This window comes from Tahibacter soli (assembly GCF_025717065.2).
Lineage (GTDB): Bacteria > Pseudomonadota > Gammaproteobacteria > Xanthomonadales > Rhodanobacteraceae > Tahibacter > Tahibacter soli.
This window is the reverse complement of the sequence record NZ_JAOVZO020000020.1, coordinates 911,327-964,236: the sequence shown is the minus strand read 5'-3', so window position 1 is coordinate 964,236 and position 52,910 is coordinate 911,327. Positions and strand designations below refer to the sequence as shown.

Sequence of the window (52,910 nt, the reverse complement as noted above, 5' to 3'; positions counted from 1 at the left end):
GAGCGCGGATGATGATCGCGTTGAAGGTGATCACGCACAACGTGATGCATCTGGCGAGGTTGCAGCACCGCGGAATCGTGCCCGTGTGAGGGGCCGCCGCCGCCGCGATGCGGCGAGTGAGCGGCAATGATCTATGTAGCCGCACCCGGTCCAGCCTCATGAATCGTCGCTTCAGCGAGTTTGTGCTGTCGCGAAGGGGTTATTCGAGGTGCCCTTCGGTGGAGTCCGGATGTCGTGCTGCGTCGCTGGTTCGCCGTGTCGCGTCGCAAGGATGATACCGAGGAAACGTTGCGGCAGCGAATCGACGTCTCGGCGGGCAACGAAGCGCTCGTTGCAGAGTATCGACGGCGCCTGGGCAGCGTGAGCTGGTTCATGCGTGCGCTGAACGAGTCGATCGCGCGTGTGGCGAATGCCGAGGACGGCTGCAAAGGACGTTTCTGGGAAGGCCGCTTTCGCTGTCAGGCATTGCTCGATGACGCTGCGGTTTTGAGCGCTATGACCTACGTCGACCTGAATCCCGTCAGGGCGCGAATGGTCGATGTTCCGGAGGCGGCCGAGCAGGTTTCTTTTTCGCGCCGGTTCAGCGCGATGGCACGAGCGGCAGCGCCGGATCATCCGTTGCTGCCCGTCGCCGGCGAGGGAGCGGCGCTTGCCGTCAGCGAAGTGGAATATTTAAAACTGGTAGACGGATTTCTGGGCTGTGGTGACCGGTCGCGTCGCTGAAGGTGTCTCGTCTACTCGGACGAAAAATAAGTGTCGATGAAGAGCGGCACGCCGAAATCGCCGAGCTGTTTCAGCAGTTCGGCCGAAAAGGTCGGGCCGCCGTCGAAGCTGGTCTGAAAATGTCCGCACCACCAGATCACGCTGTAGCGATCGAGGTAGGCCGCCAGTTGGGATCGTATCGGATGCAACTCGCGCATCACGGATAGAAGGCCGTCTTCAAGAGAGTCCCATTCTCCGGGTTCGGCATTGGGGATCGAATTGCCGCAGTAGGACCAGCGCCCGGGTATTTGCCGGCCGTCGTTGCGCGACGTTGGCGCCTGACTTCGAGTGGGATTCAATCCCAGCTCGCGAGTGATCCGGTCCGGATCCAGGTCTTCCGACGCGATTCGCAGTTCGACCGTGTATCGATGATTCGTTCTCGGGTTTGTCATGTCGTTACCGGGAGTGTTTCCTCGTGGTTTGTGACGAGTCGGGCTGCGCATATCATCGCAAGAAGGATCGCTGTGCGGCACGACGATGCAACGCCGAGCACGTTGAAGCCATCACATCGGCGCGAGGCCGCGAGCGGGCGACAGGATGACGTTGCTACGTCCGCGCGCTCGGCGGGGCAAGGGGTTGCGGGGATTTCGAGGGGGCTGGTGAGTGCGGCGTTCAGCCAGCTCTTTTCAGCGGCGCAAATCTCACCATCGAATACATCGCCGCCGCCGTAAACAGCAAGAACGCGACAAAGAGAAAATTTCCCCGGTTCATCGCGTATTCGGCCGCCCAGAAGAAGAGCAGGGCGATCTGAACGAGCGCCACCGCGGAATTCAGCCACGGAGCCACGCGGCATCGGACGCCGCACCAGCCACAGGTCGCGCGCGTGCCCAGCAGCACCGTCGCGAGCTTCGCGCGCGTCGGCAGGAGATGTCCGCACGCCGGGCAGGCCGACGCCGTCATCGGACCCGTTTTTCGGTCGCCAGCGCGAGATACCGCGCATGCAGCGCGCCGACGCGCGCGGTGAGTTCGTCGAGAGAACCCGAGTTTTCGACCACGTCGTCGGCAATCGCGAGCCGCGCCTCGCGCGTCGCCTGCGCGTCGATCATGCGCTGCGCGAGCGCAGCGTCTATCGCATCGCGCCTGACCAGGCGTTCGAACTGCACCGCGGGATCGACGTCGACGATCAGCACGCGGTCGACCCAGTCGTACGCCGGCCACGTTTCGGCGAGCAGCGGAATCGCGAGCAGGCAGTAGGCGCCGGTGTCGGCGGCCACGCGCTCGCGCAGCCACGTGCGCACGCGCGGGTGCACTATCGCTTCGAGCGCTTTGCGTGCCGCGTCGTCGCCGAACACGCGGCGGCGCATCGCGGCGCGGTCGAGCGTGCCGTCGGCGGCGATCACGTGGGGGCCGAACTGTGCGGCGATTTCCGCGAGCGCCGGCGTGCCGGCCGCGACGACCGCGCGGGCGGCGACGTCGGCGTCGTAGCACGCGATGCCCAGCGCGCCGAACGCGTTCGCGACGGCGCTCTTGCCCGACGCGATGCCGCCGCCGAGCGCGACGACGTAGCGCGCGTTTTCAGCCGACCTGGAGGAAGCGTTCATACCACAGCGCGAGCGTCGCGCCCCAGACGAACTGCACCCAGCCGGCGACGGCGATGAACGGTCCGAACGGAATCGGCGTCGAGCGATCCTGCCTGCGCGCGGCGAGCGCGATGCTGCCGACGATCGCGCCGACGAGCGACGAAATCAGGATGATCGGCAGCAGGCTGCGCGGGCCCATCCATGCGCCGAGCGCCGCGAGCAGCTTGAAGTCGCCGTGGCCCATGCCTTCCTTGCCGGTCGCGAGTTTGAACACCCAGTAGACCGACCACAGACTCAGGTATCCGAGCGCGCCGCCCATGATCGCGCCGACGGGATCGACGAAGAGCGGCACGGTCGAGAGGCCGAGGCCGATCCACAACAGCGGCAGCGTGATGTTGTCGGGCAACAGCTGCGTGTGGAAGTCGATGCCGGCGAGAGCTATCAGGCAGAAGCCCAGCACGAGGCCGGCCGCGGCCTGCCAGGTGAAGCCGAACTGCGCGACCACGACGATCGCGGCGAGCGCGGTCAGCGCTTCGACGAGCGGATACTGGATCGAGATCGGCGTCTTGCAGTAGCGACAGCGGCCGCCGAGCGCGAGCCAGCTGACGAGCGGGATGTTGTCGAGCGGCGACAGCGCGTGCTTGCAGTGCGGACAGTGCGAGCCGACGAAGACGATGTCGGGCGGCGGCGCATCGGCGTTCGGTTCGGCCGCGACCTGGGCTTCGTCGACGATCGGCGCGGCCTCGACGAGCGACGCATCGGCCTGCAGCGCGGGCTGCGGCGGCGCATCATCGACGGGCGCGGCGCGAGCGCCGCTCTTGGCTTCGTCCTCGGCCAGCAGTTCGCGGCACTGGCAGCGCCAGTCGTGCATCAGCCGCGCCGGCAGGCGCAGGATCACGACGTTGAGAAAGCTGCCGACGATGAGTCCGAACAGGCCGGCCGCTGCGAGCAGCGGCCAGCCGGATGTGAAAAGTTCCATTCTGGGTTCGACGCGATCAGCCCACGACGGCGGCGAGTTTGAAGATCGGCAGATACATGCCGATGACCATGCCGCCGACGAGCGTGCCGATGATGACCATGATGAACGGTTCCAACAGGCTCGACAGGGCGTCGACCGCGTTGTTGACTTCTTCTTCGTAGAAGTCGGCGATCTTGAACAGCATCTTGTCGAGGGCGCCGGATTCTTCGCCGATCGCGACCATCTGCACGACCATGTTCGGGAACAGGTTCACCTGCCGCATCGCGAGCTGCAGCTGGTGACCGACCGAGACGTCGTCGCGAATGCGCTTGACCGCTTCGTTGTACACCGGACTGCCGGTCGCGCCGGCGACGGAGTCGAGCGCTTCGACCAGCGGTACGCCCGCGCGGAACGTCACGCCGAGCGTGCGCGCGAAACGCGCGATCGCCGACTGGTGCAGGATCTGGCCCACGACCGGCAGTTTCAGCACGGCGCGCGCCATGAACGCGGCGAATTTCGGCGATCGCTTGTAGATGAAGATCAGTGCGAAGACGGCGGCTACGGTGGCGCCGAGCACGATGTACCAGTAGGCCGTCAAAAACCGCGACGCGCTCACGATCATCTGCGTGAACGCCGGCAGCTCGGCGCCGAAGTTCTCGAACACGGCCTCGAACTGCGGCACCACGAAGATCAGGAGGATCGCCGACACGAGCAGGGCGACGGCGAACACCATCGCCGGATAGAACATCGCCTTCTTGATCTTGCCCTTCAGCGATTCGATGTTTTCCTTGTAGGACGCGACCGTGTCGAGCACGGTGTCGAGCACGCCCGCCGATTCGCCGGCCTTGACGAGGTTGCAGTACAGCTGGTCGAACTGCACCGGGAACTTTCCGAGCGCTTCGTACAGCGTCGAGCCGCCTTCGATGTCGGTCTTGACCGACGTCAGCATGTTCTTCATGCGCGGGTTGGTCTGGCCCGAGGCGATGATGTCGAAACCCTGCACGAGCGGCACGCCGGCCGACATCATGACCGAGATCTGGCGGCTGAACACCGCGATCTCGCGCGGCTTGATCGGCTTGCCGGCCGCACCGAACAGCGGCTTCGGCTTCGTCTTGACCGTCGTCGGATTGATGCCCTGCCGGCGCAGCTCGGCTTTCACCATGCTGACGTTCTTGGCCGCGTACTCGCCCTTGATCTTCGATCCGCGCTTGTCCGTGCCGACCCAGATGAAGGTCTGCAGCTGATTGACTTCCGCTCGGGCGCGGCCTCGTTGCGCGGCAGCCTTGCTCGCGGTTGCAGTTGCAGTGGCCATCGTTAGTCCTTGGTGACGCGGTTGATTTCGGCGAGGCTGGTGACGCCCTGTTTGACCTTCCAGAGCGCCGACGCGCGCAGATCGCGGATGCCTGCGGTGCGAGCGGCGTCCGCGATCTGGATGGCGTTGCCGCCGGCAAGAATGATTTTCGCGATCTCTTCGGCCAGGGGCATGACCTGGTAGAGACCGACGCGACCTTTATACCCTTCGTTGCAGGCCGAACAGCCGACTGCATCAAAAATCTGCAAGCCGGCGAGTTCTTCCTGCCTGAAGCCTTCGGCGAGCAGCGCCGCCGCCGGCAGTACCAGCGGCGTCTTGCAGTCGTGCAGGCGTCGCGCGAGGCGCTGCGCGATGACGAGCGTGACCGACGAGGTGATGTTGTACGGCGCGATGCCCATGTTCATCAGGCGCGAGATCGTCTGCGGGGCGTCGTTCGTATGCAGCGTCGAGAGCACCATGTGGCCGGTCTGCGCGGCCTTCACGGCGATTTCGGCGGTTTCGAGGTCGCGGATCTCGCCCACCATGATGACGTCGGGGTCCTGGCGCAGGAACGAGCGCAGCGCCGCGGCGAACGTCATGCCGCGCTTCTGGTTCTGCTGCACCTGGTTGATGCCCGGCACGCGGATTTCCACCGGGTCTTCGACCGTGGAAATGTTGCGTCCTTCGGTATTGAGAATATTGAGCGCCGTATACAGCGAGACCGTCTTGCCCGAGCCGGTGGGGCCGGTCACCAGCACCATGCCGTATGGCTTTTCGATCGCGTCGAGGAACAGCTTGCGCTGGTCGTCCTCGTAGCCGAGCTTTTCGATGCCCAGGCGCGCGGCCGAGCCGTCGAGAATACGCAGGACGACTTTTTCGCCGAACAGCGTGGGGCAGGTGCTGACGCGAAAGTCGATCGACTTGCCCTTGGACAGGTTGAGCTTGATGCGGCCGTCCTGCGGCACGCGGCGCTCGGCGATATCGAGGCCGGACATGACCTTGAGGCGCGAGGAGATGCGCGGGCTGAGCTTGGCCGGCGGCGCGGCCACCTTGCGCAGCATGCCGTCCATGCGCAGTCGCACGCGGTATTCGGATTCGTATGGCTCGAAATGGATGTCGGATGCGCCGCGCTTGATCGCGTCGACGAGCACCTTGTTGACGAAGCGCACGATCGGCGTGTCGTCGCCGCCGGCTTCGACGCCGGCGTTGCCGTCGCCGGCATTGTCGTCGTCGGCGCCCATGTCGAGGTTTTCCAGGCCTTCGCCTTCCTCGATGTCGACGCTGCCGCCGCCCTGGTTGAACGCCTGTTCGATTGCGCGCTGGAGCTGACGCTCGTCGATCAGGATCGGTTCGACGATGTGGTTCGACTGGAACTTGATCTCGTCGAGCGCGCGCAGGTTGGTCGGATCGGCAAGGCCGACGAACAGGCGGTTGCCGCGTTTGAACAGCGGCAGCGCCTTGTGCTTGGTGACGAGTTCTTCGCTGACGAGTTTCATCGGCAGCTGCGCGAAGTCGATGGCGACGGTGTCGTACAGCGGGATGCCGAATTCGGCCGATGTCGCCATCGCGACGACGCGGCTGTCGGCCACGCCGTGGTCGATCAGGTAGGTCGCGACGGGAATTTTCTGTTTCGACGCCGCTTCGGTCGCGCGACGGGCTTCCGCTTCGGGCACGGAACCATCGGCGACCAGGCGCCGCACGATGCCGGTCAAGCCGGACAATGCGGCAGGACTTATCTGCGTTGCCATAGGAATTCCACCTAAACCCCCGAAACTACGGCAGAATGTACTCCAATTTCGGACATGTATGAACACTTGTCCCGAATTTGGTCACGAATCTTTGAACGGCTTGGCAAACCGCCGGCTGTCGCGGCCCGCGAGCCGTCCGGACGGCGCGAAGCTTGCAGTATCATCCCGCGAAACGTCGCGTCGAGGAATTCATGGTCGGTGTCAGCATAGTTCTTCCCGCCAAGAACGAATCGGCGGCGCTGCGCGACCTCCTGCCGCGACTCAAACAGGCCTGGCCCGACGCCGAAATCATCGTCGTCGACGACGGCTCCACCGACGATACCCGCGACGTCTGCGCCGCGAACGGCGTGCGGGCGCTGTCGAGTCCGTATTCGATGGGCAACGGCGCGGCGATCAAGCGCGGCGCGCGCGCGGCGACCGGCGAGGTCATCGTGTTCATGGACGCGGACGGCCAGCACGATCCCACGCCGATCGCGCGGCTCCTCGAACGGCTCGACGCCGGCTACGACATGGCCGTCGGCGCGCGCGACTGGAGCGGTCAGGCCGGCGTGGGCCGCGGCGTGGCCAACGGGTTGTACAACCGCATCGCTAGCTGGATGACCGGTCATGCGATCGCCGACCTGACATCGGGTTTCCGCGCGGTGCGCGCGGCGAAGTTCCGCGAGTTCCTGCATTTGTTGCCGAATGGATTTTCGTATCCGACGACGATCACGATGGCGTTCTTCCGCAGCGCGTATCCGGTCTGCTACGTGCCGATCGCGGTCGCGCGGCGCGTCGGCCGCAGCCACATCCGGCCGCTGCGCGACGGCGTGCGCTTCCTCCTGATCATCTTCAAGATCGCGACGCTGTATTCGCCGATGAAGCTGTTCGTGCCGGCGAGCGTGCTGTTCTTCCTGCTCGGCCTCGGCAACTACGCCTACACGTACCTCAACTTCGGCCGGCTCACGAACATGAGTACGCTCCTGTGGAGCGCCGGCGTCGTCGTTTTCCTGATCGGCCTCGTCTCGGAACAGATCACCTCGCTCACGTATCGCCGAGATGACTGAGGCGGCCGACCGCAAGCCGCTCCTGCTCGTGCTCGCGTCGACTTACCCGCGCTGGAAGGACGACCCCGAACCGGGTTTCGTGCACGAACTGTCGCGGCGGCTGACCGCGACGTTCGACGTCGTCGTGGTCTGCCCGCACGCGCGCGGCGCCAAACGGCGAGAAACGTTCGACGGCGTCGAGGTCGTCCGGTACCGCTACGCGCCGGACGCGCTGGAAACGCTCGTCAACGACGGCGGCGTGGTCACCAATCTGCGCCGCGCGCGCTGGAAGTGGCTGCTCGTGCCGGGCTTCGTCGTCGCGCAGTGGTGGGCCGCGTCGCGCGCGCTGCGGCGGCGCCGGCCGGCGGCGGTGCACGCGCACTGGCTCGTGCCGCAGGGCGCCGTCGCGGCGGCGATCGGCGGCGCGCGCGTGCCGTTCGTGGTGACGTCGCACGGCGCCGACCTGTTCGCGCTGCGCGGCCCTGTGCCGACGGCGATCAAGCGCTGGGTGGTGCGCCGCGCGCGCGCGATGACGGTCGTCAGCGAGGCGATGCTCGGCGAGGCGCGCAGTCTCGGCGCGGCCGACGGCGCGGTGCGCGTGCGGCCGATGAGCGTCGACCTCGACGAGCGGTTCACGCCGGATGCGCGCGTCGAGCGGTCGCCGGACGAAATCCTGTTCGTGGGGCGCCTCGTCGAAAAGAAGGGACTGCGCCATCTGATCGCCGCGATGCCGGCGATCCGCGCGGCGCGGCCCACGGCCTTTCTGACCGTCGCCGGATTCGGCCCCGAAGAAGAGGCCTGCCGGCGTCTCGTCGCGGCGCTCGATCTGGGCGACGCGGTGCGCTTTCTCGGCGCGGTGCGCCAGCCCGATCTGCCGGCGCTGTACCGCCGCGCCGCGCTGCTCGTCGCGCCGTTCGTGCGCGCGGGGTCGGGCGACCAGGAAGGCCTCGGCCTCGTGATGGTCGAGGCGCTCGGCTGCGCGTGCCCGGTGCTGGCCGGCGACGTGCCGGCGGTGCGCGACCTGCCGGTACCGACCGTTGCCGCGGAAGACACGAACGCGCTCGCCGGCAATGTGCTGGCGCTGCTGTCCGCCGACCCCGACGCGCGCGCGCAACGCACGGCCGTGCAGCGCGAACAGGTGCTCGCGCGCTTCGGCTGGAGCGCCGCGACGAGCGACTACGCGGCGATCCTGTCCGCCGCCGCGCGCGGCGAGCCGTGAACGGCGCGGCCGGCGAACGCGAAATCGCCGACGCGGATCGGCTCGCGCGCGATCCGCTCGTCAGCGTCGTCGTGCTGACCTACAACCACGCCGACTATCTGGCCGAGGCGCTGTCGAGCATCGCCGCGCAGCGATGTCCGTTCGCGTTCGAGATCGTCGTCGGCGAAGACTGCTCGACCGATGCGACGCGCGAGATCGCGTTCGACTTCCAGCGGCGCTTTCCGGATCGGATCCGGGTCGTGGTGTCGGACGCGAACGTCGGCACGATCGCCAATCTGCGGCGCGTCGTCGCGCGGCTGCGCGGTCGCTACGTCGCATTCTGCGAGGGCGACGACTATTGGCACGGCGAGGGCCGGCTGGCCGCGCAGGTCGCGCTGCTCGAAGCGCGGCCCGACGCGACGCTCGTGCACACCGACTGGGTGCGCAGCCGCCGCGGCGAGCACGGCTGGCAGGTCGACTGGCGGCGCGGCATGCACTACGGCATGCGGCCGTCGCTGCTCGTCGGTCCCGCGTTCGCGACGTTCTACTCGGGCCGCGCGTTCCGCACGTGCACGATCCTGCATCGCCGCGAAATCGTCGACGACTGCTTCGCCTCGCCGCTGTGCCGCGACACCTACGCGTTCATGGACACGATCCTCGCGGCCTACGCGCTGTCGCGCGGATCCGCGGCGTACTTGCCCGGCATCGGCGCGGTCTATCGCGAAAGCCCGGGATCGATCATGCGTTCCGGACGGCGCGCGCGCCTGCGCTATCTGCGCTCGTGCCTCGCGTTCGACACCGTCGCGCGCGGCTACTTCGCCGAACGCGGCGACTATCCGGACGGCTATCGGTGGGAGCAGGCGTTCGGCCTGCTCGTAAAAGCGCTCGCGATCGCCGATCTGCGCACCGCGGCGTTCGCGTTCGCCGACTTGTGGCGGCACTACGGCATCGCTTCGTTCGTGCGCTGCGGCTGGCGCGCGGTGACGCTGCGCCGGCGCCGCGACGCGTGGGAAGCGCAGCGACTCGCGCTCGGCGACGAGACCGGCGATGTCGCACGCTGACTCGCGCGGATTGCTGCCGATCGGCCGGCTCGGCCGCAACACGATTGCCGGCGCGGCGGGCCTCGTCGCGCGCGCGTGCCTGCAGGCGGCGTACCTGATCGTGCTGACGCGCGCGCTCGGCGCCGACGCGTTCGGCGCGTTCGCCGGCGCCGTCGCGACGGCGACGGTCGTCGCGCCGCTTGCCGGCTGGGGCGCCGCGCAGTTGTTCGTGCAGCACGTGTCGGCCGATCGCGACGCCGCGCCGGCGTGGTGGGCCGGCGCGCTCGCGCAGACGGCGGCGAGCGGCGTCGTCGTCGCGCTGTTCGTCGTCGTCGTGGGCGCGGCGTTCGGCGGTTCGGGCCTCGGCATCGGTGCGCTCGCGATGATCGCCGGCGCCGAACTGGTCGCGCTGCCGTTCGCGTGGGCGACCGCGTCGGCGCTGCTGACGATGGAACGCGCCGGCCTGTCGGCGCTGTCGCTGTCGCTGCTGCCGGCCTGCCGCGTGATCGCCGTGCTCGCGCTGGTGCTGACTGGCGACGCCGACGTCGGCACGGTCGTCGTCGCGCATTGCCTGGCGTCTTTTGCCGGCGCCGTGTGCGTCGTCGCGCTGTCGGCCGCGGCCGGCATCCGGCCGGCGTGGTCGCTGCGGCCGCCGCTCGCCGATTCGCTCGCGCAAGGCACGCCGTACGCGGCTGGTAGTCTCGCGTCGACGAGTTATACCGAAGTGGACAAAGTGATCATGTTGCATCAGCTCGGCGCGCCGGCAGTCGGCCAGTACACGCCGGCGTTCCGCGTGGCGTCGGTCATGGTCCTGCCGATCGCGGCGCTCGCGACCGCGGCGCTGCCGCGCCTGTTCGCGCTGCCCGACGGCGCGGCGCGAACGCGCATCGAGCGCGCGATCGTCGCGGCGGCGTTCGTCTACGGGCTGCTCGCGGCGGCGGCGATGGCCGCTGCCGCGCCGTGGCTGCCGTACGTGTTCGGCGACGGGTTCGCCGGCACGAGCGGTTTTGCCGTGTCGCTCGCCGCGTGGATTCCGCTGGTCGCGCTGCACCAGTCGCACGCGGCGATGCTGACGGCCGCCGGCGCGCAGGCGCGGCGCGCGAGGATCGAAGCGGCCGGCCTCGGCGCGATCGTCGTGCTGAACCTCGCGCTGCTGCCGCGATTCGGCGCGGCCGGCGCGGTCTACGCGCTGCTGCTCGCCGAAGCCGGTCTGGCCGCCGCGTGCGTATTCGCGGCGCGACGGCTCAGGCGAGCTGCCTGAGCACGTCGACGATCGTTGCTATCGTCTGCGGTCCGACCGCGGTGCCGGTCGGGAGCACGATCACGCGCCCGGCGACCGCTTCGGTGTTCGGCAGCAGCAGGCGCGCGTGCGGAAACAGGTCGCGGTACGGCTTCATCGCGTGGCAGCCGGGCCAGAAATAGCGCCGTGCGAGCACGTTCTCGGCGTGCAGCGCCGCGACGATGTCGTCGCGCCGCGTCGCGAACGCATCGCCGACTTCGACGACGACGTACTGGTGGTTCGCGCGTTCGTCCGGGTCGTAGCGCAGCAGCGACAGGCCGTCGATCGACGCGAGCGCGTCGCGATACGCCGCGTAGTTCGCGCGATTGACCGCGAGCACATCGTCGATGCCGGCGAGGTTCGTCAGGCCCATCGCCGCGCAGGCTTCGATCATCTTGCCGTTCGTGCCGGGGTGGATCGCGTTGTCGTAGCCGGCGAAGCCGAAGTTGCGCATCAGGCGCATCTTGTCGGCGAGCGCGTCGTCGTTCGTCGTGACCGCGCCGCCTTCGAACGTGTTGTAGAACTTCGTCGCGTGAAAGCTCAGCACTTCGCACGCGCCGAATCCGCCGATCATCCGGCCGCCGAGCGTGCAGTCGAACGCGTGCGCGGCGTCGTACATCAGCTTGAGGCCGTGTTCGTCCGCGATCGCCTGCAGCGCGTCGTGCGGCGCGCCGCGGCCCCACAGGTGCACGCCGATGATGCCGGTCGTGCGCGGCGTGATCATGCGGCGCACGGCGTCGGGATCGAGGTTGTGCGTGGCAGGGTCGATGTCGGCGAAGACCGGCGTGATTTCCTGCCACTGCAGCGCGTGCGCGGTCGCGATAAACGTATACGAAGGCACGATGACTTCGCCGGCGAGCCCGAGCGCGCGTATCGCGATCTCGAGCGCGACGGTGCCGTTGCACATCGCGACGCAGTGCGCGACGCCGAGCCGCGCGGCGATCGCGGCCTCGAGCTCGCGCACGAGCGGGCCGTCGTTCGTCAGCCAGCGCCGGTCGAACATCGCGTCGATGCGGCGCAGGAAGTCGGCGCGGTCGCCGATGTTCGGCCGGCCGACGTGGATCGGTTCGGGAAACGCCGGCGGCGCTCCGTGGATCGCAAGGTCGGCGGGGCTGGCGATGCGCTTGCTCATGGGGCGGGGCTGTGTCGTCGGTCGAGGGCGGAGATCGTCGCAGCGGCGAGCGCCATCAGCGCGTCGCCGGCGACGGTGGCGATGCGGAATCCTATCGCGATGTCGATCGCCGCGGGTTCGCCGATCGACGGCTTGAGCAGCAGCACGAGCACCGCTTCGCGCACGCCGATGCCGCCCGGCGCGCCGATGACGACATAGCCCGCGATCCACGCCGCGGCGAACGCGGGCAGCAGTTGCGCGTAGCCGAGCGGCGTCTGCGCGGCGACGATCGCGCAGACGGCCGCGCCGCCGGCGAAAAAAGCGACATGTGCACCGAGCGACGCGAGCAGCAGGACGGGCAGCGCGCGGCGTTGCCGCGCCGCGTCGGGCGCGCGGCCGGACCACGCCCAGACTGCCGCGGCGAGCGCCGTCAGCGCGAGCGGCGCGTAGCGCAGATGGTCGAGCCAGGGCAGGCCGCTCGCGGCGAGCGCCTCGCCGAACGCGAGCATCGTCGCCGACGCGGCGACGAGCAGCGACAGCGTCTCGATCACGCTCGCCGCCGCGAGTTGCGCGTGCGTCGCGCCGTAGCGTCGGCCGTGCAGGTGGCGCGACACGAACTGGAACACGCCGCCCGGCAGGTATTTGGCGATCTGCGTCGCGAGATAGCCGACGGCCGCGGCGCGTGCCGGCACGGACCGGTCGCCGGCCAGCCGCAGCGCGGCGATCCACCCGAGCGCGAGCGGCACGCCGCAGAGCGCGTAGAGCGCCGCCGCCGCCGCGATGTTCGCCAGGTCGAACGACGCGCCCAGCGCGCCGCCGTGATCGTGCCAGCGCCATGCGACGAATGCGGCGCACGCGAGCGCGACGAGAAAACCGACGACGCGCGCGGCGCGGATCAGCGCACTTCGCACAGCGCCATCGTCCACGGCAGCGGCGAGCGCCGTTCGACGACGCGGAACCGGCGCTCGAGGAACTTCACGAACGCGCCCCGGCTCCAGTGCTGCAGGTGTCCGGGCGTGTTGCCCAGATCGGACCAGTACTTGCCGCGCGCCATGTTCAGCGCGCGCCAGATCGGTTCGCGCGGCACGCTCGCGATGAGATACGGCCGCGCGAGTCCGGCGAGCACGTCGAGGCCGGCTTCGGGATCGTCGAGATGTTCGAGCACTTCGCAGCACACGATGAGCGGCGCGCCCGGCGCGCCGGCGAGCGCTTCGATCGGCGCGGTCTCGAACGCGATGTCGACGCCGGCGTGTGCGGCGCGCCGGCGCGCTTCGTCGACGATGTCGGCCGAGATGTCGCAGGCGCGCAGCGCGAATCCGCGCCGCGCGAGCCGGATGCTCAATTCGCCTTCGCCGCAGCCGATCTCGAACGCATCGCCCGGCGGCACGCGCGCGACGAGATCGTCGAACGCGCGCAGGAAGTTGCCCATGAGGTAGCGCGCGATCGGATTGCGCGTCTGGTATTTGTCGTAGTAGTTGCCGGCCGGCCGCGCGTCGGTCATGGCGCGGCGTCCTTGCGCTCGCGCGGCGGCGGATTTTCGAGGCGGCGCAGGCGCCAGTCGATCTTTTCCAGCAGGCGGCGGTTGACTGCGATGAGATCGGCGAGGAAGCCGATGATGAACAGCATCAGCGACAGCGTGATGCACGTCGTCGCGAGAATCACCGACTGCACGTGGCCCGCGCCCTGGCCCATCGCCTTGAGAATCAGGTAGCGCACGCCGGCGGTCATGCCGACCGCGCCGAGCACGAAGCTCAGCAGCCAGAAGAACGCGAGCGGCCGGTACGTCGCGAAGATGCGCACGATCGTGCCGAGCGAACGCGTGACGTAGTTGAAGATGCCCTTGACGAGCCGCGACGGACGCATGTCGGGGTTCGTGCGGATCGGCACCGACAGCACGCGGATGTTGCTGCGCCCGGCCTGGATGATCGTCTCGAGCGTATACGTATACGAGTTGAAAACGTTGAGCCGTTGCGCGACGTCGCGCGTGATCGCGCGAAAGCCGCTCGGCGCGTCGGCGACGCGCGTGTTCGACGCCCAGCGCACGGCGGCGCTGCCGAGGTGCTGCAGGCGCTTCTTGACCCACGAGAAATGCTCGGTGTCTTCGATCGGCCGCGCGCCGATCACCATTTCCGCGCGGCCCTCGAGGATCGGCCGCACGAGGTTTTCGATGTCGCGCGCGTCGTACTGGTTGTCGGCGTCGGTGTTGACGATGATGTCGGCGCCGAGCTGCACGCAGGTTTCCAGGCCGGTCATGAACGCGGCGGCGAGGCCGCGATTGACCGCGTGGCGCACGACGTGATGCACGCCGTGCGCGCGCGCGACGTCCGCGGTGCCGTCGCTCGAACCGTCGTCGACGATCATGAACTCGACGGCATCGCAGCCGGCGATCTCGCGCGGCAGGTCGGCGAGCGTGATCGGCAGCGATTCGGCTTCGTTGTAGCAGGGAATCTGGATGATCAGCTTCATCGGCGGCGTCGGACGCAGGTTCGATCGTTGGGGTGAGGCACCGTATCAGTTTTGCGGCTCGGACGACGCGGCATCGGGGCCCAGTTCGATCAGGCGGCCGAGCGGCTCGATCATGTACGCGAGCGATCCGAGCTGGTCGAGCCCGCGCAGTTCTTCGAGCGCCGCTTTCGCCGCGTCGATCTGGTTCGTCGCGACCAGCAGTTCGATCAGGTAGGCGCGGTAGGCCGGCTCCGTCGGCTCTTCGCCGATCGCCTTGCGGATCAGGCGTTCGGCGCCGGCGCCGTCGGCATTCATTTTCCAGATGTAGCCCGCCTGGATCATTTCCAGCCGCGGCTGCCGCGTCGCGATCGCGCGCGCGGCGTCGAACACCTGGTTCAACGTGGGGTCGGCCGCGCACGGGCCGATGGTCTGGCAGTTGGCCAGTTCGGTCAGCGCGCCGATGTCCGATTCGGTCGGCGGCGTGCGCGCGAGCTTGTCGAGCATGCTCTGCCACCACGCCGGATCGATCGGCTGTTGCACGCGCGCGGCGAGTATGACCTGCCCCTGTTCGCACAGGATGCCCGAGCGCGGCAGGCGCGAGCAGGTCGACAGGCCTTCCATCGCGCGACGCACGAACTCCGGGTTCGCGGTCAGCGTCGGCGACGCGATCAGCGTGCGCGCGAATTCGTAGTGCGCGCGCGGGGAGCGCGGATTGTTCGACACCTCGGTCAGCGCAAGCTTCAGCGGATGCGCCCACTCGCGCGCGCGCAGACCGGTCTGCAGCGCGTAGAAGCCGAACAGCGCGACGGCGACGAGCGCCAGCAGGCGCGGCTTGACCGGTGCGACGGGTTCGAGCGCGAGCAGCGACGCGACGGCGAGCAGCAGCCCGCACGACGCGAAATAGTTGCGGTGCTCGAACACGAGCTCGAGCGGGATGATCGTGCCGGTCAGCGTATGCGCGGCGAAGAACCACGCGATGCCGAGCGCGAGCAGCGGACGGCTGCGGCGCAGCCACAGCGCCGCGGCGCCGAGCGCGGCGAGAAACGCAATGGCCGCGAGCGTCGTCGGCGGCGACAACAGGCCCGTCGAAACGGCGATGTCGTCGTGGTACAGCGACGCGACCTTGCCGGTCGGCAGCACGGTCCACTGCATGTAGTCGACGAGCACGCGCGCCTCGGTCATCAGGCGCTGCCAGGTCGTGAACGCGCGCACGTAGGTCGTCGGCGTCGCGATCCACGTCGAGAGCCAGTACAGGCCGCCCAGGAGCGGCACGACGAGGAGCGCGGCGTACAGGCCGACGATCGGCTTGCGCCAGCGGCCCTGCGCGTCGTGCAGCCGCGCGACGAACAGCTCGACGCAGGCGGCGTACAGCGGCAGCAGGATCGCCGATTCCTTCGCGAGCAGACCCAGGCCCGTGCAGACGACGAGCGCCGCCGCCATCGAACCGATGCCGCGATTTTCAACGGCCAGGCGCAGCCGGGCGCGCAGGTACCAGCCGAGGCCGAGCAGCACGAACAACGTCGACAGCGATTCGAGCCGCTGCACGGCGTAGAGCACGCCCGTGAGATTGATCGGCAGCACGAGCCAGCACGCCGTGATCGCGAGCGCGGCCGCGTCCTGCAGGTGCGTGTCGCCGCCGCCGTGCAGCGCGTTGCGCAGCCGCATCAGCGCGCGCAGCGCGAAGTAGAGCAGGGCTCCGTTGACGAGATGGATCGCAAGGTTCGTCAGCTTGAGCCAGAACGGGTCGAGACCGGTCGCCCAGTAGTTGGCGGCGAGCGTGAACATCGTGAGCCAGCGGCCCTGGTGCGCCGCCGGGAACGACGTGATCGCGCGGATCCAGTCGCCGGCGACGAGCGTCTTCACGTGCACGTCGGGGTTGTTCACGAAGAACACGAAGTCGTCGAAGATGTAGGCGCCGTACAGGCCCGGCCAGTAGACCAGCGCGCACAGCGCGAGCACGGCGAGGAGCCGCCAGGGCGATGCCTTGCCGGCAAGCGTCGTCGGTGCGTTCATGGCGTCGATTCCTTGGCGGCGGCGTCGGCGGCGAGGCTCGCGCGCAGCGCGTCGATTTCGCGATCCCAGTATTTGAGTTTCTGCATCAGCCACGCGTGGACTTTCGGCATGTCGGGCCACGGCCGATAGGCGCGCGAGTACAGCTGCCGGAACAGGTCGAGATGCGCGAGCCCGAGCGACGCGAAGCCGGCGTTGCCGAGCATCGCCGCCTGGTTCAGCGCGACTTCGGGACGCGTCAGCAGGCGCAGGTTGCGATCGAACGCGGCCGCCGCCGCCGCGCCGTCGCCGCGCTCGAGCGCGAGGCGGCCTTCGAGGTACGCGATGTCCTGTTTGCGGCCCGCGCTCGCGGTCAGCTTCGCGTTCGACCGCAGCGCCTGGAGCATGCGTTCGACGCCGTCGGCGTCGAGGCCCGGGCAGTTGCCGGTGCGCGGACTGTCGATCGAACTCGACAGCCAGTCGAAACTCAGCCGGTTGCCGTTGCCGGCGGTGGCGAGCGCGGTCTTCACCATGGCCTCGGCCTCGGGACCGTAGCGGTCGGTGTCACAGTACAGGTCGGCCAGCGCGAACGCGACCTGGATCTCGTCGGGCCGCGCGGCCAGCGTGCGCGCGAGGCGGCGCTCGGCGCCGGCGTAGTCGCCGCGTCCCATCTCCAGGCGCGCGGCGAACGTCTGCGCGCGCGGCGAGTCGGGCGCGAGCAGCGCCCAGGTCTGCGCGAGGCGATACGTGTCGCCCCAGGTGCGTGCGCCCAGGTGCGTCGTCACGGCGAGCACGGCGACGATCGCCGCGCCGACGACCGGTTTGATGCGCGCATATGGTTCGCCGCCGGCGAGCCAGCGCGCGAGCGGCCAGAACAGCAGCATCGCCGGCACGTAGTTGCGATGTTCGAAGTACAGCTCGAGCGGAACCACGGTCGATTCGAGCAGGTGACCCGCCATGAAGAACAGCACGGCGACGGACGCGAGCGGCCAGCGGCGGCGCAGGCGCACCGCGGCGACGGCCAGCGCGATCCAGAAGGCGATCGCCGCGAGCGTCGCCAAGTCGAGCGCGCCGCGCACGGCCATGCCGTCCTGGAACAGCCCCGCGGTCAGCGCGCGCGGCAGCGCGAGCAGGCGTACGTAGTCGAGCACGATCAGCGGTTGCGCGAGCACGCGCTCGCCGAGCGTCCACGGCCGGAACTCCGCCGCGGCGCGCATGGCCGACGGAATCAGCCAGACGAGATAGGCCACGAGCAGCGCGGCAGGCAGCATCAGCAGCACGACGCGCGCTCGCGAGAGCGGGCGCGGCGTCGTCACGTCGCCGCGGCGCAGTACGACGGCGTCGACGACGAGAATCAGCAGCGGCAGCAAGGCGCCGTTCGCCTTGCACAGCGTCGCCAGCAGCGTGCAGCCGCCGGCGGCGGCGAGCGCGAAGATCCAGCCGCCGCGCGGATTTCCGGTCTCGAAGCGCGCACGCGCGCCGAGCCACAGGTGCAGGCCCGCGAGCATGAAGGTGCCGGCGAGCATCGTTTCGCGCTGCACGACGTACAGCGTCGTCGACAGCATCAAGGGGTGCACGGCCCAGAGCGCGGCGGCGAAGGCGGCGACCCGGGCGGGATTCGTGTTCGCCGGCGCGATGCGCCGTTCGATGCGCTGCACGAGGCCGAACAGCAGCACGGCGTTGAGCGCATGGATCGCGATGTTCGTGACCTTGAACGAGAACGCGCTCGCCGGCGGCCAGTTGCGCGCATCGATCAGGAAAGTCAGCAGCGCCAGCGGTCGTCCGGTCGGATCGGCCTTGCCGGACGTCAGGTACAAAAGCAGGGTGCGCAGATTGTCGACCGGGCCGTAGGCGCCGAGGTCCGGCAGGTTCGCGAAATCGTCGAAAAGAAAGCCGCCGTGGACGCCGGGCCAGAACGCCGCGCCTGTCAGGCAGACGAGCGCCGCAGCGAGGAGGGATGTGCGCATTGATCCTTCTTCACGAAGCCAAAAAAACAATGGGCCGCATGCGGCCCATTGTCGACTTGCTAGGTAACGCGGTGTATCAGTTTTCGTTCGTGCGGCAGATCAGCGGCAGATGCTTCTGCAGGATCGTGGCGCTCGAGCAGGTCCAGGAGATCGAACCGGCGCTGACGCCCGTCGCCGTCGGCGAGAAGATCAGGCTCTTGGTGTCGATCGCCTTGTTGGCGCGGAACGTGCCGGTGGCGGAGTAGACGGTCGTGATCTTGCCGGTCGCAACGGTCAGGCCGCTGACGAACTTGCCCTTGATGCTCGCCGGGGTGGCAAGGCCAGCCATCGTGTTGTCGGTCGGCCACACGCCCTTGTTCACGTAGTACTCGGCGACCGCGGTCTTCGCGCCGTCGGCCAGCACCGAACCTTCCGAAACTTGCGAACGGATGGTGTAGTCCTGATAAGCCGGGAGAGCGATGGCGGCCAGGATGGCGATGATCGCGACGACGATCATCAGTTCGATCAGCGTAAAGCCCTGCATCTTCTTCATAGTAAGTCCTCGTTCGTTTAGCTAGCTTCGAAGGTTTGCCCCAGAGTTCCCGCCCATCGAGGTGGAGTCTTCATCCTCGACCCTTGGCCTGATCTCGCGGAATCCCGTTGCCGAATTCTGCATGTTGCGTGCCAGACTTGAAAGTGAACCGTACGGCGGCGCGTGCAGAATTTGTCCGTGACCGAGTTCTCCGTATCGCCCTGCCGATGACCGCGATTTGCGAAAAGAACCCGGGGTTTTTCCGGTGCTGGAGCCTTTCTATCCGGCCCCGACGACGTGGAAAGTCAGCATGTGACGTATCGCGTCATGTCGTCACTCGCGGCAGCTGACCGGGACGTAGCGATCCTTGAGCCCCGCGCTGCCGGGCTTGCAGGTCCAGTTGAGGCCACCGTCGAGCTGGGTCGGCGACAGCAACAAAAGATTGTCCGCGATCGCCGCGTTCGCGCGATTGCCGAACGTGACCTGGACCAGTCCGTCGACCACGGTGACGTCCCGGACGAACTTGCCGTTGATGTCCGCGCCCGGGGGAGGCCGGCCGAGACGTTGTCGGTCGGCATGCGACCGCGGGCCGAGACGAAATCCCACACGGCGACGCGCGCGCCCGAGGCGAGCACGATGCCCTCGGACACCTGCGAGCGGATCACGTAGTCCTGATAGGCGGGCATCGCGATCGCGGCGAGGATGGCGATGATGGCAACGACTATCATCAGTTCGATCAGCGTAAAGCCGGCGACGTCGCGGGGGGCGCGCATGGGGAGATCCCGGTTGCGGTGGAAGATGGGCACGCACTCTGCATAGCTCGTGCCATCCTGTATTGTGACGGCCGATCCGGTCCCTGCCTCGCGCTGCCGGATACGATCCCCCTTTAGGCCATGAGCAAGATTCGATGACGATGAAGACCGATTGGATCGGACGCGCGCTGCTGTTCGTTTTCGTGGTTTCCGGCTTCGCCGGCCTGATATACCAATCGATCTGGTCGCATTACCTCGGTCTCGTGCTCGGCCATGCGGCCTATGCGCAGTCGCTGGTGCTGGCGATCTTCATGGGCGGCATGTCGCTCGGCGCCTGGCTCGCCGCGCGCTGGAGCACCGGCTGGCGCGAACTGATCCGTGCGTACGCCGCGATCGAACTCCTGATCGGCCTGATCGGCGTCGCGTTCCACCCGATCTTCGTCGGCTACGTGGACGTCTCGCAGAACACGATCCTGCCGGCGCTCGGCGCGGACTGGGTCGCCCACGCCTATCAATGGTCGACCGCCGCGCTGCTGATCGCGCCGCAGTGCATCCTGCTCGGCATGACGTTCCCGCTGCTGAGCGCGGGCTATCTGCGACTCGCGCCGAACGACGACGGGCGCGTGCTCGGCGGGCTATATTTCAGCAACAGCATCGGCGCGGCCGCCGGCGCGCTCGCGTGCACGTTCGTGCTGCTGCCGCTCGTCGGCATGCCCGGTTCGACGCTGGCCGCGGGCCTCCTCAACATCTTCGTCGCGCTGGTCGCGTGGCCGCTCGGCCGCATGGCCGAATCGGTCGAGCAGCGTCCGGTTGCGACGACGCACGAACGCGTCTCGCCCGGCGTGTCGAGCGGTTCGCCGGCGCTGACGGCACGCTTCGTGTTCGCGGCGGCGGCCATCACCGGCGCGACCTCTTTCATCTACGAGATCGGCTGGGTGCGCCTTTTGAACCAGGCGCTCGGCACCACCGTGCATTCGTTCGAACTGATGCTCGCCGCGTTCATCGCGGGTCTCGCGTTCGGCGGCAACTGGATCCGCCGTCGCGGCGCCGAGATCGCCGATCCGGCGAGCTATGCCGGCGTCGCGCAGATCCTCATGGGCCTCGCGGCGCTGCTGTCGCTGCCGGTGTTCGCGCATTCGTTCGGCATGGTCGAATGGTTGCTTAGCGCGCTCGCCCGCACCGGCGAAGGCTATACGGTGTTCAGCGCCGGCAGCGCCGTCGTCGCGCTGCTCGTCATGTTTCCGGCCGCGTTCTTCGCCGGCATGACGCTGCCGCTGTTCACGATGAGCCTGTTGCGCGCCGGTGCCGGCGAGTCGAGCATCGGCCGGATATATGCGTTCAATACGCTCGGCTCGATCGCCGGCGTGTTCCTGACGGTGCACGTGCTGATTCCGTCGATCGGCGTGAGTCTGAGCGTGGCGCTGTCGGCACTGATCGACATCGCGCTCGGCCTGTTCCTGCTGAGCGGCTCGACGCTCGGCTGGCGCCGCCTCGCGATCATCGGCGTGTGCGGCGTGATCGCCGCGGCGAGCCTCGTCGCGGGCCGCATCGATCCGCGCTCGCAGGTCGCCGGCGTGTTTCGCACCGGCGTCACGCGGCTGCAGTCGGTGACGGGGATTCCGTATCTGCGCGACGGCAAGACGGCGACCGTCTCCGTCAGCACGATGGCGCGCGGCGCAGGCATGATCGCGACGAACGGCAAGCCGGACGCCGCGCTCGCGCTGCGTCTGAAGGACCCGCCCGAGCAGGACGAGGCGACGATGATCATGGCCGGCATCCTGCCGATCTACCTGCGGCCGTCGGCGAAGACGGTCGGCGTGATCGGGTGGGGGTCGGGCCTCACGACGCATACGCTGCTCGGCTTCCCGCAGCTGACGGCCGTCGAGACGGTCGAGATCGAGCGCGCGATGATCGACGGCTCGCGTCATTTCGGCGAACGCGTCGAGCGCGCGTTCAACGATCCGCGTTCGCGTGCGGTCATCGACGACGCGCGCACGTATTTTTCCACGAAGGGAAAAAGTACGACGTCATCGTTTCCGAGCCGTCCAACCCGTGGGTCAGCGGCGTGGCGAGCCTGTTCACGAAGGAGTTCTACGGCTTCCTGCGCGGGCATCTCAACCAGGGCGGCCTGCTCGTGCAGTGGATCCAGACGTACGAGCTCAGCGACGCGCTGCTGGCCACGATGGGCGCCGCGATCGTCGAGCAGTTTCCGCACGTGCAGATCTACATCACGAACACGGCCGACATGCTGTTCGTCGCGTCGCCCGACAAACTCGGCGACGCCGACTGGGGCGTGATGCAGCACGAGCCGCTGCTCAGCGAGATCCGGCGCATCGGTTTTCGCAGCGCCGACGAAATCCGCCTGCGCTACGTCGGCGACGAGCGCCTGCTCAAGAACCTCGCGCGCCTGTACGGCATCGAGGCGCATTCGGACTTCTACCCGACCGTTTCGCTGCGCGCGCCGAAGAGCCGCTTCATCGACGACCGTGCGACGCTGCTGCTGCGCTCGGCGATCAACGGAATGCCGCTGCTTGATTTCCTGATCGGCCGCACGCCGCTGCGCGCCGATGCCGACGTCGAAGTGTCGGCGTTCAGTGTCTTCTCGGTGCGTCATCGCATCGCGAGCGAAGTGGTCGCATCGGCCAGGGCCGGCAGCATCTCGCCGCTCCTGGTCGAGCACTCGCCGGCCGATGCGAAGAGTCTGGAGGCGTTGCTGGAGTTGTCGGCGCAGCCCGGCGACGACGACGCATGGCTGCGAGCCTGGTCGACTGCGGCGTCCGAGGTCGCGTCGGCGACGCTCGGTCTGCTGCCGAGCGAGGATCTGCAGGAGTTGTGGATACAGCCGCGCTGGGCCGGCGCGCTGACCGGTTTCCCGGCGCAGGCCATGCTCGCGTACCAGGCGGCCGCGCGGCGCGACGCGCCCGAGACGCGGCGCAATGCGCTGCTGGCGCTCGATCAGGCCACCGACGCGGTGCTCGGCGTGCAGAAGGAGCAGATGCTCATGCTCGCGATGGCGGCATCGATCGGCGAGGGACGCAAGCACGGCGCGGAAGAGATCGAGCGCCAGTACGGCAAGGCGATCCCGCCCTCGGCGGTCTACGGGCAGCTGCGTTCTTTCCTGCTGGCCTGGGAATAGCGTTCCGCGAGCGCGCCGCCGCACGGCGGCGGCGCGCTCAGTCGACGGATTTGAGTTCGAGCGGCCCGACCGTCTTGCCCGTGTCGAGATCGACCAGCATGACGAGCTCGCCGCGTGCGGTAACCAGCGGCATATAGCCGGTGCGCTCGAGCGCACGCCCGAACTTCTTCAGGCCCGCTTCGACGACCGGCCGGTTGGCTTCCGGGTTCTGGTCGATCAGCCGGGTCAGCGGCTTGGCGCGCCGCTTGAGCTGTTCCTCGATTGCTTCGATCGGCGCGTAGTACTTCGGCAGGCGGTCGATGTCCTTGCCCGCGAGCGTCGCCTGCATGATCTCGTTGCGCGCCTGGGCATCTTCGGGCACCTGCGCCGAAATCAGCTTCGGGCCGAGCCACGGCAGGCGGCGCAGATCCGGCGTCGGGGCCTGCGCGAGATCGTTCTCGTCGAGCGCATTGGCCGGAACGACGATGAAGCGACGGATCGTCGCGACGACGAACGCCGGGCGCGACGCCGTGATGATCGACAGGCCGTAGACGAGCGCCGCGACCTGCACGAGCCCGATGCAGGCAAGGTCGAAGCGCAGTCCGCGCTTGCCGGATCGGAAGATGATCAGCGTCAGGAGCGGGCCGACGACGAGATCGACGCCGATCAGGATCAGCACGAGGCGATCGCCGCCCGCGGCGTGGAAATACGGCGGCGGAAACCACAGTCCGAAAACGAGCGCGCCGGCCAGAACGGCCAGCGCGACGCTGCACAGCAGGTGGATCGACGCGGCTTTCCACCGCGACATCGGAGAGCGGGTCGTCGTCATGTGACACGTGTCCGTGAGTGTTGTCGTTATTCGATGCCGAGCCGCTCGAGGCGATAGCGCAGCTGGCGCAGCGTGAGACCCAGCTGCTTGGCCGCGGCGGTGCGGTTCCAGCGTGTCGCTTCGAGCGCTTTCATGATCGCGGCGCGTTCGGTTTCGGCGACCGCGGCGGCAAGGTCGCTGCGCGGTTCGTCGCGTTCCTCGACGGGCACCGGCGCGGGCGGCGGCGCGACGACGCGCGCGATTTCCGGCGGCGGCACCGCGGCTGCGGCCTGGCGTCCGGCGGAAAGGTCGAGGCGCAGGTCGTCGATGTCGATCGAGTTGTCCTCGCACAGTGCGACCGAGCGTTCGAGGATGTTTTCGAGCTCGCGCACGTTGCCGGGGAAGTCGTACGCGAGCAGCGCCTGCAGCGCTTCGGGGCGCAGCTTCGCCGGTACGCCGCCGCCGTCGCGAGCGAGGCGTTCGAGCACGCGGCCGATCAGCTTGGGCAGGTCTTCCTTGCGCTCGCGCAGCGGCGGCACGCGCAGTTCGATCACGTTGATGCGGTAGTAGAGATCCTGTCGGAACTGGCCGGCGTCAACGAGCTTGGCGAGGTTCTTGTGCGTCGCCGACAGGATGCGTACGTCGACCGCGAGCTCGCCGCGACCGCCGATCGCGCGTACGGATTTCTCCTGGATCACGCGCAGGAGCTTCACCTGCATGTGCAGCGGCAGTTCGGCCACCTCGTCGAGAAACAGCGTGCCGCCCTGCGCGGCCTGGAACAGGCCGTCCTTGTCCGCGTGCGCACCGGTGAAGCTGCCCTTCTTGTGGCCGAAGAACTCGCTTTCCATCAGTTCGGACGGAATCGCGCCGCAGTTGACCGGCACGAACGCGCCGGACGCGCGCGGACCCTGTTCGTGGATCTGGCGCGCGACGAGTTCCTTGCCGACGCCCGATTCGCCGCTGATGTACACCGGCGCCTGGCTGCGCGCGAGCTTGGCGATCGTCGCGCGCACCTGCTGCATCGCCAGCGAATCGCCGACGAGCTTGCTTTCGTTCGCGGTGGATTCGGCCCGGCGCTCCTCGCCGAGCCGCAGCGCCGTCTGCACGAGCCGCCGCAGCATCGCCAGATCGACCGGCTTGGACACGAAATCGAACGCGCCCGCCTTGAGCGCGGTGACGGCGGCGTCGACGTTGCCGTAGGCCGTGATCATCGCGACCGGCGTATCCGGATACTGGCGCGCGATCAGTTCGATGATCTCCTGGCCCGAACCGTCGGGCAGGCGCATGTCGGTGAAGCACAGGTCGAACTTGCGCTGGGCGAGCCTTTCGCGGGCGTCGGTCACGCTGCCGACCGTTTCGACGTCGAGATTCATGCGCCCGAGCGTGATCGTCAGAAGTTCGCGAATGTCGCGCTCGTCGTCGATCACCAGGGCGGTCTGCTTGCTCATCGTTCCTGCTTTCCGCTTGCGGCTGCGGTGCGCAGGTTAATGCGCCACCGTGTGGCGGTAAAGCTCGCGGTCAGCCGCGCGCCGCGTGCGGCGTGATTTGCGTCACGAGCGTGATGCGAAAACAGCTGCCGCCGCCGGCGACCGGCACGTATTCGAGCGCGGCCTGGTTCGCTTCGCACAACTGGCGGGCGAGATAAAGGCCGAGCCCGGTGCCGTATTCGTGCGTCGTGAAGAACGGTTCGAAGATCTGCGCCGCCACCTTCGGCGGGATGCCCGGGCCGCGATCGACGACTTCGACGACCGGCGGACCCTTTTCGCCGAGCAGCCGCGCGATCACCGCGACGCGCGCGGGTTCGGCCGGCAGGCGTCCGTAGCGCAGGGCGTTCTGCACGAGATTCCACACCACCTGCTGCAGCTGCTGCGGATCGACCAGCCCGTCGACGAGCCGCGGCTGCGTCACCGGGCGCAGGTGATCCTGGCCCAGATCGTTGCTGGCCTTGTATTCGTCGACGAAGTTGACCACCCACGCGTTGATGTCGACGAGTTCCGGCCGCGAGCGCTCGCGCCGCGACAGCTGCAGGATGTTTTCGACCACGTCGTTGGCGCGGCCGCAGTGGTTGTTGATGATCTCGACCATGCGCTGGTCGGCCTGCGACAGCTCCTCCGATTCGGCCAGGAGCTGCGCCGAATAGCTGATCGCCGCGAGCGGATTGCGGATTTCGTGCGCGATCGACGCCGACAGGCGGCCGAGCGAGCTCAGCGTCAGCTCCTCGGCGCGGCGCGAAACGAGCGAGGTGTCGTCGAGGAAGATCAGGACGTTCGTCGCCTCGTTCGGCGACAGGCGGGTGAAGCGCGGCAGCACCTCGGGCACGTCCTCGGCGAGCGCGACGGCTTTCGTGTCGGTGCGGCCGGTCGTGCGCCAGTGGTACAGGCGGCGCGACAGTTCGGGCGCGACGGTGCCGAGATCGCGCAGGTCCGGCTTCGGGCTGCCGATCAGCATCCACGCCGACTCGTTCATCTGGTGGATGCGGTTGGCGTCGTCGACCACGAGCACGCCGGTCTTCATGCGCCGGATGATCATCTCGTTGACCTGCGACAGGTTCGCAAGGTCGGTGCCGCGCTGTTCGGCCAGCGCCTCGGTCGCGCGCATCTGCTTGCGCAGCACGCTGAACAACCCGTACGACGCGACGTAGGCCATCGCGAACAGCACGGGCTCGAGCAGCGAGCCGTCGTAGCGCTCGTCGTACAGGCGCAGCACCAGCACCTGCACCGTCAGCGCGATGCCGCCGAACACCGCGAGCGCGCCGGCCAGGCGCGGCGGCAGGAGCAGCGCGGCCGCGCCGATGTTGAACATCAGGAGGATGGCGATGCCGCCGCTGGCCTCCTGCATGCTGGCGATCGCGAACACCGCCGCGAGCACGTCGAACACGAGCGCGATCGCGACGTTCGGCGTCAGGCGGCGCAGCCACAGGTCGGTCTGCACGAACGCGATCAGCGCGAACAGCAGGTAGACGATGCTCGACACCCGCGCAAACAGCGGATAGCGCAGATCGACCCACGCGACCGCGAGCGGGCTGTAGGCGAGGCCGGTGTAGATGCACGCCTGCAGCACGCGAAACAAATTGAAAAAATACAATTCGCGGCGGGTCGTTTCGCCGCCGACCGCCGAGCCGACGGAGAACAGGCTGCGCGGACGCGCGACGTTGCTCATGCGGCGTGGGGCCGGCCTGCGGCCGGTGCGGTTCGTGGGAGCGGCGTGACGGGCGATTTCATGGCCGCGAGCCTCGCGAGTTTGCGCGCGCTTGGCAAGCCCGCGACCGACCTTGGTCGCTCCGGACTTTCCTTTGCGCCGCCCTTTCCCCCAAAATACGCGCCGTTTCCGCCCGGGGCGCCGTTCGCGCGCCCCGACCGCGCTCCCGAAAGTTTTTCTCTCTCAAGGTGTTCGCATGAACTTCCACGAGTACCAGGCCAAAGAACTGTTCGCCGAATACGGCATCGCCGTGCCGGCCGGACGCATCGCCGCAACGCCGGAAGCCGCCGTGGAAGCGGCCAAGGCGCTCGGCGGCGAGCAATGGATGGTCAAGGCGCAGATCCACGCCGGCGGCCGCGGCAAGGCCGGCGGCGTCAAATTCTGCAAGTCGCTCGACGACGTGAAGGCCGCCGCGGCCGGCATGCTCGGCAAGAACATGACCACGTACCAGTCGGCCGGCCGCGCGCTGCCGGTCAACGTGGTGCTCGTTTCCGAAGCGAACGACATCGTCAAGGAACTGTACCTGTCGGTGCTCGTCGACCGCTCCACCAAGAGCGTGACGTTCATCGCGTCGGCCGAAGGCGGCGTGGAAATCGAGAAGGTCGCCGAGGAAAACCCCGAAGCGATCCAGACGCTCGACGTGAACTACGTGCAGGGCCTGCAGCCGTACCAGTGCCGCAAGCTCGGCTTCGCGCTGGGCCTGTCGGCCAAGCACGTCAACCAGCTCACCAAGATGATGCTGGGCCTGTACAAGCTGTTCAACGAGCAGGACCTGGCCCTCGTCGAGCTCAACCCGCTCGCGATCGTCGGTTCCGGCGATCTCATGGCTCTCGACGGCAAGGTCAACTCCGACGACAACGCCGAATTCCGCCACCCGCGCCTCGCGCAGATGCGCGACGAATCGCAGGAAGACCCGGCCGAGGCGATCGCGGTCAAGCACAACCTCAACTACGTGACCATGGACGGCGACATCGGCTGCATGGTCAACGGCGCAGGCCTCGCGATGGCCACGATGGACGTGATCAAGCTCGCCGGCAGCGAACCGGCGAACTTCCTCGACGTCGGCGGCGGCGCGACGAAGGAGCGCGTGTCCGAGGCGTTCAAGCTGATCCTGTCGTCGGACAAGGTCAAGGCGATCCTGGTCAACATCTTCGGCGGCATCGTCCGCTGCGACATGATCGCCGAAGGCATCATCGCGGCGGTCAAGGAAGTCGGCGTGAAGATTCCGGTCATCGTGCGACTGGAAGGCACCAATGTGGAGAAAGGCCGCGAGCTGCTCGCGTCGAGCGGCTTGAAGATCACCCCGGCGATCGACCTCAACGACGCGGCCCAGAAGGCCGTCGCCGCCGTCGCCTGATCCTCCAAACCCGCATTCGACACCGCGGGCCCAGGTCCGCGCTACGCAAAGGTTCTCCACATGAGCGTCTTGGTTAACAAGAATACAAAGGTAATCTGTCAGGGCTTCACCGGCCAGCAGGGCACCTTCCACTCGGAACAGGCCATCGACTACGGCACCAAGCTGGTCGGCGGCGTCACGCCGGGCAAGGGCGGCACGCAGCACGTCGGCCTGCCGGTGTTCAACACCGTGCAGGACGCGGTCGACGAGACCGGCGCCGACGCGTCGATGATCTTCGTGCCGCCGCCGTTCGCGGCCGACGCGATCCTCGAAGCGGCCGACGCCGGCATCCGCGTGATCGTCGCGATCACCGAAGGCATTCCGGTGCTCGACATGCTGCGCGTCAAGAACGCGCTCAAGAGCTATCCCGAAGCCGTGCTGGTCGGTCCGAACTGCCCGGGCGTCATCACGCCGGGCGAGTGCAAGATCGGCATCATGCCGGGCCACATCCACAAGCCGGGCAAGGTCGGCATCGTCTCGCGCTCGGGCACGCTGACGTACGAAGCGGTGTTCCAGACGACCAACGAAGGCCTCGGCCAGTCGACCTGCATCGGCATCGGCGGCGATCCGATCCAGGGCATGAACTTCATCGACTCGCTGCGCCTGTTCCAGGACGATCCGCAGACGGAAGGCATCATCATGGTCGGCGAAATCGGCGGCAGCGCCGAGGAAGAAGCGGCCGAGTTCATCGCCGAATACGTGACCAAGCCGGTCGTCGCGTTCATCGCGGGCGCCTCGGCGCCGGCCGGCAAGCGCATGGGCCACGCCGGCGCGATCATCTCCGGCGGCAAGGGCACCGCCGCGGCGAAGTTCGCGGCGCTGGAAAAGGCCGGCGTGACGACGGTGAAGTCGCCGGCCGATCTCGGCAAGGCGATCGCGGCGCGTCTGCGCGGCTGATCGCGACCGTTCGCAGTGTCGCCACGAAGGCCGCGGAGCGATCCGCGGCCTTCGCGTTTTCGGACGCTGAGCTATGATTGCGCCTCTGCGCATTCGCCGGTAAGTCATGGCCGCACTCCGTATCGCTCTCGCCCAGTTCGATTTCCCGGTCGGCGCCGTGCTGCGCAACGAGCGGCGCATCGTCGAGATGATCGTCGAGGCGCGCGATGTGCATCGCGCCGACGTCGTTCTGTTTCCCGAGCTGGCGCTGAGCGGTTATCCGCCGGAAGACCTGCTCTATCGCCCCGGCTTCCTCGCCGAATGCAACGCCGCGATCGCGCGCATCGCCGCGACGGTGAGCGGCATCGTCGCCGTCGTGGGCTGGCCGGAAACCGCGGGCTCGGTGGTCTACAACGCGGCCAGCGTGCTGCGCGACGGCGTCGTCGAGCGCACCTACCGCAAGCGCGAACTGCCGAACTACGCGGTGTTCGACGAGCGCCGCTATTTCGAGGTCGACCCGGACGGCGAGCCTTGCGTGGTCGACGTCGCCGGCGTGCGGGTCGGCCTCGTCATCTGCGAAGACCTGTGGTTCGCCGAGCCACTGGCGGCAACCGTCGCCGCCGGCGCGCAAGTCGTGCTGGTGCCGAACGCCTCGCCGTTCGAGCGCGACAAGCACGCGCAGCGCGACGCGCTGCTGGCGACGCGCGTCGCCGAGGCGAAGGTCGCGCTCGCGTATCTCAACGTCGTTGGCGGGCAGGACGCGCTGGTTTTCGACGGCGCCTCGGTGCTGGCAGACGCCGACGGCCGCATCCATCCGGCGGCCCGCGCGTTCGAAGATCACTGGCTGCTGACCGAGTTCGACGCGGCGACCGGCCGTTTCCGGCCGCAGGCGTGGGAGAAGGACGACGACGACGGCCGCGATGCACTGGCCTGGCGCGCGATCGTGCGCGGCACGCGCGACTACTGCGGCAAGAACGGTTTCGACAAGGTCTGGCTGGGCCTGTCCGGCGGCATCGACTCGGCGCTGGTGCTGAGCGTCGCGGTGGATGCGCTCGGGGCGGAAAACGTCACCGGCGTGCGCATGCCGTCGCGCTATACGTCGGGCCTGAGCAACGATCTCGCCGACGAACAGGCGCGGGCCTTGGGCGTGAAGGTGATCGAAGTGCCGATCGAGGCGCCGTTCCGCGGCTTCCTCGACGCGCTGGCGCCGATCTTCGCCGGGGCCGCGGTCGATACGACCGAGGAAAACCTGCAGTCGCGCAGCCGCGGCGCGATCCTCATGGCGCTCGCCAACAAGTTCGGCGGCCTCGTGCTGACCACCGGCAACAAGAGCGAATACGCGGTCGGTTACGCCACGATCTACGGCGACATGTGCGGCGGCTACGCGCCGATCAAGGATTTGTACAAGACGGAAGTTTTTGCGCTCGCGCGCTGGCGCAACGCCGTCGCCGGCAAGGTGGTGATTCCGCCGGCCGTGATCGAGCGGCCGCCGTCGGCCGAGCTGCGCGACAACCAGACCGACCAGGATTCGCTGCCGCCGTACGAGGTGCTCGATGCGATCCTGCTGCGCCATGTCGATCAGGAGCAGTCGCGCGACGAAATCGTCGCGGCCGGCTTCGATGCGGCGACGGTCGATCGCGTGCTGCGCCTCGTGCGCATCAGCGAGTGGAAGCGGCATCAGGCGGCGCCGGGGCCGAAGGTGTCGCGGCGCGCGTTCGGGCGCGAGAGGCGGTATCCCATTACCTCGGGCTGGCGCTGACTTATTGTGCACTCGTCATTCCAGCGACCGCCGGGGTCCGGCTTTTTCTTTGTCGCTTTGTAGCTAACGTTCGGCTTTGAACAAAGCGTTCCGCTCGCTGCCGCGAGCGGGCAGGGAGAGATTGCTTGCCCAATCCCTCCCTGCACCCTCCAAGGGCACCCCGACGGCCGCGGTCTCCGGGCATCCTGCCCTCCGACTCCGCGAGATCGCTCCGGGGTTCGTTGAAGGGCCATCCATGGCCCTGCAACGAACTCGCACGCATCCTGCGCGCGACCCTTCGGGCTCTCCTCCGCAATCTCGCCGCGACCGACGGGGCCCCGGGTAAAACGGGCGGCTTCCTGCCGCCAGAAGCAACGGCAACGACCAAAAAGCGCGGCGCTCCACACGCTCGTCATTCCAGCGAAAGCTGGAATCCAGCTCTTAGCCGTCAAGAGCAAGAGCAACGGCTGGATTCCAGCTTTCGCTGGAATGACGATCAAAAGAGAGGAGCAAAAGCTCGCAGTTTTGCGCGCAATACACATTGCTCGCTGCGGTCGTCTCAGCCTAGCACCGTGCTCAGGCCGTCAAGGACTGCGCAAGTTCGATGAAACCGAATCCTTGACGGCCTTCCGCGCGGTGCTCTCTGAAAGTCGCCCGCAGCGACCAATCGCTTGAAGGGCGAAAGCGCGAACGGCGCGGTTGGCTCCACGCCGTTCGCTAACCACAAACCACCTCTGGAGTGGATCATGGCTAAGCGAAATGATACGTCACGCGAATCTTCCACAAAGCGCATCCGCGTCGGTACGGCTTACTACCCGGCCGTAGATCAGGCGCATCTCCCACGGGAGATCCCCCAGATACGCCTCTGCGGCATCTGGCTCATCAACGCCGGCTTCCTCCCCGGCGACGCCGTCACCATCCGCGTCACCTCCGGCCGTCTCGTGATCACCCGCGCCTGACGCCGTCACCGCGGAAGCCTCGCCCGTCGAGGCTTCCGCCTTTGGTCTCGCCGCACCCCATGGCGGGATTCCTCGCCCAACCGTGTTCCTGACTACGGACGCCGCCACCGACGGGGAGGGGCGCGTCCTGCGACCGTCATTCGACCCATCATCGTAGGGAGCGGACATGATCATCCACTGTTGTACATCGCTACTTTTGCTGCTCGCAGGCGGCGCGGCCTTTGCCGCGCCGCCTCAGGCCGCCGAGGCCGATTTCGCGCAGGCTTCGGCACGCGTCGATACGCCCGCCCGCGCCGGTGCCGATCGCGCGCTGCGCGACTTCGCGGCGCAGTGGCAGGCCGAGGCCGGTACCTTGCCGCAGGGCTTTCCGTTCGACGTCGCCGACGTCGCCGATCTCGCCGGCGCCAAGGTCGGCTACGGTTTTCGCGTGTACGAGGCCGATCCGGCGACGCTGCTCGCCGGATCGAGTCTCGACGCGAGCCTGCGCGCCACCGGTACGTGGCGCTTCAACGTGACGCTCGACGGCCGCCCGATCGGCCTCATGACACTGGTCGAAGACGCAGGCGGCTGGCAGGCCGTGTCGTTCGGCGGCGCGGGGCTCGCCAAGGAGATCGACGCGGTGGTCGACGCCCGCGCGGGCCAGGCGCTGCGCTACGTGCGCGTCAATGCCGCAACCTCCGACTTCATCGCGGTCGGCGACGGCGGCAAGGCGCGCTATGCGCCGCTCAGGGCCGCGCGCGAATCGCTGCGGCTCGCGGCCGTCGGCAAGCACGGGGGCGACGGTCTGTACGCAGACGCCGAACTCGCCGCGCAGCTGCGCGATGGCGTCGGTCGCGGTCTCGCCGGTCAACAAGGGGAATAATCATGAAATCGCTTTTGCGCTTTGTGATCTTCGGTCTGCTCGCCGCGCAGGCGACCGGCGCGGTCGCCGCGAGCGGCTATCGCTATCTCAACGTGCCCGAGGTGATCCAGGAGCACAGCAACTGGTGCTGGGCCGCGGTGTCGGTCGACGTGCTGCGCTGGTACAACGCCAATCCGAGCCAGTGCGCGGTCGCCAACTGGGCGCTCGGCCGCCGCGACGCGTGCGGCAGCACGGTGTTCAACTGGAACTCGTACGCGAACGTCACCAACGGCATCTACGGCGGCGGCGGCACGATCCAGGGCATCCTGTCGAACTGGGGCGTGCCGAGCAGCGGTTCGGCTTACGCGCTGAGCTGGAACGCGGTGGTCGGCGACGTCAACAACAACCGCCCGTTCGTCATGCGCTTCGGTTGGTACTCGGGCGGCGGGCATTTCCTCGTCGGCTACGGCTACGACGACCGCAGCGGCACGCAGCGCGTCGGCTACATGAATCCGTGGCCCGGCGAAGGCTACACGTGGTCGAACTACAACTGGACCGTGTCGGCCGCGTACGACCACAGCTGGACGCATACGCTGCGCATGAATCGCTAGCGTACCGCCGCAACCTGCCGCGCCTGGGCGATGCGCCCGGCGCGGCAATCGGGCTTGTCGCCCAGCCGCGCGAGCGCGTCGACGACGAGCACGCGGCCCGCGTCGGGATCGGTGCCGCGCGAGAGCGCCAGGCCGCGTCCGAGTTCGAGCATCGTCAGGCGCTGATGGCCGGGCGGATAGATCGCCGCCGCGTCGGCGAGTGCCCGCGCGAACAGGCGCGCGGCATCGTCGTTGCGGCCGGCGGCGAGCGCGAGGTCGGCGCGGTTGTGCAGCGTCGCCAGGCGCGCGAGCGCATTGCCGCCCGGGTGCGCGGCGAGCGCTGTGTCGGCCGCGTCGAGCGCGCCGGCCGCGGCGTCGAGATCGCCGCTGCCGATCAGCGCCATCGCGAGCACGGCCTGGCTCATCGCGAACCACGGATGGTCGCGGCCCATTACGCGGCCGCGATCGTCGGCCGCGCGCCGCAGCCACTGCGCGCCTTCGACGGGATTGCCGGCGCACGTCAGCGTGAAGCCGAGGTCGTGCACGGCGGTCAGCGTCGTCGGATGTTCCTCGCCGTAGCGCCGGCCCAGGCGCGCGACGATGTCGCGCAGCTCGGCCACGGCTTCGTCGTAGCGGCCGAGCGCGGTCAGCGCGGTTTCGATCGCGATGCCGGTTTCGAGCGTGAGCGGGTGGTCGGCGCCGCTTTCGAGCGCCGACAGCGCGTGCGCCTGGCGCGCGTGCGCGAGCGCGGGCACGGCGTCGCCGAGGCGCGCCTCGCATACCGACAGCCCGAGGTAGATATCGGCCAGCACCGCGCGCGGTATCGATTCGTGGCGTGTGAGCAACGCATCGAAACGCGTGCGGCACAGCGTGAAGTCGTCGCGCAGGAACGCGGCGCGCGCGAGCTGGCTGTCGATCTCGGCGACGAGCGGGGCGTCCGCGCCTATCGCGGCGACGGCGTCGTGCCGCAGCGCGAGCGTATCGGCCTCCATCGCTTTCATCTGCCGGTCGCCGATGCGGATCTGGATGCGCGCGAGCCGCGCGCGCAGCACGCTGTCGTGTCCGGCGCCGCGCGTCGCGGCCAGCTGCGCCGCGGCGCGGCCGAGCGCGAGGTCGGCCGCGTCGTAGCGGCCGAGGCCAGCGAGCGAACGGCCGAGGCCGAGGTTGATCTCGCCGGCGACCTCGGGCATGTCGGCGAGCCGGCGCTCGACCTTGTCGAGCGCGCCGGCCAAGAGTTCCACGACGCGGATGTCGCCCGACCCGGGCCGCACCGGATCGGTGCCGGGCAGGAGGTCGTCGTTGATGAAACGGTTGACCGCGACCGCGACGTTGCGCGCGCGTTCCGCCGCGTCGCGCTGCCGTGCGAGGTTGAGCATGAAACCGGCGACGACGGCGACGAACGCGACGAGCGTCAGCGCGCCGCCGAGCGCGACGAGCGGATGCGCGCGCACGCGCAGTTCGACCCGGTGAGCGAGGCTCGCCGGCCACGCCGCGACCGGCCGGTACGCGAGCACGCGGGCGAGATCGGCACGCAGCGCCGACGCGCTCGGATAGCGCTCGGCCGGCGTCGGCGCACGCGCCTTGGCGACCACCGCGGCGAGATCGGCCGGCACGCGCGCATCGCCCAGAACGACTTCGAACAGCCGCCCGAGCTGCCAGATGTCGCCGGCGACGTCGGGCGGTGCGCCGGCGCGCTGTTCCGGGCTGGCGTAGCCCGGCGTGAAGGCCGCGCGCGCCGCGTCGTCGGCCGTGCACGCGGCGATGCCGAAGTCGAGCAGCTTGGCGCGTCCTTCGGCGTCGACGAGCACGTTCGACGGCTTGATGTCGCGATGCACGACGAGCCGTCCGTGCGCGAACTGCACCGCTTCGACGATCGGCAGCAGCAGGTTCACGCGTTCGCGCCACGACAGCGCGCAGACGTCGGCGTGGCGATCGACGGCAAGGCCGTCGACGTGCTCCATCGCGAACCACAGATGACCGTCGTCGCTGCGACCGCCGTCGACGAGCCGGGCGATGTGCGGATGCGACAGGCCCGCGAGAATCTGGCGCTCGCGCCGGAACTGCGCGAGGCGTTCGTCGCCCTGCGCGCCGCACGGCAGCCATTTGACCGCGACGGTCTGCTCGTACTCGCCGTCGGCGCGCCGCGCGAGGTAGACGATGCCCATGCCGCCGCGCGCGAGTTCGCGCACGACGCGAAACGGGCCGACCGCCTGGCCCGGATGCAGCTCGCGCGTCGGCCAGCGCTCGCGCAGCAGGCTCTGCACCAGCGCGCCCTGGAACAGGCGGCCGGGTTCGAGCAGCCGGTCGAGCGGGCTCACTACGCTTCGACGAGCGCGGTGAGGCGTGCGCGCGCCTGCGCCCACAGGCGTTGCACGGTGCGCAGCGACAGGCCGAGCGCGTCGGCGGTCTCCGCTTCGCTCAGGCCTCCGAAGACGCGGCAGTCGACCACGCGCACGAGCCGTTCGTCGTCGCGCGCGAGCTGCGTCAGCAGCGCGTCGAGCCGGACGAGTTCGTCGGCTTCGCGATCGGCCGCGATGTCGACGTCGTCGAGCGTCGTGCGGCGCGCGCCGCCGCCGCGCTTGAGCGCGAGACGGTCGCGGGCGTGGTTGGCGAGTATCTGGCGCATCGCGCGCGAGGCGACGGCGAAGAAGTGCGCCCGGTCGGCGATGCCGCGCGCGCCGCCGTCTGCGAAGCGCAGCCAGCATTCATGCACGAGGGCGGTGGCGTCGAGGGAGTGGGCGCCGGCCTTCACGCGTTGCGCGAGGCGGCGCAGATCGTCGTAGAGCAGCGCGACGACGCGGTTCCACGCGTCGCCGTCGCCGGCGCGAACCTCGCCCAACAGCTGCGTGATCTCGCTCATGCTCGTCCCCGGATCGGGTAGAGCCCTGACTATAGCGGCGGCGCCGGCGGCGGGCGACGCTGCCGGCGGTTATAAGCGGCGGGTTACTTGTCGCGGTTGGTGAACGGGATCATGCGCTTCCAGCTCTTGCGCTTGGGCGGGAAGTGGCCCTTGAAGTACGGGTGATCCGGGTCGTTCGCTTCGAGCACGCGGCGCGCGTCGGCGCTGAGTTTTTCCTGGCCGAGCTTGCCGTAGCTTTCGACCATCACCGCGAGCGCGTCGACGGCCTGCGGCGTGCGCTGGTAGTTTTCGACGATCTTCTCGGCGCGGTTCGCCGCGGCGACGTAGGCCTTGATGCGCAGGTAGTACAGCGCGACATTCAGTTCCGCGCGGGCCATGTTGTTGCGCAGGTAGATCATGCGCTGGCGCGCGTCCGGCACGTATTTGCTTTCCGGGTAGCGCTTGAGCAGCTCGCCGAAGTCTTCGAACGCCTGCGAGGAGAAGCCCTGGTCGCGCTTGGCCTGGTCGCGGCCGATGTAGCGCTCAAGGAGGCCGTTGGTGCGGTCGAAATTGATCAGGCCGCGCAGGTAGTAGGCGTAATCGATGTGCTTGTGCGTCGGATACGTCTTGATGAAGCGGTTGACCGACGAGTAGGCCTCTTCTTCCTTGTGGTCCTTGTACTGCGCGTAGCCCAGTTCGAGCTGGGCCTGCTCGGTGTACGGGCCGAACGGGAAGCGGGCGATCAGGCGCTCGTACGACTTGGCGGCGCGGTCGTAGTTGCTGTTTTCCATCGACTGCTTGGCGAGGGCGTAGACCTGGTCCACCGGCAGCGTTTCGATCGGGTCGCCTTTTTTGTTGCCACGCGAACAGCCGGCGACGGCAATGACGAGGACGATCAGGACAAGGCGGATCAGCGAAGAAACTCGCATGGGGAGGCCACGCTCTGCGAAAATGCGGGCCGCGATCATAGCCGAAAAGTATTGTGCCCCGCCCCGGCGAGGCCGAATCCCCGATGAATGAACGAATTGCGTTGACCCAAGAAATCCCCGTGGCCCTGGCCGGACGCCGGTTCGACCAGGTGCTGGCCGAGCTGTTTCCCGATTATTCGCGCTCGCGCCTCACCGCGTGGATCAAATCCGGCGACGCCCAGCTCAACGGGGAAACCGTGCCCCCGCGCCAGCTCGTCAAGGGCGGCGAGCGCGTGAGCCTCGCCGCCGTGGCCTCGCAGGAGGTGCCGCTCGCGCCCGAAGACATCGCGCTCGACATCCGCTACGAAGACGCCGACGTGCTGGTGATCAACAAGCCGGTCGGCCTCGTCGTGCATCCGGGCGCCGGCAACCCGGCCGGCACGTTGCAGAACGCACTGCTGCACTTCGATCCGTCGCTGGTCGAGATTCCGCGGGCCGGCATCGTGCACCGGCTCGACAAGGACACCTCCGGCCTCATGGTGGTCGCGCGCACGCTGCGCGCACACACGAGCCTCGTCGAGCAGCTTTCGGAGCGCGCGATGCACCGGCAGTACGAGGCGCTGGTGATCGGGCCGATGATTTCCGGCGGCACGGTCGACGCGCCGATCGGCCGGCATCCGCGCGACCGCGTCAAGCAGGCGATCGTCGACGAACCGGCCGGCCGGCCGGCGGTCACGCACTATCGCGTGCGCGAGCGCTTCCGCGCACACACGCTGCTGCAGTGCAATCTCGAAACGGGCCGCACGCACCAGATTCGCGTGCACATGTCGCATATCCGCCATCCGCTGGTCGGCGACACGCTGTACGGCGGCGGCATGAAGCTGCCGAAGGCCGCGACGGCCGACCTCGGCGAGGCGCTGCGCGCCTTCAAGCGCCAGGCGCTGCACGCCGAGCGCCTGGAATTTTCGCATCCGGCCGGCGGCAAGACCGTCGCGGTCGAAGCCGAGCGGCCGGACGATCTCGCGACGCTGGTCAAGGCGCTGCGCGCCGACACGAAAGAACACCTCGACGCCGAGAACGGCCGCCGCCGATGAGCGACGCGCGCGCGCTGACGCCGGACTGGGACGCGCCGCGCGGCGTCCGTGCCGCGGTGACGACGCGCGATCTGCCGGGGCATTCGCCGCCGCCGCACGAATCGTTCAATCTCGGCTCGCGCTGCGGCGACCGGCCCGAATTCGTGCTCGCGAACCGCGCGGCGCTGGTGGAACTGCTGCGACTGCCCGGCGAACCGGTCTGGCTGCGTCAGGTGCACGGCATCGACGTGCACGCGCCGCACGAAGCGCCGCCGGCGGGTCTTGCGCATACCGACGAGCCGGTGGCCGACGCGGTCTATACGCGCGAACCCGGCGTCGTCTGCGCGGTGCTGACGGCCGATTGCCTGCCGCTGCTCGTCGCGAGCGACGACGGCCGCGAAGTCGCCGCGATCCACGCCGGCTGGCGCGGCCTGGCCGCCGGCGTCATCGAGGCGGCGCTGCGAAGGTTCGAAGCGCCGCCGTCGCGGTTGCGCGTGTGGCTCGGCCCCGCGATCGGCGCGGCGAGCTACGAGGTCGGCGACGAGGTGCGAGACGCGTTCGTCGCGCACGATCCCGACGCGGCGCGGGCGTTCGCGCCGACGCGGCCGGGGCACTGGCTGTGCGACCTGTATGCGCTCGCGCGCCAGCGGCTCGCGGCCGCGGGCGTGGCGTCGGTTGCCGGCGGCGGTTTCGATACGCTGGTCGACGAGCGTTTCTATTCGCACCGGCGCGGCCGGCCGACGGGCCGGTTCGCGAGCCTGGTCTGGATCGAGCCCCCGCCGACGGATTCGACATCGCCGCTCGTGTTTCCGCGCCTGCTCGGCGCCGCGTTCGCGCAGCTGCCGCCGCGCGTGCGTTCGCTGCATCTGGCCGAAGGCAAGCGGCGCTATCGGGGCGCGGCGACGATCACGCGCGGCAAGGGCCTGCTCTCGCGCCTGTGCGGCTGGGCAACCGGCCTGCCGCCGGCGCTGACCGACGCGCCGCTGACCGTCGATATCGACGCGCAGCCGGCCGGCGAAACGTGGACGCGGCAGTTCGGCCGCTATCCGATGACGTCGCGGCTGTGGGAGCAGGCGGGTCTGCTCAACGAGCGGCTCGGCCTCGTCACGTTCGGCTTCGCGGTCGCGGTCGAAGACGGTGCGCTGACGTGGCGCGTTCGCCGCGTGCGCGCGCTCGGGCTGCCGCTGCCGGCGGCGTGGTTTTCGGGCGTCTGGGCGCGCGAATCCGAGTCCGGCGGGCGCTACCGATTCGAAGTGGCCGCCGCGCTGCCGCTCGCGGGCGAACTCGTGCACTACGCCGGCTGGCTCGATGTCGACTGAGCCGCCTGTGATCGTGTTCGACGGCGTGTGTCTGTTGTGCAGCCGCTGGGTCGGTTTCGTGCTGCGGCACGACCGCACGGCGCGCATCCGCTTCGCGGCGATGCAGTCGGCGAGCGGTCGCGCGCTGCTCGCGCGGCACGGGCTCGACGCCGACGATCCGCTGTCGTTCCTGTACGTCGCCGACGGCCGCAGCTGGCAGGACAGCGACGCGATACTGCGCGTGCTGACGGGTTTCGGCGGCGCGTGGCGGCTGGCCGGCGCCGCGCGCGTGATTCCGCGCGCGCTGCGCGACGCCGGCTATCGGCTGATCGCGCGCAATCGCTATCGATGGTTCGGCCGGCGCGACGTGTGTCTCGTGCCGGATGCGGCGGTCGCGGCGCGGTTTCTGGATTAGCTTCACTCCCTCTCCTCCGAGCTTGCTCGGGGAGAGGGCCTTGCACCATCTTCGTATCGATCGCGAACTCCGTCAGCGAGGCGAGGCATTCTTCCAACGTGAACAAATCTACGCACGGCCGCGCGCCGCAGGCCGCGATTTCTCCGCGCGCGAGTTTCAGGGCGATCACGACCGCGGCCGTCGCCGGAATCTCCGGTCCGTCGCCGCCGCGCGCGACGATTTCCCAGGTCAGCCGCTTCGCCGCGCCGTGCGCGTCGTCGCCGGTCAGCGTCACGTGCATCGCGCCGGCGTCGCTGCCGGCGGCGAGAAACCATTCGCTCGCGCGCTTGAGCGCCGGCGCGTACCGCGCAAGATCGCGCACGAAACCTGTGCGCACGAGCCACGACAGCAGCCACACGCCGAAGTGGAGGCGCTTCAGTTCGAGCCCGGCGCGAAACCGTAGCGTATCGAGCGGCGCGTAGCGGTCGGGGAACAGCGCGAGATCCGGCACGTCGCATGCGGCGTGCCAGCGTGCCCCGACCGGCGGCGCATAGACGTGCCGTTCGAGCCGCTGCCAGCCGCGCACGGCGACGCGCCGGCCTCGTTCGCGCCAGGGCAGCGCGCGGCCGACGGTCGAAAGGATCGCCGCGACCGTCGCCAGGCCGCGCTCGGTGCGGTTGCCGGGGCTGATGCCGATATCGATGCCGCGCAGTCGCGCGAATTCGCCGCGATACCGGTCGACGACGGCGGCGGAAACGCCCGGCACCGTGCTCGCGCCGGCGACGGCGAGCAGCCCGCGTTCGCGCGCATCGGCGTCGAGCGCGTCGAAGCCGGCGACGTACTCGCGCGCGTCGGCGAGGTCGACGTAGTGCGCGCCGGCGGCGAGCACCCTGCGCGCGACGGCGTAGTCGCTGCCCTGGAACGGTCCGGCCGTGTTGACGACGAGCTGCGGCCGTTCGCGTGCGAGCGCGTCCGCGAACGCGGGCGAGGCCGCATCGCAGGCGAGCGCGTCGGCGCCGACATCGGCCGCGAGCGCGCGCGCCGCCGCGCCGTCGCGGCCGGCGACGACGACGCGCAACGCCGGCTCGCGCGCGAGCCGGCGGACGATGCGGCGGCCGAACAGACCGTAGCCGCCGAGGACGATCGTGCGGAATTCCATCGCCGGCAGTGTGCCGGCGACTGGGGCGACGACGCTACTGCGTGCCGGCGCCGGTTTCCGCGTATGCGCGGCTCGCCGAGCGATACGCGACGAAACGGATGGGTTGCTTCGCCGCGACGCAGGTGTCGGCGTTCGTGTACTCGCGCGCGCAGTCGTACGCGTCGCCATCGAACGAGCGCGTCAGCGCGCCGCTGGCGACGGCGCGGCGAAAGTCGTAGACGCGCGCGATCTTGCCGTCGGGGGCTTTCACCGCGATGCGAAAGTGCTGCTGGCCCGATTCGACGACCGAACTGCCGTCGACGGCGAGCGTCGAGCAGTCGCGCCGGCCTTCGGCGAACGTCACGCAGCCCGAATACGTGTGTACCTCGCCGCGGCCGGAAATCGTGAAGCGGTCGAACGCACGGATCTGCAGCTTCTCGCCGAGAAAGTACACGCCCTGCGCCGGCGCCTGATCGACGAGCGCGTCCCACTCGCCGAGCAGCGATTCGCCGATCGTGCCGGTGCTCTGGCGCACGAGATCGAACGCGATCACGCCGTCGGCCTGCGTCTGCGCGAGGACGCGCACGACGTTCGGCGCGGTGAAGTCGAGCGAGATCTGGCCGACGATCGCCGCCGTCGGCGCGCGGTACGGACAGTTCGTCGTGTTGCCGAGGCACTGGCCGTTCTCGGTGCGCACGAGATCGCCGGTCACGCGCCAGCCGCCGGGTATCGCCTGCAGCGGTCCGCCGAACGTGACGAACACCGGCTGGCCCGCGCGCGTATACAAGTAACCCGCGCCGAAGACGCGTTCGATGCCGAGCACGTCGAGCGCGAAGCCGGTGCCGGATTTGTCAGGTTGCCAGTAGAACCCGTCTTCGGGCGTGTTCGGGCGCCCGTCGTCGTAGGCGACGGCGCAGATCGACCACAGCAGCGACACGAGCATCGGCGTCCAGCGTTTCATTACGATCTCCTGTGCGGGGAATCCGCCATCAGGGGTACGCAAAAACGCGGCGAAATATGAAGCGCGGCTTGAAACGAGGGGGCCGGGCCGCATCTGCCAGTCATCGCCGCTTCCGGCAACTCTTTCATTTTTGGGGTATTTCGATGCGCATGGACAAACTGACCTCGCGTTTCTCGCAGGCGCTGGCCGACGCTCAGAGCCTTGCGGTAGGGCGCGACAACAACATGCTCGAACCGCTGCACCTGATGGCCGCGCTGCTCGACCAGCAGGGCGGTTCGACCGTGCCGCTCCTGTCGCAGGCGCAGGTCAACGTCGCGGCGCTGCGCGCGCGCGTCGCCGAGGCGCTCGACCGCCTGCCGTCCGTACGCGGACAGGAAGGCAACATCAACATCTCAAGCGATCTCAATCGCCTGTTGAACCTCACCGACAAGCTCGCGCAGCAGCGCGGCGACGCGTTCGTCGCGAGCGAGCTGTTCGTACTCGCCGCGCTCGACGACAAGGGCGAACTCGGCCAGGCGCTCAAGGCCGCCGGCGCGAACAAGGCCGCGCTCGAGGCGGCGATCGAGAAAATGCGCGGCGGCGACAAGGTGCAGTCGGAAAACGCCGAGGACCAGCGCCAGGCGCTGGAGAAATACTGCATCGACCTCACCGCGCGCGCCGAGGCGGGCAAGCTCGATCCGGTGGTGGGCCGCGACGAGGAAATCCGCCGCACGATCCAGGTGCTGCAGCGGCGCACGAAGAACAATCCCGTGCTGATCGGCGAGCCCGGCGTCGGCAAGACCGCGATCGTCGAAGGCCTCGCGCAGCGCATCATCAACAACGAGGTGCCCGAAGGCCTGCGCGACCGTCGCGTGCTGTCGCTCGACATGGGCGCGCTGATCGCCGGCGCGAAGTTCCGCGGCGAATTCGAAGAGCGCCTGAAGGCCGTGCTCAAGGATCTGGGCAAGGAAGAGGGCCGCGTGATCCTCTTCATCGACGAGCTGCACACGATGGTCGGCGCGGGCAAGGCCGAAGGCTCGATGGACGCCGGCAACATGCTGAAGCCGGCGCTCGCGCGCGGCGAACTGCACTGCATCGGCGCGACGACGCTCGACGAATACCGCAAGTACGTCGAGAAGGATGCCGCGCTCGAGCGGCGCTTCCAGAAGGTGTTCGTCGGCGAGCCGTCGGTCGAGGACACGATCGCGATCCTGCGCGGCCTCAAGGAGCGCTACGCCGTGCACCACGGCGTCGAGATCACCGACCCCGCGATCGTCGCCGCCGCGACGCTGTCGCATCGCTACATCGCCGACCGGCAGCTGCCGGACAAGGCGATCGACCTCATGGACGAGGCCGCGTCGCGCATCCGCATGGAAATCGACTCCAAGCCCGAGGAGATGGATCGCAAGGAGCGCCGTCTGATTCAGCTGAAGATCCAGCGCGAAGCGTTGAAAAAGGAGAAGGATTCCGAGTCGCGCCAGCGTCTGGCCGACCTCGAAAAGGACATCGCCGTGCTCGAGCGCGAGTTCTCCGATCTCGAGGAGGTGTGGAAGTCCGAGAAGGCGATACTGCAGGGCGCGACGAAGATCAAGGAGCAGATCGAAGCGACCCGTCTGGAACTCGAAGCGGCGCAGCGCCGGCAGGATTTCGCGAAGATGAGCGAAATCCAGTACGGCCGTCTGCCGGAACTCGAAAAGCAGCTCAAGGCCGCGCAAGAGGTCGAATCGAAGGGCTTCACGCTGCTGCAGGACAAGGTCACGGCCGAGGAGATCGCCGAGGTCGTCGCGCGCTGGACCGGCATTCCGGTGTCGAAGATGCTCGAAGGCGAGCGCGACAAGCTCCTGCGCATGGAAGATGCGCTGCACCACCGCGTCGTCGGCCAGGACGAAGCGGTGCGCGCCGTCTCCGACGCGATTCGCCGCGCGCGCGCGGGCCTGTCCGATCCGAACCGGCCGAGCGGCTCGTTCCTGTTCCTGGGGCCTACGGGCGTCGGCAAGACCGAGCTGTGCAAGGCGCTCGCCGAATTCCTGTTCGACTCGACCGACGCGATGGTGCGCATCGACATGTCCGAGTTCATGGAAAAGCACGCGGTGTCGCGGCTGATCGGCGCGCCGCCCGGCTACGTCGGCTACGAGGAAGGCGGCTATCTGACCGAGGCGGTTCGGCGCCGGCCGTACAGCGTGATCCTGCTCGACGAGGTCGAGAAGGCGCACCACGACGTCTTCAACATCCTGCTGCAGGTGCTCGACGACGGGCGTCTGACCGACGGCCAGGGCCGCACGGTCGACTTCCGCAACACGGTGATCGTGATGACGTCGAACCTCGGCTCGCAGCTGATCCAGGAGGCGGCGGGCGAGGGCGGCGAGGAAGGCTATACGCAGATCAAGGCGGCGGTGCTCGGCGTCGTGCAGGCGCATTTCCGGCCGGAGTTCATCAACCGGCTCGACGAGCTCGTCGTGTTCCGTCCGCTCGAGCGCGCGCAGATCCGGCGCATCGCGGCGATCCAGACGGAATATCTGGCCAAGCGTCTGGCCGAGCGCCAGCTGAAGCTGTCGCTGAGCGAGGCGGCGCTCGACCTCCTCGGCAGCGTGGGCTTCGATCCGGTCTACGGCGCGCGGCCGCTCAAGCGCGCGATCCAGCAGCAGCTGGAAAACCCGCTCGCGCGGCAGATCCTCGAAGGCCGGTTCGTGGCCGGCGATACGGTGTCGGTCGACGCCGACGGCGCGCGGCTGGTGTTCTCGGGCGCTTCGGGCTGACCGCGTTTCGACGCCGCGGCACAAAAAAACGGCCCCTTTCGGGGCCGTTTTTTTTGAAGCCACACCGATACCGGTGCTTCTTAGAACGTCTGCTGGTAGCGGACGTAGTAGAAGCGGCCGATGTCGTAGCCGGAGTAGTACGCGAACTGGCTGTTCGGCGTGCGGTACATGACCGGACCGAGGTGGTCGAACACGTTGTTCGCGCCGAGCGTTACGCGGCCCTTCCACGGCGTGTTCCAACGCACCGCGAGGTCGTGGAACGTGTTGGCGCCGAAGCGGTTGACCGGGTAGAAGCCGCCGTTCGGCGTATCCGCCGGCGAGCCGTAGTTCGGATCGTTACATTCCGGACCGCCCGACAGGTTGTACGTGCAGCGTTCACGCAGACCGGAGAAGTAGCGCGTACCCCAGTTCACGCCGAAGTCGCCGAACGTCCAGTCGACGTTGAGGTTCGACTTGATACGGAACACGGCGCCCGTGGTCGCGGCTTCGCCGATCGACGGGTTGACCGGGGAATCCGGATCGCGCGGGTCGGCGTTCGACTCGTACTTGGTCAGGTAGGTGGTGTCCCAACGCACGACAATGTCGCCGAACGAGAACTCCGGCAGACGGTAGTTCAGGCCGATGTCGAAGCCCTGCGTCTTGAGCCAGCCGAGGTTCTGGCCGCCGTACTGCAGCTGGTTGACCATGCCGGTCGCGGCGTCACGACGGAAGAGCGAGCAACGCGCCGCGATACCGCGGACGTAGCAGTCTTCCATGATGCCGTCGACGCTGTCGGCGGTGATCAGGTTGTCGATCTTGAAGTCGAACCAGTCGAGGTTGATGTCCAGGCCGTCGATGAAGCGCGGGCTGTACACGATGCCGACCGTCTTGGACTTCGAGGTTTCCGGCGTCAGGTTCGGGTTGGAACCCGAGACGAACGGAACCGGCGACTGGCCGTCCGGACCGGTACACGGGGCACCGCCCTGGCACGGCTGCTGGAAGTTGACCGGCACGCCCGGCTGACCGCCGAAGCCGTTCAAGCAGGCCGACGAACCGCGCGCGCCGCCGTAGCGGCTGTCGCACGGGTCGGTGAAGTATTCGAACGACTGCGACGTGCCGCCGTACAGGTCGGCGATGGTCGGCGCGCGGAAGCCTTCGGCCCACGTACCGCGGACCAGGACGTCTTCCAGCGGCTTCCAGCGGAAACCGTACTTGTTGTTGGTCGTGTCGCCGAAGGTCGACGTGTCGGTGTAGCGGCTCGCGACGTTGAACGACAGTTCGCGGGCGAACGGCAGTTCCTTGAACACCGGGATGTCAAGTTCGACGTAGTATTCGTCGAGCGAGTAGCCGCCCTTCGTCGGGCCGTTGGCCAGGTCGGTCGACGCGCCGGTCTGCGCGAACGCGTCCGGCGAGAAGAAGCCGCTTTCCTGACGGTGTTCCCAGCCGCCCGCGATCGCGAGGTCGCCGGCGGGCAGTTCGAACAGCGTACCGGTCAGGTTGGCCGCGTAGTCGATCATGCGGCTCTGGTACATCGCCTGGCCGACCGTGTAGACGCTGTTGCGGACGTCCGGATTCGCGGCGCTGCCCGGCACGTTGCTGCCGAACGGCGAGAACGGGTTGAACGGCGTGCACAGGCCCGGACCGGCGCCCAGCGGGATCGGGTTGTCCGGCGTGCCGCACTGCACGACGCCCTGCGAGTTCAGGAACGACGGACCGATCGCCTGCGAGAGGTTGATCAGGTTGAAGTTGCCGGTCTGGCGCTGCGTACCGTCGTTGCGGTTGTACGTGTAGCCGACGTCCCAGTTCCACTCGCGGCCGAACACTTCGAAGTGACCGTCGAAGCCGGCGGTGAAGCGGTAGGTCTGCAGCGAGTTCGTCGACACGCGCGGCACTTCCCAGCCGCGGCGTTCGAAGCGGACTTCCTGCGGGTTGGTCGGGTTGTGCCAGCGGCCGAACGGGTTGTAGTAGCTGTCGACCGACATCGCGCCGAGTTCGCCGGTCGGGCTGAAGCCGTAGCTCGCGCCCGAGGACAGCGGATAGCCGGCGACCTGCACTTCCGACTCACGCTTGTTGTACAGCGCGTCGGCGCGGAACGTGATGGAGTCGGTCAGGTTGTAGCTGCCGTTCACGAACAGCGAGGTACGCTCCATGCCCGACAGCAGCATCATCTGCTCGTTCGAGTTGGCGCGGTCGGCAACCGACGTCGTCTGGGGGCGGTACGAGGCGATGTCGTACGGATCGGCACCCGGGATCAGCGTCAGGCGGCGGCCGTCGCGCGGATCGATCAGCACGCCGTGCTGGCTCGTCGGGCTCATGCCGTCGCTGCCGTGGCCCGGACGCGGAACGGCCGAGAACGGACGATCCTTCGCGAAGACCGGATCTTCCTTCACGTACTGCGCCGTCATCGACAGCGTGCTGCGGTCGCTGACCGAGCCCAGCGTGAAGTCGTACGACTCCTGCTGGCCGTCGTCTTCGTCGTACTGACCGAGGTAGACGTTGGCTTCGGCGCCGTCGAAGCGCGTGCGCGTGATGATGTTGACCACGCCCGCGATCGCGTCCGAACCGTAGATCGACGAGGCGCCGTCCTTGAGCACTTCAATGCGCTCGACCGCACCGGTCGGGATCGACGCGACGTCCTGCAGACCGTCGTTGCCCGAACCCAGACGCTTGCCGTTGAGCAGGATCAGGGTGCGGTTGACGCCGAGGTTGCGCAGGTCGAGGTAGGAACCGCCGGCGCCTTCGCCGCTGGACAGCGGACGCGAACGGCTGAACGCCGGGTCACCCGAAGAGGTGATCTTGTTCAGGATATCGGCGACGGAGTTGAAGCCCTGCTTCTGGATCTGTTCGCGATCGATCGCGAGCACCGGCTGGGCGGTTTCCCAGTCGACGTGGCGGATGCGCGAGCCGGTAACGACGATGCTTTCCAGCTTGGTTTCTTCACCAGCCGGGGCGGCATCCTGCGCGAAGGCCTGCTGCGCGAGCACGAGACTGATCGCCGTCGCCAGCAGCTGCCGGCGGCGTCGAGCGGAGGTAAACGCTGTATTCATACGTGATCCTCTTCGGGATGAATCCGATCGCCCGCCGTGAGGCAGGCGTCGGAGCTTCGGTAATGCGGGGAAAACGTGACGCGCCGTGACGACTCCGTGACAGTCGCCCGGCGCCGGCCAAACTAGCCAATTCACCCCGGATCGCTGCAGCGAACGATGGGTATTGGTGTCGCGGATCTAGCGGTCTTTGTTCAGGCGGCGTTGGCCAAAAGGTTCTGGCGATACAGCTGGGCACTGGTGCCGTAGTGCTCGCGGAACAGCCGCGCGAACGTGCAGCGATGCTCGAAACCGGCCGCCAGCGCGACTTCCCGAATCGCGAGCGAGCTCGTATGCAGCAGCCGGCGCGCGTGGTTGAGCCGGTGGCGCACGAGGAAGTCGTGCGGCGTTTCGCCGAAGACGTCGCAAAAAATGCGAATGAAATGCCATGGCGAATAGTTCGCCATCGCAGCGAGGTCGCTCGTGCGCAGTTCTTCGGTGCTGTTGGCGAGCACGTGGTTGCGCACGCGCTGCAGCCGGAAATACACATTGCGGCGCTGTTGCAATGTGCGTCCCGGGCAGGCCTGCACCTGGCGGTGCCACGGCGCCTGTAGTTCGTGCACGCCGACGAGGAACGTCAGCTCGGCCGAGTTGACGGCCGTCATCGGCCGGCGGTGCAGGCGTGCACGCTGCGCGGCGATCAGGCCGTGGCGCAGTTCCGGCGGGCACACCGCGACGCCGGGCAAGAGGAATGCGGCGGTCGGATCGGAGCTGCCGTGGCGCAGCGCCTGGCTCCAGCTGCGATCGGCACCGTTGACGACCGACCAGTTGCCGCAGCCGGCCATGGCCGGATAGACCTCGACCGGGCCGTGAAATACGCCAACGTCGCCGCCGAACAGCGAAATGCGGCCTTCGACGGTGTTGACGAGCAATTCGCCGCGGCTGACCGAAACCAGGCTCTGGCCGGTACCCACGAACGAGCGGCGCGCGCCGAGGCTGGTCACGAATTCCAGTTCGTGCCGCGGGCCGGGCGCGCGAAGGTGCGCTGTGAGATCAGCCTGCATAGAGGCGGTGTTGTCAGTTGCGTTCATGACGTCTCCCTGAGCGACTCAATGGCGCCGGACTGCGTGGAACAGGCATCGCGCGTGCGCGAAGCCCCGGGAAACGGCGCCGTTTTCCCGTCGATGCATGGGGCGAATCGATTGCGGCGATGCCGAACGCGAGGCGCACGGCACCGTGCCGCGGTCCTGCGGCATCCGGCTGGCTGGCTGTTGGAGACGTTGCGTACGCCCGGACAGGGGCGGGCGTTGGTGAGGCGGAGGTACTTGCATTCGACCGCCGCGGCCCCATCAAGGGCGCGAATCGGTCGACAAGACACACGCCGCTACTCTGGCGTCCCAAACTACGGGCTTGCATGGAAAACACCGTCAGCCGCTACAATCGACGATTTCAACGGCTTCCGACGGTGCCTTCACCGACGCGCCGATCGCCATCTAGACTATCTTTCGTACGAAAGATACCGTAAATCGCAACGGCCGCCTACCCAACTTTAGTCATGCGAACTTTCGCGGCGTATGGATCGAACGGCATGGTCGTTCGGATGCACGGAAGGATCGCAAGGTTGCGTTAATGTGGTGCTCAGTTTTCCGTTCAGTTTGCTTGCTCAGAGTCCCGTCATGCCGATTTACGAATTTGAATGCGCCGATTGCGGCAATCGTTTCGACCGCTTGCAGAAGCTGTCCGACGCCGATCCGACGGATTGTCCGAGCTGCGGCAAGCCGTCGGTGCGCCGTCGCGTGACCGCGCCGTCGTTCCGCCTTGCCGGCGGCGGCTGGTATGAAACCGACTTCAAGAAGGACGGCGACAAGAAGCGCAATCTCGCCGGCGGCGACCAGGCGCCCGGTGCTGCCGCCAAGAGCGAGAGCGCGCCGGCATCCGCGGCCGAGGCCAAGCCGGCGAGCACGCCGAACGCAACCTGAGCATAAAAGTTCCCGATCTCTCTCCATTCAGGTTCGCCCGACGTAAACTACGTCCGCGTATTGCCAAAGGAGAGGTGCAATGATTGCGCGAGTGCTTGCGGTAACCGTGGTCGTATTGGGTTCTTTCTTCGCCGCACCGAACGCCGACGCCCAGCGCGGTCGCGATTCGGTCGAATGCAGCAGCAATGACTATCGCTATGCGCGCTGCGACGTGCCGTGGCGCGACGCGCGCCTGGCCCGCCAGATTTCCGGCAGCCAGTGCGTGCGCGGCCAGACCTGGGGCATCGATCGCCGCGGCATCTGGGTCGACCGCGGCTGCGCCGGCGTCTTCGTCGAAGCCGGTCGCGGCGACGGCGGCTGGGGCGGCGGCGGTGGCGGGCATGGCGGTGGCGGTGGCGGCTGGCGTCCCGGCAACGACTGGGATCAGGACATCCGTTTCCGCTGCGACAGCGACGATTTCCGCTATCGCCTGTGTCAGGTCGACGTCGGTCGCGGCGGTCGCGTCTACGTCGAGCGCCAGATTTCCGGTACGCGCTGCCAGGAAGGCCGCAACTGGGGCTGGAACCGCGCGGGCGTCTGGGTCGACCAGGGCTGCGCGGCGGTGTTCGTGGTCGAGCGCCGCTGGCGCGACTGATCACCCGCGCGACGCGCTCGCAATCGTTCGGAAAGGCCCGCCGCAAGGCGGGCTTTTTCGTTTCCGGTGCACGCGCGGCATATCGTTGCAGCGCAGCAACTTACTCCGTACGATTCGTCGCTTCATGCCGGCCCGACGCGGCCCGCCGACCCGGCGGCGCGCGGCCTCGGCCTCACGCCTTTGTCGGAGTTGCCACCACATGCGCAGTCACTACTGCGGTCTCGTCGACGAGACCCTGATCGGTCAGACCGTCACTCTTTGCGGATGGGCGGACACCCGCCGAGACCACGGTGGTGTGATCTTCATCGACCTGCGCGATCACGAAGGCATCGTCCAGACCGTCGTCGAGCCCGACAACGCCGCCGCGTTCAAGGTGGCCGAAAGCGTACGTTACGAGTTCTGCCTGCGCATCATCGGCAAGGTGCGTGCGCGCCCGGACAAGCAAGTGAATGACCGCGTGCGCACCGGCAAGATCGAAGTGCTGGTCGACACCATCGAAGTGCTCAACGCCGCCGCGCCGCTGCCGTTCATGCTCGACGACAACGTCGGCGAAGACGCGCGCCTGCGCTACCGCTATCTCGACATCCGCCGGCCGGACATGCAGCGCAAGATGCGCATGCGCACGCGCCTCGTCTCGACGCTGCGCCGCTATCTCGACACGCGCGGCTTCCAGGACATCGAAACGCCGATCCTGACCAAGGCGACGCCCGAAGGCGCGCGCGACTATCTCGTGCCGAGCCGCGTGCATCCCGGCGAGTTCTACGCGCTGCCGCAGTCGCCGCAGCTGTTCAAGCAGATCCTGATGATGGCGGGCATGGACCGCTACTACCAGATCGCGCGCTGCTTCCGCGACGAAGACCTGCGCGCCGACCGCCAGCCCGAGTTCACGCAGCTCGACATGGAGTTCGCGTTCGTCGGCGAGCGCGACGTGCAGGACTTCGTCGAAGCGATGATCCGCGAGGTGTTCAAGGACGTCGTCGGCGTGTCGCTCGACGAGACGTTCCCGCGCCTGACCTACGCCGAAGCGATGCGCCGCTACGGTTCGGACAAGCCCGACCTGCGCATCGATCTCGAACTCGTCGACGTCGCCGACGCCGTAAAAACCTGCGACTTCAAGGTGTTCACCGGTCCCGCGAACGATCCGGGCGGTCGCGTCGCGGCGCTGCGCGTGCCGGGCGGCGCCGAACTCACGCGCAAGCAGCTCGACGACTACGGCCTGTACGTGCAGAAGTACGGCGCGAAGGGCCTGGCGTGGATCCGCATCGACGATCTCGACAAGGGCCGCGAAGGGCTCACGTCGCCGATCGTGAAATTCCTCGGCGAAGACGCCGTCAAGGGCATCTTCGACCTCGTCGGCGCGCAGACCGGCGACGTGATCTTCTTCGGCGCGGGTCCCTACAAGACCGTCAGCGACTTCCTCGGCGCGCTGCGCCTGAAGGTCGCGCGCGACCTCGGCCGCGTGGCCGAAGGCTGGAAGCCGCTATGGGTCGTCGACTTCCCGATGTTCGAGTACGACTTCGACGCCAAGCGCTACGTCGCGCTGCATCACCCGTTCACGGCGCCGAAGGTCGACGACGTGTCCGATCTCGTCGCGAACGCGGCGATCAGCGTGTCGCGCGGCTACGACATGGTGCTCAACGGCAACGAGATCGGCGGCGGTTCGATCCGCATCCACCGTCCGGAAATGCAGAGCACCGTGTTCGATCTGCTCGGCATCGGCAAGGAAGAAGCCGAGGCGAAATTCGGCTTCCTGCTCGACGCGCTCAAGTACGGCGCGCCGCCGCACGGCGGCATCGCGTTCGGCATCGACCGCATCGCCGCGCTGATGGCCGGCACCGAATCGATCCGCGACGTGATCGCGTTCCCGAAGACCGCGAGCGCGCAGGACCTCATGACCGCGGCACCGTCGCAGGTGCCCGAACCGCAACTGCAGGAACTGCACGTGCGCGTCGTCAAGCCGAAGGCCGATTGAGCGTCGCCGCGGTGACCGCCGAGCGCGTGATCCTGCTGCACGGCGTGTGGATGCGCGGCTTCTCGCTGCTGGCGCTGCGCCGGCGGCTCGAAGCCGCGGGCTACGCGACGGACCTGTTCGAGTACGCCAGCGTCGTCGGCGGGCCGGAACCCGGCATCGAGCGGCTGCTCAAGCGCATGCGCGCGGCGCAGGCGCCGCAGGTGCATCTCGTCGGGCACAGTCTCGGCGGCCTCGTCGCGCTGCAGGCGATACGGCAGGGCGGCGGCGACCTGCCGCCGGGCAAGATCGTGTGCCTCGGCTCTCCGCTCAAAGGCAGCGGCGCGGCGCGGGGCGTCGCGAAGCTGCCGGGCGGCTCGTATCTGCTCGGACGCAGCCTCGACATCCTGCGCAACGGCCTCGAGCGCTGGGACGGCGCGCGACCGGTCGGCGTCGTCGCCGGCAGCCTGCCGATCGGACTCGGCCGCGTCATCGGCGGCCTGACGCCGCCGCACGACGGCACCGTCAGCGTCGACGAGACGCGGCTCGACGGCATCGCCGATCACTGCGAAGTGCCGGTGACGCATACGGGCCTGCTGTTTTCGGCCGCGGTCGCGCAGCAGGCCGCCGCATTTCTGCGTGACGGCCGTTTCGCCGCACAAATCTAGAAAAGCACTTGTCGCTAAATGGTTGCGGCGCGTTCGAGCGCCGCGCGCAGCGGCGCGAACAGTTCGCCGTAGCGCGCGCCGCGTGCCGTGTCGCGCTGCAGCGGCGCGCGCGCCTGCGCCGCGCTCGCGGTGCGCGTGACGCGCCGCGCACGGCCGGTTTCCAGGCACGCCGGATCGAACGGCAGATCGAGAAAATCGAGCAGCGCGGCGATTTCG

Annotated in this window: 44 protein-coding genes and 2 pseudogenes (1 of these 46 cut by a window edge); 21 read left to right on the top strand and 25 right to left on the bottom strand. The window is 68.3% G+C overall.

What is annotated here, in order from left to right:
• Positions 1-234 precede the first annotated feature (234 nt).
• Positions 235-723, top strand: a complete 489-nt coding sequence (locus OD750_RS25225; RefSeq protein ID WP_263541385.1) for a hypothetical protein — start codon at positions 235-237, stop codon at positions 721-723.
• Positions 724-734: 11 nt separating this feature from the next.
• Here OD750_RS25225 and OD750_RS25220 read toward each other — a convergent pair whose 3' ends face one another.
• The 6 genes from OD750_RS25220 to pilB all read right to left on the bottom strand — a co-directional run bounded on the left by OD750_RS25220 (position 735) and on the right by pilB (position 6,279).
• Entirely contained in the window at positions 735-1,154 is a 420-nt protein-coding gene (locus tag OD750_RS25220) for a DUF4279 domain-containing protein (RefSeq protein WP_263541384.1), read from the bottom strand.
• Positions 1,155-1,374: 220 nt separating this feature from the next.
• Positions 1,375-1,662 (bottom strand): hypothetical protein, encoded by a 288-nt coding sequence (locus OD750_RS25215; protein ID WP_263541383.1) that lies wholly within the window; start codon positions 1,660-1,662, stop codon positions 1,375-1,377.
• Positions 1,659-2,303, bottom strand: coding sequence for a dephospho-CoA kinase (coaE, locus tag OD750_RS25210; RefSeq protein WP_263541382.1), 645 nt, complete (start codon positions 2,301-2,303; stop codon positions 1,659-1,661). The genes OD750_RS25215 and coaE overlap by 4 nt, the downstream gene beginning before the upstream one ends.
• Positions 2,278-3,261: a prepilin peptidase gene (locus OD750_RS25205; protein ID WP_263541381.1), complete on the bottom strand. Its 984-nt coding sequence runs from the start codon at positions 3,259-3,261 to the stop codon at positions 2,278-2,280. Before OD750_RS25205 ends, coaE begins: the two co-directional genes overlap by 26 nt.
• A 16-nt stretch (positions 3,262-3,277) precedes the next feature.
• Entirely contained in the window at positions 3,278-4,552 is a 1,275-nt protein-coding gene (locus OD750_RS25200; RefSeq protein ID WP_263541380.1) for a type II secretion system F family protein, read from the bottom strand.
• A 2-nt stretch (positions 4,553-4,554) separates the two neighbouring features.
• Complete coding sequence (gene pilB / locus OD750_RS25195; RefSeq protein WP_263541379.1) at positions 4,555-6,279, bottom strand: type IV-A pilus assembly ATPase PilB; 1,725 nt, start codon at positions 6,277-6,279, stop codon at positions 4,555-4,557.
• Positions 6,280-6,470: 191 nt separating this feature from the next.
• Here pilB and OD750_RS25190 point away from each other — a divergent pair, with 191 nt between their 5' ends.
• Genes OD750_RS25190 through OD750_RS25175 form a run of 4 tightly spaced genes read left to right on the top strand, consistent with a single transcriptional unit; the run spans position 6,471 to position 10,803 of the window.
• Complete coding sequence (locus OD750_RS25190) at positions 6,471-7,325, top strand: glycosyltransferase family 2 protein (protein ID WP_263541396.1); 855 nt, start codon at positions 6,471-6,473, stop codon at positions 7,323-7,325.
• Positions 7,318-8,523: a glycosyltransferase gene (locus OD750_RS25185; protein ID WP_263541378.1), complete on the top strand. Its 1,206-nt coding sequence runs from the start codon at positions 7,318-7,320 to the stop codon at positions 8,521-8,523. The genes OD750_RS25190 and OD750_RS25185 overlap by 8 nt, the downstream gene beginning before the upstream one ends.
• Positions 8,520-9,563 (top strand): glycosyltransferase, encoded by a 1,044-nt coding sequence (locus OD750_RS25180; RefSeq protein ID WP_263541377.1) that lies wholly within the window; start codon positions 8,520-8,522, stop codon positions 9,561-9,563. The genes OD750_RS25185 and OD750_RS25180 overlap by 4 nt, the downstream gene beginning before the upstream one ends.
• Complete coding sequence (locus OD750_RS25175) at positions 9,550-10,803, top strand: lipopolysaccharide biosynthesis protein (RefSeq protein ID WP_263541376.1); 1,254 nt, start codon at positions 9,550-9,552, stop codon at positions 10,801-10,803. The genes OD750_RS25180 and OD750_RS25175 overlap by 14 nt, the downstream gene beginning before the upstream one ends.
• On the opposite strand, the gene OD750_RS25170 is transcribed toward OD750_RS25175, so the two are convergent.
• The 8 genes and pseudogenes from OD750_RS25170 to OD750_RS25135 all read right to left on the bottom strand — a co-directional run bounded on the left by OD750_RS25170 (position 10,787) and on the right by OD750_RS25135 (position 19,617).
• A complete protein-coding gene (locus OD750_RS25170) occupies positions 10,787-11,953 on the bottom strand; it encodes a DegT/DnrJ/EryC1/StrS family aminotransferase (protein ID WP_263541375.1) in 1,167 nt (388 codons plus the stop codon). The two genes, OD750_RS25175 and OD750_RS25170, sit on opposite strands and share 17 nt — an antisense overlap.
• Positions 11,950-12,843 carry a hypothetical protein gene (locus tag OD750_RS25165; RefSeq protein ID WP_263541374.1) on the bottom strand — a complete coding sequence of 298 codons (894 nt, stop codon included), beginning with the start codon at positions 12,841-12,843 and terminating at the stop codon, positions 11,950-11,952. The genes OD750_RS25170 and OD750_RS25165 overlap by 4 nt, the downstream gene beginning before the upstream one ends.
• The gene (locus OD750_RS25160; protein ID WP_263541373.1) at positions 12,828-13,433 is read right to left on the bottom strand and encodes a class I SAM-dependent methyltransferase; all 606 of its coding nucleotides are present in this window, start codon (positions 13,431-13,433) and stop codon (positions 12,828-12,830) included. The genes OD750_RS25165 and OD750_RS25160 overlap by 16 nt, the downstream gene beginning before the upstream one ends.
• On the bottom strand, positions 13,430-14,398 hold the full coding sequence (locus tag OD750_RS25155; protein ID WP_263541372.1) for a glycosyltransferase family 2 protein: 969 nt from the start codon (positions 14,396-14,398) through the stop codon (positions 13,430-13,432). Before OD750_RS25155 ends, OD750_RS25160 begins: the two co-directional genes overlap by 4 nt.
• Before the next feature lie 45 nt (positions 14,399-14,443).
• A complete protein-coding gene (locus OD750_RS25150) occupies positions 14,444-16,390 on the bottom strand; it encodes a tetratricopeptide repeat protein (RefSeq protein WP_263541371.1) in 1,947 nt (648 codons plus the stop codon).
• Positions 16,387-18,333, bottom strand: coding sequence for a tetratricopeptide repeat protein (locus OD750_RS25145; RefSeq protein ID WP_263541370.1), 1,947 nt, complete (start codon positions 18,331-18,333; stop codon positions 16,387-16,389). The genes OD750_RS25150 and OD750_RS25145 overlap by 4 nt, the downstream gene beginning before the upstream one ends.
• 76 nt (positions 18,334-18,409) lie before the next feature.
• Entirely contained in the window at positions 18,410-18,865 is a 456-nt protein-coding gene (locus OD750_RS25140; RefSeq protein WP_263541369.1) for a pilin, read from the bottom strand.
• A gap of 312 nt (positions 18,866-19,177) precedes the next feature.
• A pseudogene (locus tag OD750_RS25135) lies at positions 19,178-19,617 on the bottom strand (pilin).
• A gap of 140 nt (positions 19,618-19,757) precedes the next feature.
• Here OD750_RS25135 and OD750_RS25130 point away from each other — a divergent pair.
• On the top strand, positions 19,758-21,893 hold the full coding sequence (locus OD750_RS25130) for a fused MFS/spermidine synthase (RefSeq protein ID WP_263541368.1): 2,136 nt from the start codon (positions 19,758-19,760) through the stop codon (positions 21,891-21,893).
• A gap of 876 nt (positions 21,894-22,769) precedes the next feature.
• Here OD750_RS25130 and tfpZ read toward each other — a convergent pair.
• The 3 genes from tfpZ to OD750_RS25115 form a co-directional block, all read right to left on the bottom strand.
• On the bottom strand, positions 22,770-23,540 hold the full coding sequence (gene tfpZ / locus OD750_RS25125; protein WP_263541367.1) for a TfpX/TfpZ family type IV pilin accessory protein: 771 nt from the start codon (positions 23,538-23,540) through the stop codon (positions 22,770-22,772).
• A gap of 26 nt (positions 23,541-23,566) precedes the next feature.
• Positions 23,567-24,967, bottom strand: coding sequence for a sigma-54-dependent transcriptional regulator (locus tag OD750_RS25120; protein ID WP_263541366.1), 1,401 nt, complete (start codon positions 24,965-24,967; stop codon positions 23,567-23,569).
• A gap of 70 nt (positions 24,968-25,037) precedes the next feature.
• Positions 25,038-26,678, bottom strand: a complete 1,641-nt coding sequence (locus tag OD750_RS25115) for a sensor histidine kinase (RefSeq protein ID WP_263541365.1) — start codon at positions 26,676-26,678, stop codon at positions 25,038-25,040.
• A 235-nt stretch (positions 26,679-26,913) separates the two neighbouring features.
• Here OD750_RS25115 and sucC point away from each other — a divergent pair, with 235 nt between their 5' ends.
• From sucC to OD750_RS25085, 6 genes are all read left to right on the top strand, one after another.
• On the top strand, positions 26,914-28,074 hold the full coding sequence (gene sucC / locus OD750_RS25110) for an ADP-forming succinate--CoA ligase subunit beta (protein ID WP_263541364.1): 1,161 nt from the start codon (positions 26,914-26,916) through the stop codon (positions 28,072-28,074).
• Between the two features lie 60 nt (positions 28,075-28,134).
• Positions 28,135-29,010, top strand: coding sequence for a succinate--CoA ligase subunit alpha (gene sucD, locus OD750_RS25105; RefSeq protein ID WP_263541363.1), 876 nt, complete (start codon positions 28,135-28,137; stop codon positions 29,008-29,010).
• Positions 29,011-29,116: 106 nt separating this feature from the next.
• On the top strand, positions 29,117-30,748 hold the full coding sequence (locus OD750_RS25100; RefSeq protein WP_263541362.1) for an NAD+ synthase: 1,632 nt from the start codon (positions 29,117-29,119) through the stop codon (positions 30,746-30,748).
• A gap of 725 nt (positions 30,749-31,473) precedes the next feature.
• Positions 31,474-31,686, top strand: coding sequence for a SymE family type I addiction module toxin (locus OD750_RS25095; protein ID WP_263541361.1), 213 nt, complete (start codon positions 31,474-31,476; stop codon positions 31,684-31,686).
• A 166-nt stretch (positions 31,687-31,852) separates the two neighbouring features.
• Complete coding sequence (locus OD750_RS25090) at positions 31,853-32,548, top strand: hypothetical protein (RefSeq protein ID WP_263541360.1); 696 nt, start codon at positions 31,853-31,855, stop codon at positions 32,546-32,548.
• A 2-nt stretch (positions 32,549-32,550) separates the two neighbouring features.
• Positions 32,551-33,138, top strand: a complete 588-nt coding sequence (locus OD750_RS25085) for a C39 family peptidase (RefSeq protein ID WP_263541359.1) — start codon at positions 32,551-32,553, stop codon at positions 33,136-33,138.
• On the opposite strand, the gene OD750_RS25080 is transcribed toward OD750_RS25085, so the two are convergent.
• The 3 genes from OD750_RS25080 to OD750_RS25070 all read right to left on the bottom strand — a co-directional run bounded on the left by OD750_RS25080 (position 33,135) and on the right by OD750_RS25070 (position 36,885).
• On the bottom strand, positions 33,135-35,435 hold the full coding sequence (locus OD750_RS25080) for a serine/threonine-protein kinase (protein ID WP_263541358.1): 2,301 nt from the start codon (positions 35,433-35,435) through the stop codon (positions 33,135-33,137). The two genes, OD750_RS25085 and OD750_RS25080, sit on opposite strands and share 4 nt — an antisense overlap.
• Positions 35,435-35,977 (bottom strand): ECF-type sigma factor, encoded by a 543-nt coding sequence (locus OD750_RS25075; RefSeq protein WP_263541357.1) that lies wholly within the window; start codon positions 35,975-35,977, stop codon positions 35,435-35,437. The genes OD750_RS25080 and OD750_RS25075 overlap by 1 nt, the downstream gene beginning before the upstream one ends.
• Before the next feature lie 83 nt (positions 35,978-36,060).
• The gene (locus OD750_RS25070) at positions 36,061-36,885 is read right to left on the bottom strand and encodes an outer membrane protein assembly factor BamD (RefSeq protein WP_263541356.1); all 825 of its coding nucleotides are present in this window, start codon (positions 36,883-36,885) and stop codon (positions 36,061-36,063) included.
• An 83-nt stretch (positions 36,886-36,968) separates the two neighbouring features.
• Here OD750_RS25070 and rluD point away from each other — a divergent pair, with 83 nt between their 5' ends.
• From rluD to OD750_RS25045, 4 genes are read left to right on the top strand one after another with little or no spacing between them, the layout of a single operon-like run.
• Complete coding sequence (gene rluD, locus OD750_RS25065; protein WP_263541355.1) at positions 36,969-37,958, top strand: 23S rRNA pseudouridine(1911/1915/1917) synthase RluD; 990 nt, start codon at positions 36,969-36,971, stop codon at positions 37,956-37,958.
• Positions 37,955-39,256, top strand: a complete 1,302-nt coding sequence (pgeF, locus tag OD750_RS27460; protein WP_336407582.1) for a peptidoglycan editing factor PgeF — start codon at positions 37,955-37,957, stop codon at positions 39,254-39,256. The genes rluD and pgeF overlap by 4 nt, the downstream gene beginning before the upstream one ends.
• The gene (locus OD750_RS25050) at positions 39,246-39,650 is read left to right on the top strand and encodes a thiol-disulfide oxidoreductase DCC family protein (protein WP_263541354.1); all 405 of its coding nucleotides are present in this window, start codon (positions 39,246-39,248) and stop codon (positions 39,648-39,650) included. Before pgeF ends, OD750_RS25050 begins: the two co-directional genes overlap by 11 nt.
• Before the next feature lie 40 nt (positions 39,651-39,690).
• On the top strand, positions 39,691-40,092 hold the full coding sequence (locus OD750_RS25045) for a hypothetical protein (RefSeq protein WP_272842146.1): 402 nt from the start codon (positions 39,691-39,693) through the stop codon (positions 40,090-40,092).
• A gap of 354 nt (positions 40,093-40,446) precedes the next feature.
• Here the strand turns inward: OD750_RS25045 and OD750_RS25040 are convergent.
• A pseudogene (locus OD750_RS25040) lies at positions 40,447-40,788 on the bottom strand (saccharopine dehydrogenase NADP-binding domain-containing protein); the annotation flags it as partial.
• A gap of 34 nt (positions 40,789-40,822) precedes the next feature.
• Positions 40,823-41,728: a hypothetical protein gene (locus OD750_RS25035; protein ID WP_263541352.1), complete on the bottom strand. Its 906-nt coding sequence runs from the start codon at positions 41,726-41,728 to the stop codon at positions 40,823-40,825.
• A 143-nt stretch (positions 41,729-41,871) separates the two neighbouring features.
• On the opposite strand from OD750_RS25035, the gene clpB reads away from it, so the two are divergent.
• On the top strand, positions 41,872-44,463 hold the full coding sequence (gene clpB / locus OD750_RS25030) for an ATP-dependent chaperone ClpB (protein ID WP_263541351.1): 2,592 nt from the start codon (positions 41,872-41,874) through the stop codon (positions 44,461-44,463).
• An 80-nt stretch (positions 44,464-44,543) separates the two neighbouring features.
• On the opposite strand, the gene OD750_RS25025 is transcribed toward clpB, so the two are convergent.
• Positions 44,544-47,489, bottom strand: coding sequence for a TonB-dependent receptor plug domain-containing protein (locus OD750_RS25025; protein ID WP_263541350.1), 2,946 nt, complete (start codon positions 47,487-47,489; stop codon positions 44,544-44,546).
• Between the two features lie 191 nt (positions 47,490-47,680).
• Complete coding sequence (locus OD750_RS25020) at positions 47,681-48,556, bottom strand: helix-turn-helix domain-containing protein (RefSeq protein ID WP_263541349.1); 876 nt, start codon at positions 48,554-48,556, stop codon at positions 47,681-47,683.
• A gap of 585 nt (positions 48,557-49,141) precedes the next feature.
• On the opposite strand from OD750_RS25020, the gene OD750_RS25015 reads away from it, so the two are divergent.
• From OD750_RS25015 to OD750_RS25000, 4 genes are all read left to right on the top strand, one after another.
• Positions 49,142-49,444, top strand: a complete 303-nt coding sequence (locus OD750_RS25015) for an FmdB family zinc ribbon protein (RefSeq protein WP_263541393.1) — start codon at positions 49,142-49,144, stop codon at positions 49,442-49,444.
• A gap of 79 nt (positions 49,445-49,523) precedes the next feature.
• A complete protein-coding gene (locus OD750_RS25010) occupies positions 49,524-50,078 on the top strand; it encodes a DUF3011 domain-containing protein (RefSeq protein WP_263541348.1) in 555 nt (184 codons plus the stop codon).
• Between the two features lie 199 nt (positions 50,079-50,277).
• Positions 50,278-52,050, top strand: a complete 1,773-nt coding sequence (aspS, locus tag OD750_RS25005; protein ID WP_263541347.1) for an aspartate--tRNA ligase — start codon at positions 50,278-50,280, stop codon at positions 52,048-52,050.
• Positions 52,047-52,694, top strand: a complete 648-nt coding sequence (locus tag OD750_RS25000; RefSeq protein WP_263541346.1) for an esterase/lipase family protein — start codon at positions 52,047-52,049, stop codon at positions 52,692-52,694. The genes aspS and OD750_RS25000 overlap by 4 nt, the downstream gene beginning before the upstream one ends.
• A gap of 14 nt (positions 52,695-52,708) precedes the next feature.
• Here OD750_RS25000 and OD750_RS24995 read toward each other — a convergent pair whose 3' ends face one another.
• Positions 52,709-52,910 carry the end of a tetratricopeptide repeat-containing sulfotransferase family protein gene (locus OD750_RS24995; RefSeq protein ID WP_263541345.1) on the bottom strand. The gene runs 1,376 nt beyond the window's last position, so only the last 202 of its 1,578 coding nucleotides appear in the window; the start codon falls outside the window, past its right edge; it ends in the stop codon at positions 52,709-52,711.

Excerpts from the sequence above, each read along its gene's own strand:
- OD750_RS25160 (WP_263541373.1), bottom strand. The coding sequence starts at position 13,433 with ATGACCGACGCGCGGCCGGCCGGCAACTACTACGACAAATACCAGACG.
- OD750_RS25050 (WP_263541354.1), top strand. The coding sequence starts at position 39,246 with ATGTCGACTGAGCCGCCTGTGATCGTGTTCGACGGCGTGTGTCTGTTG.
- OD750_RS25130 (WP_263541368.1), top strand. The coding sequence starts at position 19,758 with ATGAAGACCGATTGGATCGGACGCGCGCTGCTGTTCGTTTTCGTGGTT.
- sucD (WP_263541363.1), top strand. The coding sequence starts at position 28,135 with ATGAGCGTCTTGGTTAACAAGAATACAAAGGTAATCTGTCAGGGCTTC.
- OD750_RS25170 (WP_263541375.1), bottom strand. The coding sequence starts at position 11,953 with ATGAGCAAGCGCATCGCCAGCCCCGCCGACCTTGCGATCCACGGAGCG.
- OD750_RS25220 (WP_263541384.1), bottom strand. The coding sequence starts at position 1,154 with ATGACAAACCCGAGAACGAATCATCGATACACGGTCGAACTGCGAATC.
- OD750_RS25200 (WP_263541380.1), bottom strand. The coding sequence starts at position 4,552 with ATGGCCACTGCAACTGCAACCGCGAGCAAGGCTGCCGCGCAACGAGGC.
- OD750_RS25205 (WP_263541381.1), bottom strand. The coding sequence starts at position 3,261 with ATGGAACTTTTCACATCCGGCTGGCCGCTGCTCGCAGCGGCCGGCCTG.
- OD750_RS25150 (WP_263541371.1), bottom strand. The coding sequence starts at position 16,390 with ATGAACGCACCGACGACGCTTGCCGGCAAGGCATCGCCCTGGCGGCTC.
- clpB (WP_263541351.1), top strand. The coding sequence starts at position 41,872 with ATGCGCATGGACAAACTGACCTCGCGTTTCTCGCAGGCGCTGGCCGAC.
- pilB (WP_263541379.1), bottom strand. The coding sequence starts at position 6,279 with ATGGCAACGCAGATAAGTCCTGCCGCATTGTCCGGCTTGACCGGCATC.
- tfpZ (WP_263541367.1), bottom strand. The coding sequence starts at position 23,540 with ATGACGACGACCCGCTCTCCGATGTCGCGGTGGAAAGCCGCGTCGATC.
- OD750_RS25145 (WP_263541370.1), bottom strand. The coding sequence starts at position 18,333 with ATGCGCACATCCCTCCTCGCTGCGGCGCTCGTCTGCCTGACAGGCGCG.
- OD750_RS25100 (WP_263541362.1), top strand. The coding sequence starts at position 29,117 with ATGGCCGCACTCCGTATCGCTCTCGCCCAGTTCGATTTCCCGGTCGGC.
- OD750_RS25015 (WP_263541393.1), top strand. The coding sequence starts at position 49,142 with ATGCCGATTTACGAATTTGAATGCGCCGATTGCGGCAATCGTTTCGAC.
- OD750_RS25120 (WP_263541366.1), bottom strand. The coding sequence starts at position 24,967 with ATGAGCAAGCAGACCGCCCTGGTGATCGACGACGAGCGCGACATTCGC.
- OD750_RS25070 (WP_263541356.1), bottom strand. The coding sequence starts at position 36,885 with ATGCGAGTTTCTTCGCTGATCCGCCTTGTCCTGATCGTCCTCGTCATT.
- OD750_RS25090 (WP_263541360.1), top strand. The coding sequence starts at position 31,853 with ATGATCATCCACTGTTGTACATCGCTACTTTTGCTGCTCGCAGGCGGC.
- OD750_RS25075 (WP_263541357.1), bottom strand. The coding sequence starts at position 35,977 with ATGAGCGAGATCACGCAGCTGTTGGGCGAGGTTCGCGCCGGCGACGGC.
- pgeF (WP_336407582.1), top strand. The coding sequence starts at position 37,955 with ATGAGCGACGCGCGCGCGCTGACGCCGGACTGGGACGCGCCGCGCGGC.
- OD750_RS25215 (WP_263541383.1), bottom strand. The coding sequence starts at position 1,662 with ATGACGGCGTCGGCCTGCCCGGCGTGCGGACATCTCCTGCCGACGCGC.
- sucC (WP_263541364.1), top strand. The coding sequence starts at position 26,914 with ATGAACTTCCACGAGTACCAGGCCAAAGAACTGTTCGCCGAATACGGC.
- OD750_RS25155 (WP_263541372.1), bottom strand. The coding sequence starts at position 14,398 with ATGAAGCTGATCATCCAGATTCCCTGCTACAACGAAGCCGAATCGCTG.
- aspS (WP_263541347.1), top strand. The coding sequence starts at position 50,278 with ATGCGCAGTCACTACTGCGGTCTCGTCGACGAGACCCTGATCGGTCAG.
- OD750_RS25085 (WP_263541359.1), top strand. The coding sequence starts at position 32,551 with ATGAAATCGCTTTTGCGCTTTGTGATCTTCGGTCTGCTCGCCGCGCAG.
- OD750_RS25095 (WP_263541361.1), top strand. The coding sequence starts at position 31,474 with ATGGCTAAGCGAAATGATACGTCACGCGAATCTTCCACAAAGCGCATC.
- OD750_RS25140 (WP_263541369.1), bottom strand. The coding sequence starts at position 18,865 with ATGAAGAAGATGCAGGGCTTTACGCTGATCGAACTGATGATCGTCGTC.
- OD750_RS25035 (WP_263541352.1), bottom strand. The coding sequence starts at position 41,728 with ATGAAACGCTGGACGCCGATGCTCGTGTCGCTGCTGTGGTCGATCTGC.
- OD750_RS25190 (WP_263541396.1), top strand. The coding sequence starts at position 6,471 with ATGGTCGGTGTCAGCATAGTTCTTCCCGCCAAGAACGAATCGGCGGCG.
- OD750_RS25010 (WP_263541348.1), top strand. The coding sequence starts at position 49,524 with ATGATTGCGCGAGTGCTTGCGGTAACCGTGGTCGTATTGGGTTCTTTC.
- OD750_RS25025 (WP_263541350.1), bottom strand. The coding sequence starts at position 47,489 with ATGAATACAGCGTTTACCTCCGCTCGACGCCGCCGGCAGCTGCTGGCG.
- rluD (WP_263541355.1), top strand. The coding sequence starts at position 36,969 with ATGAATGAACGAATTGCGTTGACCCAAGAAATCCCCGTGGCCCTGGCC.
- OD750_RS25175 (WP_263541376.1), top strand. The coding sequence starts at position 9,550 with ATGTCGCACGCTGACTCGCGCGGATTGCTGCCGATCGGCCGGCTCGGC.
- OD750_RS25115 (WP_263541365.1), bottom strand. The coding sequence starts at position 26,678 with ATGAGCAACGTCGCGCGTCCGCGCAGCCTGTTCTCCGTCGGCTCGGCG.
- OD750_RS25185 (WP_263541378.1), top strand. The coding sequence starts at position 7,318 with ATGACTGAGGCGGCCGACCGCAAGCCGCTCCTGCTCGTGCTCGCGTCG.
- OD750_RS25020 (WP_263541349.1), bottom strand. The coding sequence starts at position 48,556 with ATGAACGCAACTGACAACACCGCCTCTATGCAGGCTGATCTCACAGCG.
- coaE (WP_263541382.1), bottom strand. The coding sequence starts at position 2,303 with ATGAACGCTTCCTCCAGGTCGGCTGAAAACGCGCGCTACGTCGTCGCG.